The organism is uncultured Treponema sp. (genome assembly GCF_946187725.1).
GTDB lineage: Bacteria > Spirochaetota > Spirochaetia > Treponematales > Treponemataceae > Treponema_D.
The window spans coordinates 57672-115342 of the sequence record NZ_CAMHSK010000006.1 but is presented as its reverse complement, the minus strand read 5'-3'; the positions used below and the strand labels follow the sequence as shown (position 1 = coordinate 115342).

Sequence of the window (57671 nt, the reverse complement as noted above, 5' to 3'; positions counted from 1 at the left end):
AGCAAGATTTGTGATTTCTTCGCCGTCAAGGAGGATTTTTGTTGATTCGCTGGCTTTTTCCAGACCTGCAATGAGTCTTAGGACAGTCGATTTTCCGCTTCCACTTGGACCTACAATGGAAGTCATTGTGTTTTTCTCACAAGAAAACGATACAGAAAGATGAAAAGATTCGTAGCTGTAAGTTAAATTTTCTGCCGTAAAGTACTGTTTTTCCATGACATTCCCTTTTGAAATCAAATTTTTTTAAGTTTGTTTGCCAAGCCGAAAACTACTGCACAAAGAAGACCTAAAATCATTCCTGCGGCACAGGCTTCGTGAAATCTGTAGCTTCCAGCAAGACGATATGTGAAAAGCGAGAGATTTGAAAATTTTGGAAGGGCAAGAACTAGTGGCAGAGTTGTGTCTCCAGCACTCACAGCAAAACAAAATCCGGCCGCACTTAAAATTCCACGCCAGCTTTGAGGAAGGTAAATTTTGAAAAGTAAATCGGCGTAATGCGGGCTTAATAATCTTGCGGCATCTACGGATTCCTGTTGAATTTTTGAAAGTGATGCGTAAATCTGCCGGAAAGCGAGCGGCCATGTTAAAAAGACTTGTGCGAGAATTAAATGAAAGACGGTTCCGCGCTTAACTGTGGAAATGATTACAACACCGGTGATGACACTCGAAATTGCCATTGGAATCATCGGTAAAACGCGAAGAATGAGAATCCTTCCAGTTGAATCAAAAGAGCGCAAAAAAGACGAATAGAAAAATGCTATGACAGTGCATAGAAAACTTGATGCAAGGGCGACTAGAATCGTTGTGAAAAAGGAAGATGCGAAGCCGCGCATTCTGAAAAGTTTTTCGAAAGTTGAAAGGGTAATAACTTCTCGTGCAGAGGAGAGTGCGTTGTAAAATATTGAGAAAAGCGGTGCAAGAAAGAACAGCAGGATTAAACCAAAAATCAATGATGCGGAAAGCACTTCAAAAGGACCAGAGATTCTTTTATCAGGATTCTTTTTGTAAAATGAAATTCCTCTGGTTCTTGCGGATTTTTGCTCCAGAAAAGAGTAGAGTGCAACGAAAAGACATGCGAGTGAAGTTTCTGTCAATGCAAGTTTTGCCGTTTCGGAGTAATTAAGCGTTGCCTTTGCTGTTCTGTAAATTTCAACTTCAAGGGTGGTGCATCCGACTCCACCGAAAAGCAAAATGATAAGAAAACTGAAAAAGCAGTAGAGAAAGACAAGCATCCCTGATGAGACGATTGAAGGAATCAGCTGATAAATTGTGACTGTTCTGAATATTCGGGCTTCACCTGCACCTAAAAGCCTTGCCGTTTCGGCCTGTTCTTGTGGCAGTCGAATCCACGAATCGTGAACAGTTGCCATTACAATAGGAAAATTGTAGAACCCTTGTGCGATTATGATTCCAGAAAAACTGTATAGGGATTTGAAAAATGGTTCGTCTGAGTCGCATAAAGTCTTAATGATTGTGTTCAGTGTGCCTGAAATTCCGAAAAAAGACACAAAGCCTAAGGCAATAAGCAAGGCAGGAATGCATAAGGGAACGGAAGAGAGGGAAAGCAGAAAAGATTTTCCGAAGAAGTTTCTGTTTGCTGTGAAGAATGTCGCTGAGATGCCAACTAAAAGTGCAAGCACTGTTGAGCAGATTGCCTGAAAAACAGTGAATGCACTTATGTATAGAAGATTTTGCACGGCTCGCTATTTGAGCGTGATTACTGCCACATCGGCAGCTTCTTGCAGAACGGTATTGTCGCAGGTAACAGTTTTTGAAGGCTGTGCGGCTTTTTTGTAACATTCAGGAAGTTTTACATTTTTGTTGACAGGGTACATCCACTGAGTAAGCGGAAGTTCTTCCTGTGCTTCTTCACTGATTAAAAAGTCCATGAAAAGTTCTGCGAGTTTGCGGTTTGGTGCATTTTTTAAGATGCCTGCACCTTCTACCTGAATTGCATGACCGTCTTCAAAAATCAAAGCTTTGTAATAATCAATTTTGTCATATTCAAGGTTTGCAGCCGGGCTTGTAGTGTAGCTGATTACGAGAGGTGCTTCACCGTTTGTAAACAATCCGTATCCTGTGCTCCAGCTCGGTGCAAGCGAGAGAATGTTTGCTTTGAGTGAAGCCCAGAATTCCTTATAGCTTGCCTCTGTCGTGAAAATTGCTCGTGTCCATGCAACAAAGCCCAGACCAGGTGTGCTTGTTCGCGGATCCATGAGGATGATTTTGTCTTTGTAGACAGGATTTGTCAAATCAGCAAGTTTTTTTGGTTCTGGAAGATTTGAGCGTGTGTCAAAAATGAAGGCAAAATGGCTGTAATCGTAAGGAATGATTTTGTCTTTTGTGCCAAGATAATTCTGCAAGTCTGAATCGATGATTGAATCTGCGTTCTTTGGTTTGTATGACTCAAGGATGTCGGATTCAAGTGCTTTTGGAGCCGTATTGTTGTCGATTCCAAGAATGATGTCTGCCTGGCAATTGTTTTTTTCAAGAATAGCACGACTCAATGCCTGAACTGCATCGCCGCAATCAACGAAATTTGCTTTGATGCCGGTTGATTTTTCGAATTTTTCTGCGAGTTTTGGTGCCGGCCCCCATTCAGAAACGAAGCTACCGTAAGTATAAATTGTGACTTCGCCTTTTTCTGATGGTGACTGGCCGTTTGCACCGTTTTTAGAAGATTCTGCTTTGTGACAGGCAAAAAACAGAACTGAAGATGTAATAATAGAAGAAAAAATTAAGAGAGACTTTTTCATGTCTTCCTCCGCCGGTATTGTCCGGATCAGGTTGGAGCTTCATACGAAACTCTGCGGGTGTAATCTCAGCTATGCCACATTTAATGATAGACGGCATCGCACCCCGGAATAAGGTAAATTATACTGATTTAAGCAGCACTAGGCAATATTTTAAGAAATGCCAGTTGATTGCCGCGTTAATCAGATTTTCCTTAGGTTCCGAAGCAGAGAATCCATTTTCCTGTATATTCAGTAGATGCGGAATTTGACAGGTACATTTTGTTCCATGTCATTTCGTAGTAGAGACCTGCCCAAAGATGAGCGGATTTTTTGCGGTTTTTTGAAGGATGCAGAAGTTCTCCACCGTATCGTAGCGTGATTGTATGCAATGAATAGCTTGAATTGTTATCTTCTTCGCTGACGATTGCCCTTAAATCAAAATGCTGATAGGTCATCTGCCCTTTGATTCGTATATATCGGAAGAAATTGAATGCAATGCTTTGTTTTAAGTATGGATAGGAAAGCGAACGGAAACTCAAACTGCTGGAATCGGAACTGTTTTCATCACCATAGTGGTAGGTTGTATCAGAATCCGTGTAGAGGGTGACAAGAAAGGCCGGTACCATAAATCCTTCGGCTGTAAACGAAATGTATTTATGAATCGGAATTGAAAGTGAATATCCGAAAGATGGGCCAATCAACCTGTAAGTCTGATGCATATCTGTGAGGGCAAATCCTGAATTTTTAAGGGATGGATTGCTTTCACTTGAAAAGAAGACTCCAGAGTTCGTTGTGGTATGCGAGTATTGAAAGTAAAGGCCTATGTTGAATTGCGAGAATATGCTTTTTGAGCGGATGTCACTGTCTCCGATAAAAAAGACGACCGGATTCGGCATTAGTACGATTGAGCGGACTTCCGTGTTTTTGAGTTCAGTGTTTGAATTTGTTGATGTGATGTAATGGTCATATTCTCCACGGAAACTTTGCGAAAGATTTTCTGACCAGTCGTAATATGCCGCTCCAAAAACCATGCTGCCGTGCCTGTGCGGTTCTGCTCCAAAATCGACTCTGAGAGGCAGTTTGTCATCAAGAAGGTCACGCACGAATATAATAGGATTAAAGATGATTTGAGTCTTTGTTTCTGCTGAAGTTTCAATGGCGCTTTCAGTTTGATTCATGCTGTTTTCTGGTTCTGCGTTCAAATCAGTTTCTGCAGGCAAAATAGCCGTAAAAATAGTGCAGAGTAATGAGATTGAAATAAAACGCTTTTGAATCAGAAAAGGCATGAAAATATTATACTTTATTTGCAATTTTTTTTGAAGAAATTTTCCAAATTCTATAGACCATACCCTTATTTTCCTTTATATTCGCATTTACATCATTTTTACTTTTTACTAGGCAGTCGCTGTACTGGCTCGAATCATTGTGCAAGGTGGTATTTCATGTTCAATCGTGAGGACTACATTTCTGATTCAGAATGGAACAGGTTCTTAGAGTTTTCAAAGGATTTGGAAACTCCAAATGTCGTGATTAATCTCAAACAGATTAAGTACAATTTCATCAAACTTCGAGATTCTTTCCCATACGCCCACATCTATTATGCGATGAAATCGAATCCTGGAGAACCGGTCTTGAAAATGCTTGCCGAGTTAGGCTCAAATTTTGACATTGCCTCTCGCTACGAGCTGGACAAAATTCTTTCTATCGGTGTTACCGGTGATCGTCTTTCTTACGGCAACACAATCAAAAAGGCAAGGGACATTAAGTATTTCTACGAAAAGGGTGTCCGCATGTTTGCCACTGATTCAAAAGATGACCTCAAGGCAATCGCAGAAAATGCTCCGGGCAGCCGCATTTATGTCCGCATGTTAATGGAAAACACTCAGAGTGCAGACTGGCCTCTTTCACGCAAATTCGGCTGTCATCCAGATATGGCTTATGATTTGCTTGTTATGGCTAAAAATCTTGGTCTCACACCATACGGAGTTTCTTTCCATGTCGGAAGTCAGCAGCGTGATATTGGTGCATGGAACGATGCAATCGCAAAGGCTTCTTATCTTTTCTCATCACTCGAAGAAGAAGAGGGCATCCGTCTTTCAATGATTAATATGGGCGGCGGTTTCCCGGCACACTACATTCAGCCGACAAACGAGCTTGAAACTTATGCTTCAGAAATTACGCGATATTTGCATGATGATTTTGGTGATGAAATCCCGATGATTATTCTTGAGCCGGGCCGTTCTTTGGTAGGCGACTGCGGAATCCTTACGAGCGAGGTCGTTCTCGTAAGCCGCAAAAACAATACCGCATTGCAGAGATGGGTTTATCAGGATTCAGGAAAATTCAACGGTCTTATTGAGACTTTGGATGAATCAATGAAGTATCCTGTAATTTCCTCAAAAGACAAGCCTGGTGAAAAGGAAGGCGAGGTCATTCTTGCGGGTCCTACTTGCGATAGTGCTGACATCATGTACGAAGATTTCAAATATAAACTTCCGCTTTCCCTCAAAGCAGGAGACAAACTTTACTGGCTTACAACCGGTGCGTATACAAGCACTTATGCCAGCGTAGAATTCAACGGTTTCCCACCGATTAAAACATACTTCATGTAATCTTTTTTAAGCCTGCTTTTGCGGGCGGTTTTGCCTTGTGTCAGAGTCGCCCGCAAACACTGCGATAATATCGATTTTTTTTCATATTATTATTACATTTTGTATTCACCGTCAGTGCATTTTATAATGGTTCCTTTAGGTATACTGCTCTTGTTTTCAATATTTATATTTTTCCAGTCCTGAATAGTTAGAGCGTAGTTAATTGTCTTAAATTTTGGACAATTATCGAAAATTTCATATCCGAATTGATCATTAGATTTCATTTTTTTTCCGATGGATATGCTTTCAAGATTTAAACATCCCTTAAATGCTTGGTTTCTTATCTGGGAAGTTTTGGAAGGTAATTCAAAATTCGTTAGGGAAATACAATCTTCAAAAGCAGATTGACCTATATATGTAACATTTTTTGCTGAAAGATTAGTTAGCGAAGAACACCCTTTGAATGCATACAAATTTAAATATATTACAGAATCTGGAAGTGTTATGGAGTATAGTGCTTTACAGTTGTAGAATGTTCCATTGAGCTTTATTGTGTTACCATTTTGGCTTGCAGAAATAATTGATAAATCGGTAACTTCGCTCATATCAAGGTTTATTAGGATTTCTTCCTCATCAATAGTTAATAATGCATTATTTAGTTTGCTAATTTCTTCTCCAGACATTTTTCATTTGTATCGTTGCTGTTATTTTCATCAGTTTGTGTTTTTTTACCTGTTTGAAAATCATTGTCATTAGAGGTTTCCGTGTTACAACTAAGAATGAGAAGACTTCCTGTTAACAATAAGACTGATTTAAGTTTTATTTTCATAATAGCCTCCTAATACAATTACATCATCGATATAATGTAATTACATATTATAGTGATGTCGATTACATTATAAGCCAAATTGTATAGGCTGCCCTGGAAGTTTATAAAACTTCCAGGGCAGCCTTTTTATGTTTAAATGATTGCTGAAGATTTTGCAGTTGTTTTTTCTTTATGCACAGGCTGCTTATTTTGCTTCAATATGGAATTTTCCATCTTCATTGATGCTTGCAGTTACTTCTAAATCTACAGCTCCGTTGTTTGTAAATTTCAGCTTATCAGTGTAACCCTTGTCTGCCGCACAGATTGATAACTTTTCCGGTTCTTCAAAATCCCAAATAATATAGGTTTTTAGAATCAGTTTATTATCTAATACGGTGTCATCCCATGGGTTAGTATCTGCTGTGCTTAGCTTTGTCAGCAACGGACGGCCGTAAACAGAATAACCAGCTGGAACTGTAAATGTAAATTTATTATCATCATCAAATTTTTTAGTATACGATTCTGTTGCAGGTTCATTTTCTACATAGTCAGAAACCCACATTATTGCCATTGTTTGTTTGAGTTCTTCAACAGAAACCTTTTCTGCGTGAATGTTTTTTACGGTTATTTCATTAGGAATTGCATCATGAATACCGATTTTAAGACACGGATTTTTATTCAGATCTCCTTTTTCATATTCAGAAAACGGTTTAACTCTGTTTAGATAATCTACATCTTTGTTTGCGTAAATGAATGTGATAACTTCAGTGTCAACACCCGCTTCAAGTAACCACGGCTCTGACCAGGCCCATGTATATTCTGGTTTTTGTTCAAGGTCATTGATATTTATGTTCGCTGTAAGCTTACTCGTGGCATTTTTTACATTCATTGTATAAGAGACTTTGTAAAAACTACCTTTTTCAATAGATAAGTTCATTATTTTTCCTGTTTGTTGCCATTTGTCTGCGGTAGCACTTTTAAATTTTATAGTGAATTCTTCATCTGTTCCTGTTACAGACAAATCTTTTTCTGTCAGAAATTCTCCTGTTTTCCATAGATTCACAGGAGGTGTTTTTTCTGTTGTTTCAGAAATTTCTATATCTTTAATCTGAATATCAACACTTTCTTCTGTTGTTTCCATAGCTGTTTCAAGACGAAGCATTGAGAAGCCCTCCTTGAAAGTTCCTGTATAAACTGAAATATCAGTCCATTCATCTTTTGTTGTCTTGAAAAAAGCTGTCACACCGTCACTAAAAATTGTTCTAGGCTGATGCAAAGAAATTGCATTGCGATTTGTGCGGAATTTGTATGAGATTTTATAATTTGTGTCAGGCTTTCCGTCAAAAACAAGAGGAATGCTTGTACATTCACTCCAAATTTCAGGTACCTTTTTAAATGATGCAGAATATACTCCGTCAACAGGTTCTAAAACACTATCACTACCTTCACTCCAGAAAATTCCCGTTTTTATGAAATCTTCATTGCTGGATGGCGGATTGTTATCCTCTGTATTTGTTTCTGTGTTAGTGTCATTGGTATTAGTGTTATTTCCATTATCCGTTCCTGTATTAGATTCAGAGTTGTCAGTACTTCCAGTATCGGAACTGGAATTTGAGTCATTGTTTTGATTGTCGCCATTTCCACCGCTTGATCCATTATTCTGCCCAATCTTCTTAAAAGATTCCTTTACTTGAGTTGTAAGAGTTCCACTCTCTCCGTCAGCTATGCCAGAAATGATAATACTCTTGTAAAGCTCAATCCGAGTTCTATCAGGACTTACCTTTCGATAAACTTTTCTGTTTTTTATACTTGTAATCTTTACACCGTGATTTTTTAATTCATCAATTGCTGTATCAAAAACTGAATCAGAATATGCCTCTTTATATAATTGTTCAAATTGAGCATAAGTGACAGTTCCATTTTTTATTATAGATGTATCAGAACTTTCCGAAAGTATTACTGAATCATTAGTATTTGTACCAGTGACTTCAAAATTTACACTTGCAGATTGATTTATAAAATCACCAGCTCCCGTCATATTAAGTATCTGTGATGCTGTACAATTCCATTTTCCGATAAACCAATTCATATCTGTTAAATCGTCCCAGTCATCGTAACCAGTTACATTTGCTTCTGGTATGATTGGAACTTTAGTTTCCGTTGTACTATCATCATTTGATCCGTTATCACAAGCCGTAAAAAACAGACTGACAGCGAAAAGCGATGAAAATATCGCAAAAATCCATGGTTTCTTACTCATAATTATTCCTCCAAAAAAAATAAAGCCTATCGCAAAAGCGTATGAGAAAACATTGTTAGTCATAGTTTTTTACGATAGGCTTTTTTAAATTATATTGTTGCGAAGTTTCGCAACAAAGAACTATTGCAAGTTCTTTGTTCAGTGTACACTGAACAAATTTTTTTGAGGTTTTTCTTGATTTGCGATTAAGGAAGTTACTAATCGGGGTGCGCTTAACTTTTGCGGGCTTTTTTTATGGTGTTTTTTAGCTTTCTGTGATAAAATAATTGCAACTTTTTTCTTTGGCGCGTGTCTAAATTTGATAGCACAACTTTCAGTCATAAAATGGGGTTTTGAAAATGAATTTTTATTCAGATTATGTAGAAAACGGAACAGAATTTACAAATTACGAGGACTTAAAAAAGAATTTCAAAATCAAGGTTCCAGAGAACTTCAACTTCTCATATGATATAATTGACCGTTATGAGCAGCTTGAACCTGGCAAACGCGCCCTTGTTTGGTGTGATGATTCAGGTGAGGAAAAAGTTTTTTCTTTTGCAGATATTGCCCGTGAATCACGCAGAACGGCAAATTATCTGGTATCAAAAGGAATCAAAAAAGGCGATGCCGTAATGCTCATTTTGCGCCGCCGCTACGAATTCTGGTTTTTTATCACGGCACTTCATAGAATCGGGGCAATCGCTGTTCCTGCAACAAATCAGCTTCTGCAGAAAGATTTGGAATACCGCACGAATGCAGCCCAAATCAAAATGATTGTCTCTTATGACGATACAATTCAGGAAGAAATTGAAAAGGCAATGCCGGCTTCTCCAAGCGTAAAATCACTGGTAACTGTTCAAAGTGACCGTGAGGGCTGGATTTCATATTCAAAAGAAATCGCTTCGTTTGGCACAGATTTCCCGCGTCCGCAGGGCGAGCTTGCAACTCATAACGAAGATGTCATGCTTCTTTACTTCACTTCTGGCACTTCTGGCTATCCAAAGATGGTTCAGCATAACTTCGCTTATCCGCTTGGGCACATTGTAACTGCAAAATACTGGCAGAATGTTATCGATGATGGCCTTCATCTTACTGTTGCAGAAACAGGATGGGCAAAATCTGTCTGGGGTAAGCTCTACGGTCAGTGGATTTGCGGTTCGGCAGTTTTTGTTTACGACATGATTCAGTTCAAGCCTGGCGTACTTCTCAAAAAAATCGAACAGTATAAGGTAACCACTTTCTGTGCTCCACCAACTGTCTACAATTATCTTGTTCGTGCAGATATCAATAAATACGATCTTTCTTCTCTCAAATATCTTGTAACTGCTGGCGAAGCATTAAATCCTGAAGTTTACAACAAGGTTTACGAGGCAACTGGGCTCAAAATGTTTGAGGCTTATGGTCAGACTGAAGCAACCGTTATGGCAGGCAACTTCCCGGGCATGGAGCCAAAACCGGGTTCAATGGGCAAACCTGCTCCTGGTTATGATATTACAATCGTTCGCCCGGATGGCACAAAATGTGATCCAAAAGAGCCTGGAGTAATCGTTGTAAATCTTGAGAATGGTCGTCCGTTTGGTCTCTTTACAGGATACTATCACGATGAAGAGCGTACAAAATCAGTCTTTGAGAACAATAAGTATCTTACTGGTGACACCGCTTATTACGATGAAGACGGCTATATCTGGTTTATTGGCCGCAATGACGATGTAATTAAAAGTTCAGGATACCGAGTTTCACCATTCGAAATCGAAAGCATTTTGCAGCAGCACCCGGCTGTTCTGGAATGTGCCGTAACAGGTATTCCAGATCCAAGGCGAGGTCAGGCAATCAAGGCTACAATTGTTCTTACAAAACTTTACGAGGCAAGCGAGCAGCTCCGCATTTCGATTTTGGACTGGATGAAAGAAAAAACTGCGACATACAAGCATCCGCGAATCATCGAATTCGTAAATTCCCTTCCAAAAACAATTTCAGGTAAAATCCGCCGCGTAGAAATCCGCGAGAACGACGAAGCAAACGACACGAAGGCGTAAAATCTGAAAAGTAAAATTTCTCACAGAAGGCACTGGGTTCACAGAGAATTTTGCGTTAGGGATTGTAGGGGCGGCGAAGCCGTTGCCGAAACGAAGTGCAGGCAATGTAGTGCGAATGCACGGAACCACGGAAAGCCCGGCCATTGCGTAGCAATGGAAACGCCATTATTAGCTTTTCGTTTTCCACTTTCAACTTTCCGTTTAAAAATCTATGCCTTTTAGGAAGCGTTCCTGGAATTCGGGGATGCCTGCAAGGTTGATTTGAACGGACTTTTTGGCGAGCGCTTTTGCTTTTTCTCGAAGGACATTTGAGAAAAGAAGGGCGCTTGCTCCTGAAAGTGCCGCATTCCCCAGATGAATCGTGCGTTTTTCTAATTGAGGCGGCAAAAGACCGATTGCCGTTGCTTCTTCAAAGTTGATTTTTGAACCGAAACCACCTGCAATGCAGAAGACTGGTGTTTCTTCGGTGTGTTCAAGCAGAAATTCGAGACCCGTTTTGACCGCTGACTTTGCAAGCTGAAGATTTCGGATGTCCTGCTGCGAGAGATAGACAGCCGGAGTAAGTTCAATGCAGCTTGTGCCGTCACCGAGCTTTGATTTTTCGCGGGTAATCATTCCGTTTTTGTCGATATATTTGTTTTTTAGCATGACAGCCGCCGCACTGATTAAGCCGGTACCGCAAAGACCGCGTGGCTTTTTGTCACCGATTGTGTGGCAGTTGAGTTTGTCGTTTTTGTAAGTGATTTTGTCGATTGCACCGTCAATTGAAGGCATACCGCAGCTGATATTCGCGCCCTCAAAGGCCGGGCCTGAAGCTGCCGATGTGCAGAGAATGCGACCTTTTTTGCTTTCAGAATCAGGGATGTAAAGACATAACTCGCTATTTGTACCGATATCTGCCAAAAGAAGCGGGGCAGTGACTTTAGATTCCCATGGGCGCAAGGTAGAAGGCTCATTTTTTGTGTTGGGAACAGGGAATCCTGCCGCTACCATTGCACAAACCGCATCAGCACCGATAAAAGCCCCGATGCAAGGCGGAATATAGACATCTGTGTCCTTGTCGATTGTGCTTGAATTGAAAATCTGAAGAAGTTCCGGCGTGGGTTTGTCCAAGGCTGTAGAATTTGAGAAAACTTTGCCGTCACGAATCTTTTTCCAAGTTGTTGTTTTGTCAAAAAGTGTTGCCGGAGTGAATGGAGCCGCAGCCATGTTGTTGACTGGAACTGAACAAAGGAAACTGAGCATTGTGGTGTTTCCTGTGATGACGATAGAAGTGACTTTTGGCTGGAAACCGCGCGGAAGAAGATTTGCCGACTCGTAGACGGCTTTTGCAAACATCTTTTCGAGCTGGCTGATTATGCAGTAATGAAGGGCAGAAGGACCGCTTTCGACGACTTCTGATGAGCCTGTGAGCGGCGGGCGTACAGCAAAGGCAATTCTTCGGATAATGTCATAACCATAGCGAACCTGATTGTTTTTTTCAGCAATGGTCAGCAGGTGCTTTCTGTGTAAAAGAGACCATGTGCTGACCGCGATAGTTGTTGTTCCGATATCGACGGCAATTCCAAGTTCTGCTGGAGACACTTCTGAGCCAACCTGCTCTGGAATTACCGGCATTTTGCCTTCTGTAACAATCTGCATAAAAAATCCTGTTTATAAATATATAATAGGATACACCTAAAATAATGAATTTTCAATGATTTTATGAGACTTTGGAAAATCAGGCTTTGAAAACCTCTATTTCAGGCTGCAGGCGTGGATTTAATCATGCATGCTGAGTTTTACGGATACGCAGAAAATATTGTCTCTTGAACCGCCTCTTGGCATGCTTTTCAGGCTTGCACAAATAACGGGCGCAATTGAGTTCAAATGATATGAAAAATCGTAGGCGAGAGCGAATTTAAAGCCATTTCCCCAGCAAGATTTCTGTGTTTGATCGTGGTCATCAAATGATATGACATCAGTGCGGCGGCCGAGGGCATAATCAACGGATGCGTAAAGGCCTCCTAAATTCGGGTAAACTCTAAAACCGGCGAGAAGAGCGTAATCCATGAGATAAATATGGTCAGAACCCTGCCATCGGAAGTCAAATACAGCGTCTCCACCTACAGAAAATACGAGCTGCTTGTTCATGGGCATCAAAAGGAGTGCGTCCATGCAAAAAATTGTCTGATTTATGTCTCCAAGTGCTTTATTTCTGTTTTTCGTTTCTTTGTCGCCGTAAAAAACATAACCTGAGCCGATTCCAAATTCAACTCCAGAGTTTGAAAAGAGCGGTAAAGTGAAAAGGGCAAGCAGTAGTCCAAGACTGAATATTTTTTTGTTCATAGAAATATTATCGGCAAAAAGAAGTCAGAAGTTATGATTAACATTTACGGTGATTTTGCCGTTCGTGGAATCAAAAACGGTCTGTTTTAGCGATTCAAAATCTTTCTCTGCAATCTGGCCCGAAATCGAAATCAGCTCGCCGAAATCTTCACTTAAATCGTAAAGCGTAAAACTTTCAAAAATCTTCTTTACAACCTGATACTGCTGATAATCGCATTTAAGGTCAAAAACGCATTTTTCGACCAGTTCTTCAAAATCACATTCCGCGAGAACATTTTTTACGCCGTCACCGTAAGCATGGACTAGCCCGCCAGTTCCCAAAAGTGTACCGCCAAACCAGCGCGTAATTGTGACAAGGAGATTCGTTGCGCCGCTTCCTTTGAGAACATCGAGCATTGGTCTGCCCGCAGTTCCACCGGGTTCACCGTCATCGCTCATGCCCATCAATTCTGCATTTTTACCGCAGATGAAAGCGTGGCACACATGAGTTGAATCGGCATATTTCTGTTTCTGGCTTTTGATTTTTTCGCGCACCTCGGCCTGAGAAGAAATCGGGAACAATTCAGAAAGAAAACGAGAACCTTTGATTGTCTGTTCGCACGAAGCGTATGATTTAGGTATAAGCATTTTTTAACCGCAGATTACACTGACTGACACAGATTACAATTCCTGTTCATCAGTGCGAATCAGTAATGGATTTTCAGGTTTGGAGTGTTGATTCTGAAGTTCTTCGTAAAGAACTGGCACCGTGAGGTAAATCCGTATCATTGCAGTGTAAAGATTTACGAAATACGCAATGTTCAGAAGGAAGACAAGAATTGAAAGGGCAGATGCCTTTTCTTCTGGGATGAAATTTACAATCAATGCAAGGAAAATTGCGGCCAAAAGCTGCTTTCCGCCTGCACGGATTGCAAAAACAATCAGACGGAAAACATTTTTGCGCATAAGTTTTGCACTCTGATTAAACAAATCTGGAACCTTCAAATTCGGATTGTCAAAATGCAGGTTAAAAACGAATACAAAGTGAATTAAAGTGAACAATCCAATCAGAAAAAGAATTACGATGAAAATCCCCATGAAAGTGAGTGTATTCAGCATAAAATCTGAGATTAGCTCTGTATTTTCGCTTGCTGCCTGAAGTTCTTCGATGGAAATGAGCTGGAACGAAAAATCAGGATTGATTTGTGAAAAAATGAATTTTGCGGCAAAGCGGGCAATTATGACAAGAACTGAAAAAATCCCTGCAAAGGCAAAAATTACTTTGCGTACATTGCCAAAGCACTTGAAGCCGATGAAAATATGACCGAGAGTCACATGCTGCTTTCTGGTCATTCTTAAAAGCATGACGGCGAAACCGAATTGAAAGGTGAGCCAGACGCATAGTGCGATGAAAGCAAGTGCAAGCATAAGGATTCTGGAGATAAGCAGACTGGAGCCAGTTTGAGCCATTCGAAGTGATGGTGACAGAATCGCAAAAAAACTTAGTGTTTCCAGAATCGACATGAGAAACAGGGCGTACATGATTCTGCCAATATACATGGAAGAAACCTGATTCAGCTTGACCATTAAGCGTTTAATATTCATAAGCGAGAACAGATTAACATACATTCAGACAAATTAAAAGACTGGGGATGACTGATAAGTTCAGTGGTTACGGTCATTGAGCTTGTCGAAATGACCATTCACACTATATGAGGTGGTTTCGACATAGGGAGCGTTAAAAAATCGCACTGCGATTTTAGCGATTCTCCGAAGCAACTGTGTTGCGCAGGGCTCAACCACCGCAAAAACTTCTTCTTAGACATCCCTGCCAGATTAATTGAAATTGACAATCCTGTTTTTGAAGAAATCGATGACAGTCTGTTTGATTTCTTGGGGGCTTTTGCTCTTTAAGATGTAGCCCTGCGGATTCAGCTTAACAACGGACATGATTGCGTCTTTGTCGGCCTTTGCCGTGAGGAAAATGACCGGCAAATCTTTGATTCTTTCGTCGTATCTGATTTTTGCGAGCACAAAAGAACCGTCCATTTCGGGCATTTTGTAGTCAAGGAGAACCAAATCAACTGTCTGTGTATTGAGGAATTCAAGTGCCATTTCACCGGAATTTACGGCAGTGACATCAAAATCGTTCTGGAGCCAGCCTTTAATGCTTCTGAGCATGACGGCTTCATCGTCAACAACGAGAATCTTCTTTTTGGGGGCATCATTTCTTTCAATGACTGCAAGCAGATGGTTTATGTCGAGATTGTAGTTCGGAAAGCGGAACGATGGCAGCTTCGCGTAGATTTTTTCGTCGTTTAGCGAAAGCGGGGTAGTTCCGATTATATAGATGTACATGTTCATCCGCTGCTGCATTTTTGCAAGTGAACTTACAACCCCAAAATTTATGCTTTCAGTGAGACAGAGGATGACATGAATCGTTTTGTCGTTCGGGAAAAACAGATTTTCCGGGCTTGGACCAAACACTTCAAAATTGCAGTTAAAGTCTCTCAGTTTTTTTGTAAAAGTTCTTACTGCAAGCTGAGATTCATCACCTACAACATAGATTTCATTAACCATAAAGCACTCCTTATAAATTGCATTATTCCTTCAGAAGATTTCTGAGTTCCTTAAAATCCACATTCGTTGCGGCGGTGCGGATTTTATCAAATTTTTCAGCGAATGAAGGCGGAATCTTAAAGGCTGAAAATTCTGCCATTATTTCATCCATGCCGTCCATGTCAAAACTGATTGCACAGGCGTTTAACCTTGCAAGTTTATCTTTTAATTCGGATTCGGAAATTTCGCTCTTTTCAGAGGAAGTTTCTTCTCCGCTGTTTACGATTGAATTGAGTTTTTCTTTGAAACTTGCGTAAAGTTCCATAAGTTCAGGGTGTTTTGCACGAATTTCATCCGCTTCCTTTTTTTCTGATTTTTCTTCGAGCCAGGCCGCTTTTTGAGAGAGGTCAAGTGCACCAATCAGACGCGAACTGCTTTTGAGGGCGTGAACTTTCGTGCAGTAATTTTCCCAATCCTCGTTGGCAAAGAATTTTTCTAATTCAGATTTTTTATCATCGATTGTATTGTAAAAATTTTTGACTGCGTTTTCAAGGATATCGCTTGTGGCACAGTTTGCAATGGCCGCATCTGCATCAATTCCTTCGATGCCGCGGAGTTTTTCAAGGATTTCAGATTTTGCTTCATCATCGTTTTCTTCTGATTCATCTTCCCAATTTTCTTCTATATAATCTTCCGGGAGATAGCGGCGAATCATTTCTTCGAGTTTTTCAGGATTTACTGGTTTAGAAAGATAGTCGGTGAACCCTTCTTCAAGATACATTTTCTTTACGCCGGTTAGTGCGTTTGCCGTGAGTGCGACGCATGGCTTTCCTTTTGATTTGTTGTCTGCCATTGACTGCATTGCGTGGAGCGTTTCAATTCCGTCCATTTCGGGCATTCTGTGGTCAATGAAAATAATGTCGTAGCAATTTTCTTTGACCTTTTCGAGAGCTGCTTTTCCGCTCAAAACGGTGTCCAGCTTGATTCCAGTCTTTTTCAGAAGTCCTTTTATGACTTCGAGGTTCATTTCGGTATCATCGACAAAGAGAAGATGTGCTTTTGGAGCGTGCAGCTTTTCTTTGTAGCGGGCCATCGTTTCAATGCTTTCTTCGTAGGCTGTATTGATGTCGCCGACTTCCTGCCAGTCCACAACGCCCTGCTCTACCACAAAAGAGAATTCCGAACCCGAACCGTAGACGCTTTTTACATCGAGTTTTGTGTTCATCATGGCGAGCATTTTCATGACGATGCTCATGCCTAAACCCGTGCCTTCGATTGTTTTGTTCCGGTTTTCTTCGATTCGTTCAAATGGCGAGAAGAGCCGTTTCATGTCTTCTTCTTTGATGCCGATTCCAGTGTCCTTTACGCTGACTTTGAGAAGAATTTTATTTTCGCCTTCTAACTTGTCACAACTAATTTCTAGCTTGACGCTTCCTTTGTGAGTGTATTTTACGGCGTTTGTCAGAAGATTTAAGATACACTGTTTGATTCGGATGCTGTCACCGTAAAGCGATTTTGGAATGGTCGGGTCAGCCTGAAGAATGAAATTGAGTCCTTTCTTTTTGGCTCGCTCGCTAATCATATTCACTAAATCGACCACGACTGAAGAAATATCGTAATTTTCGGGGATAAGCTCCATCTTTCCGGCTTCGATTTTTGAGAAATCAAGAATATCGTTTACTATAGAAAGAAGATTTGAACTTGCTGTTTTGATGTTTGCCGCATATCCCAGAATCGTTTTATCATTTGATTCGCGGAGAATCATTTCATCCATGCCGAGAACCGCGTTGATTGGTGTGCGGATTTCGTGACTCATGTTTGCAAGGAAGGCACTCTTTGCCTGTGAAGCCGCAGTTTGCCGTTCAGCCTCGCTCTGGAGTTTTTCGCGAACTGCCCGTTCTTCCGCGATATTTTCGATTGCCCAAAGAACATGATGAAGCGTGCCGTCGGGATTGCGGTCAACCAGGATGAATCGTGCGCGGCACCAGCTTCCGAGTGCGCCTTTGAATTCATGTGCTATGGATTTTTTGCCCTTCATGCGCTCTTCGAGAGTGTCGAAATTGATGAATTCCATGAAATCTTCGCGTTCCTTTCCTGTGTTCATTACGCGTTCTTCCATTACACGGCGAACCGTTGCCCTTGCGTTTTTCATCGAGTTGCCGATTGATTTTGCGACTTCGCTGTGAACTTGAATTTCGGTAAAGGTGTCCGTGTTTAAGTCAAGTTCATGCAGTGAAAAATAAATGCTGGCCAGGAATTCGCTTTTGCTCTTGCTTCCAGAGATTGCGGCTTCTTTTTCGGTTCGTTCTTTTTCGATCTGCTCGCGGATGTATTCGATGTATTCCTGCATCTGAGTTATCATCATGCGGATATTGTTTGAAAGCTTGCCGAGCTCATTGTTTGATTCGTAAGGAATCTTGATGTTGAGTTCGCCTCGTGCCAGTTTGAAGGTCGCGTCAGAGATTATACTGATTGGCTTGATGATATTTTTGAGCGCAAGATAAAGTGCCAGAATCGTGAGCAGCAAGACCGCTAAAAAAGTAAGCAGAATTGGCATCAGCATTTGTTTTCTAACGATTTGCATTGCTTTTTCTGATATGGATACAATAAGAATCATATCGTTTTGGAGCTTGCGTTTGATTCCGTAATGCGTATCGTTATTCCAGTTGAAGGTTGAAAGTTCCCCATCGTCCGGGGTGCTGAATATATCCATAATCTCGCTAATGTCAGCCGTCTGTTTTATTAAATCAGTTTGCTGCGAAAGATGTGCATTATTGAAGTAAATAAGGCTGCCATCTTCAGAGATGAGAATTGCGAGTTGATTTTCGACAGGCAGTGTATCAATGACATTTTTGATTGTAGCAAGATTTATGTCCATGCCGACTACACCCAAAAATGAGTTATCTTTATAGATAGGGATGATGAAAGAAATCATCGTGATACCGAGATTTTTGTTTTCGTACGGGGCAGTCCAGACAGGAGACTTTTTCCAGAGAGGAATGTAATACCAGCCGACATGTTCAATGTCATTTGGATTGTAAAGTGAAAGGTCAGTGGGACTTACGCTTATGAAACCTCGTTTTATATCGCCTTCAAGGAAAATGCCCCGTTTTCCGCCAAATTTTTCGATGTTAAGACGGAAATAAAGTGACATTGCATCCTGCGCGATTCCTGTGAGCGAAATCAATTCTTTGCCAAGGGCAGCCATGTATTCTTTTTCGTACTGACTGTCGCGTAAAATCCGGTCTTCATCGATAGTGCGAAGAATGTAATCTTGTGCATTAAAAACGGCTCGTTCCACGGAAAGCATACTGAAATCAAGTTCAAGTGCTTTTTTGTCGGCAGTGATGTTCATTGAAGACATGAGCGTTGTTTTGCCGTCACGCACTTCACGCAAGAGGATAACACCTGCTGTAAGAAAAAACGCAAAGAGAACCAGGAAAATACATGTTCCAATTGTTTGTGTTCGAAGCGACTGCTTGTATTTCTTTTTCATTCTTCTATGCTCACTCCATTTCCGCCATTGGCTTTTACTTTATAGCAAAGCTGTACCGCACGATGATAGTTCGTCTTTATGCTTTCAGTTAAATCAACTTTCACGATGCCGACTGAAATCGTAACATCGAGTTTTTCTTTTATTTCTCTGCATAGGTCGTTAAACCGTTTTTCTGCTTCAGTGATGTCAAATTCGAGGAAAAAGACGAATTCATCGCCAGCCCAGCGGAAGATGATTCCATGCTCGTTTACGCATTTTTTTGTAAGTTCCACGATTCCGAGCAAAAGTTTGTTTCCGTCGCGGGTTTCGTTCGTTGTCTTAAATCGGTCAATGTCGAACATGGCAAGCGATTTGTATCGCGTCGTATTGAAAATTCCCTGTTCGCCATAAGCTTCGTTCAGATAGTTGCGGTTTGGAAGCCCTGTGAGAAAATCATGCGGATTATCGTTTCGTATGATTTCAGGCTGAGTTTTTTTGATTTGAGCTTTAATCAATAGGGCAAACAAAAGAATCGTCAGAATAAACAGAACAATAAAGGCAGGAAGCAAACTGTCGTCATCGGACGGGTCAAAATCCTGTATAACAAGATACCATTCGATTTCTGGTATGTAGCTGGTAATGCGCCAGCTTCCGTTTTTCTTGACAGTGTAGACAAAATCGCCGTTTTCTGCGCCGTCCGTGAGCGCTTCTGAAATGTAGGTATTTTCGATATTTGCTTCGTTGGTGTCCATTTGGACCAGACCGTCTTTGTTGATGAAAGTAACTTTTACACCGTGCTTCTTTTCTTCTTTAAGCATTTCTTCTCGTAAATCGTCTATAAAAAGCCCGATGCCGCTCATACCAAGAAGCTTTCCTTCGTCTTCAATCCGTCGGTTTATAAAAAGTGCCCATCTGTAGTCATAAACCTTGTCGCGGTCGATGACAATCTTCATCTTTTTGTTTGAGTTGACAAAAAACTGATACCAGTCATCATTCGGCTCGTTTTCAGGATCAAGGATTTTTGCAATTCCGTTCATAGTGTAGTATCGCCGTGTTTTTTCTGAGACAATATTTACAGGATAAAATTTAAAGGTTTTGGAAATCGAAGAAAGGTATCCGCAGACAATTTTTTCGATTTCGCTGCTTTCATACTGCGTTTCGTTTTTAAGAAGGTCTATCAAAAGTTCATTTTCGGAAATTGATTTTGAGACAGTTACTGGTTTTTCAAATTTTCCGTAAAGCTCATCAAATAAGTGGTGTGCCATTACAGTTCTGTTTTCTTCTATACTAGTGTCAAAGGTCAGAACGGATATGCTGATATAAGCAAGCACGGCACAAAATGCTAAAGCCAATGAAAGAATTGTAACCTTCTGTCTCATTAAAAAGCCTCCCTTATTGAACTTAGTTTGCTATTTCTCTACGAAAACTCCGTTTCCGCCTTCTGCCTTTACGCTGTGGCAAAGTTTTACCGCACGGTGGTAGTTCGTCTTTATGCTTTCTGATAAATCAACTTTTACGATGCCGACCGAAAGCGTGACATTAAGTGCTGATTTGATTTGCGCGCAAAGTTCAGTGATTTTTGATTCTGCTTCACTTATATCCATCTCAAGGAAAATCATGAATTTGTCGTCTGCCCATCGGAAGATAATTCCCCTCTCGTTCACGCAGTTTTTCATAGAATCCACGATTCCAAGCAGAATTTTGTTTCCATCGCGCTTTTCGGTAATAGTCTTGAAACTGTCAATATCGAACATGGCCAGTGATTTGTAGCGTGTCGTGTTGAAAATTCCCTGTTCTCCATAAGATTCATGCAGATAATTGCGATTTGGAAGACCAGTGAGTGAATCCGTAAGTTCTGAACCCTGAGATTCTACATGTACCGGTGCTTTCCAGATAAGTGTTAATGAAAGGAGCAATGCGAGCGAGAGAAGGACATACAACGCGATGACAAAAATTGTATTCCCTGAATTAATTACACTCGTGCTAAAAGTCTGTACTACAAGGAACCAGTCCAGATTGCTCATATAGCGGGTCATGCGGTAGCCGTCAGAAGAATTTTTGTTGTATGTGAAGGCAGCATTTGAAGCGTCGTCTTTGAGCGCGTCAGAGATGTAAACACTTTCGATATTATTTGAGTTACTGTCTACCTGTACAAGTCCTTCTGTGTTTATAAGATTTACCTTAAAACCGTAGCGTTTTTCGGCAGCGGTGACTATTTCCTGGAGTTCATCCATAAGGACACCTACACCGCAAACACCAAGAAGCGTTCCGTCGACATCTGTAACGCGTGCATTTACATAGACCGTCCAGCGATAGTTATACATTTCATTGCGGTCAGTATCGAGCTTATAGGGTTCTTTTGAATCAATGAAGAATCTATACCAGTCATCGTAAGGATCGACTTCTGGATTTACGATTTTTGCAATTCCCTGCGGAGTGTAATAGCGGCGGGTTTTCTCAGAAATGACGAAGACCGCTGTGTAACCGAATTGTTCTTTGATTGAGTTGAGATATGAACTTATCAGAGCTTCCATATCTTTTTCGCTGACAGATTTTTCGTTTTTTAGCGCATTTTTGAGCAGTTCATCAACGCATATTGTCTGCGTGATGATAATCGGTTTTTCTACAACGAGATTGAGTTCATCATGAATGTGTTCAGCGACAAGCTTGTTTCTGGCAATTTCGGTTTTTGAATCAGCCTTGCTCTTTTTGAGCGGTGAGACTTTTGTTCCTAAAATCAACAGAGAAACTGCAATAAGACTAGAAAATAAAATCTTTCGTATCATTCAAATATTCTAACATAGAATTTTGAAATTGTATAAGAAAATTTTAAGAGAATACGGATTTTTTCTTGCGGTCTCATTTTTGGCATGTTAACATAATTTTGGAGGATAAATCATGAAGAAACGCATACTTTGCTTTGGAGATTCAAACACCTGGGGCTATATCCCAGATTCGCCTCCAATTCCCCGTTATAATGAGGATATCCGTTGGACGGCCCGATTGCAGAATTTGCTTGGCTCGGACTGGCAGGTGCTTGATTTCGGACTTTGTGGATGTGAAGCTTCCGGCAAGGACAAACTGGTGGGCTTCACTGCGAGTGCAAAGACGCTTTTTGCACCGGTTTTGTTTGCTTCTCTCCCGGTGGATATCGTGCTGATTATGCTCGGAACGAATGATTTGAACTGCCTGAACGACTGGAAGCCGGGCGACACTGCGACGGGGCTAAAATCGCTTGTGGACACAGTGCGGGCTATTTCTCCCAAAACTCGTGTCGCGATTGCTTCTCCTGTGATTTTAAAAGACAAGATTGCCCAAGACCCGAAATTTGATGAAACCGCACCAGAAAATTCACGCTTGCAGGCAAAAGAAGTAGCAGAATTGTGTGTGCGCGAGAAAATTCCGTTTTTCGACACAAATGAGTTCGTGCATGAACTAAGCATTGACGGATGCCACTTCACGCCGCAAGACCATAAAGCCTTTGCCGAGTCCATCGCCCCATTCATGCAAAACCTTATGTTTTAAAGAAATCTCGCTAATTGCTAATTCTTAAAGTCCTAGTTCCAGCTGAACGCCGTCAACTTTGATTGATTCGACTTCGTGTGTGCTTAATCGTACGCCGAGCGTCTTCAAGCCCTTTTCCTCAAAATCCTGAGCATTGAATTTCTCTTCAGTGATTTTGACTCGCGGTTTTTTGACATAATTGAGCGTGAATGTGAATTTTTCGCGCGTGTCGATGTGAAGCACTTCCATTCCGTCCGGGGCAAGAAAGTAGTCGCGGTTCATAATCCAGCTTGGGATTCGGCAGCGCTTGATTGAAGCAAAGCCTGTGGCCGGGTCGCGGAAAATCACCGTGAAAAGCACTTTCGGGAGCTTTTCTTTGTCGGCGATGTCACAGAACCACATTCCCTTGTCGATGAAGAGTTTGTCAGGCACATCGGTGATTGCGTACATACCGTTGCGGCGGACGCAGATGATTCGGTCATACGGAGAGACTTTCATAAGTTCCGTTCCGCCAGAGACATTGATTCCAAGATAGCCCTTTTCGTCGTAGCGGAGGGAAAGATCCTGTCGGGCAACTTCTTTTACATCAGTTGCGCTGAATTTCGCGATTGTCGTGTTTCGCTTCAAAAGTTCCGGGGAGATTTTTTTGAATTTTTCGAGCATTCCGTCAAGATATTCAATCGCACATTCTGTAAGTGCCTTGAGTCTGCGGTTGATTTCCTTGATTCGGTCTTTTATAGCCTTTACCTGTTCACGGTTTTTCTGAATATCGAAGAGCGAGATTCTTCGGATTGGAATCTGAAGCAAATGCTCAACATCTTCATCGTTTACCTCACGGATAAGCTCGTCCTTAAATGGCTTGAATCCGTCCTTTACGGCCTTTGCTACGGTTTCGGCAGTGCGTTTGTTCTCGATTTCTTTATAAATGCGTTCCTCAACGAAAATTCGCTCCAGGGTTCGCAGGTGCAGCTCGTCGGTAAGCTTTCGTTTTTCAAATTCCAGCTCGTCCTTGATGATTGCTGTGAGTTTCTGAGCATAATATTTGATGATTTCAGTTGCCGTCATCACAACCGGCATGTTGTCCTTGATGACCAGCATTGAGCAGGCGATTGTTTTTTCGCAGTCAGTGTAAGCGTAAAGTGCGTCGATTACATCTTTTGAGTAAACGCCGCGTGGAAGTTTGATTTCGATGTTGCAGTGGTCGGTGGTGAAGTTGTCAACCGAGCTGATTTTGATTTTTCCCGCCTTGTATGCAGAGTCAATTGATTCGAGAAGTCCTTTTGCGTTTGTGTCGAGAGGAAGCTCGGTGATGATGATTCGTTTTTCGTCGCTTGTGTCGAATTTTGCCCGGGTGATGATTTTACCGTTTCCATCGTTGTAATTTGAGACATCAATCAGGCCGCCGGTCGAGACATCCGGGAGAATCGAGAATTTCTCGCCCTTCAAGCATTTTATCTCGGCCTCAAGAACTTCCTTTAAGTTGTAGGGAAGAATCTTCGTGCTCATGCCTACGGCAATGCCTTCCGCCCCGATTAAAAGCGTTACAGGCAGTTTTGAGCGGTAGACTTCAGGCTCCAGGTCACGGCCATCATAATTGGGAACATAGTGGGTGATCTCTTTATTCGTGACCAGAAAATCCTTGGCCAGCGGATGAACGCGACACTCAATGTAACGGCCTGCAGAAGCGCCGTCGCCAGTGTATTTGTTACCGAAGTTTCCCTGTTTTTCGATGAAAATTTCTTTGTTGGCAAGATTTACGAGCGCGCCATAGATTGAGGCATCTCCGTGCGGGTGATATTTCATCGTGCGGCCGACGACAAACTGAACTTTCTGGAAAAGTCCGTCATTAACTTCAAAAAGAGTGTGCATAATGCGCCGTTGAACAGGTTTGAGTCCGTCCTCAAGGTCTGGAATCGCCCTGTCACGGATAACATAAGAAGCGTATTCAATAAAGTTTTTGTCAAATAAGTTTTTTACAAATGCCATAGTATTTTCTGATTTCCTTACGCGTCAATTTCCGCATTGCTCAGCAAATTATTCTCAATGAACTTCCTTCGTTCCGGGGTGTTTTTGCCCATGTAGAATGACAGGAGCTGGGGAATGATTTTAAGCTGGCTGATTTCAACAGGAGTCAGACGGATTGTGTCCGGAGCTATGAACTGCTTGAACTCGCTGGGGTTGATTTCACCTAAGCCCTTGAATCGGCTGGTCTCACATGATTTTCCAAGTTTTACCTGAGCCTTGTCCCTCTCATCCTCTGAATAACAGTAGATGTTTTCTTTTTTGTTTCGTACACGGAAAAGCGGAGTTTCGAGAATGTAGACCCGGCCGCTTGTGACAAGTTCCTCAAAGTAGCCAAGAAAGAATGTGAGCACGAGATTGCGGATATGGAAACCGTCATTATCGGCATCGGTTGCAATTACGATTTTTGAGTATTTCAAATCTTCAACAGAATTTTCGATTCCGAGAGCCATCATCAGCTGGTGAAGCTCATCATTTTTGTAGATATCGGTCTGGCGTTTTCCGTACATGTTCTCGGGTTTACCGCGCAGGGAGAAAATTGCCTGATAGTCAGCATTCCGTGAGTGAGTCATAACGCCCGAAGCAGACTGTCCCTCAGTGATGAAAATCATGGAATTTTCGCCTTTTGCCCCGTCTTTGAGATGGAAGCGGCAGTCATCAAGTTTTGGAATGCGAATGCTCATTTTTTTGGCCGCTTCCTTCATCTGCTTTTTGACGCTGGAAAGTTCCGTGCGGAGTTTTTCATTGGCTTCGATTTTTGCCTTGAGTCGTTCCGCTGCCTTCGGGTTCTTGTGGAGATAGTTGTCCAGCCCGGACTGAACTTCTGCCACAATCCACGGGCGGATGTCGGTGTTGCCGAGTTTGTTCTTGGTCTGGCTTTCAAAAACCGGGTCTTTTACTTTGACAAGAATTGCCGCAGTGATTCCTTCGCGGATGTCCTCTGATTTGTAGCTGGACTGGAAAAAGTCATTCACACCCTTGATGAAACCTTCCTTGAAGGCCGTAAGGTGGGTTCCTCCGTCCGAAGTGTACTGGCCGTTTACGAATGAGAAATAATTTTCGCCGTAAGAATTCGTGTGGGTGAAAGCGAACTGAAGGTGCTCGCCCGTGTAAGAGCCGATTGGGTAGATTGTCTCGGATTCAAGTTCTTTTGTGAGAAGGTCGAGAAGGCCGTTCTCGCTTGCGAAATCCTGACCGTTCAGACGCAGTGTGAGACCTGAGTTGAGGTAGGCGTAGTTCCACATGCGTTTTTCGACATATTCCATGTTGAAGGAATATTTTCCGAAAATCTTTTCATCCGGAACGAATTCAAAATATGTGCCGTTTTTGGTGCCCGGTTTTACCGCGCCCGATTTGTTTGACTGGAGTTTTCCTTCGGCAAAGACAGCCTCAACGCATTTTCCGTCACGAATTGAGATTACGCGGAAATATGAAGAAAGGGCGTTTACGGCTTTGGTACCAACACCGTTCATACCAACAGAGAATTGGAAAACATCATCGTTGTATTTTCCGCCGGTGTTAATCTGAGAAACACAGTCCACGACCTTTCCGAGCGGGATTCCTCGCCCGTAATCGCGCACTTTTACGCGGTTTTCTTTGATTTCGACATCGATTTTTGTACCGAATCCCATGATGAATTCGTCGATTGAGTTGTCGATTATTTCTTTTAAGAGAATGTAGATTCCGTCGTTCTGGTTTGAGCCGTCGCCAAGACGACCGATGTACATTCCGCTTCGGAGGCGGATATGCTCAAGCGCATCCAGGTGGCGGATTTTGTCGTCCGAGTAGTCCGAGGCGGAAACTTCTTTTTTTGCCATACCTGCGTTCGGGTCAGCTTTTTTTGCAGCCTCAAGCTTTTTTTCGGCTTCGGCAGTGGCTTTTTTGTCTGCTGCCCGCTCTTCTACGCTGTTTTTGGGAGCCGCCTCTTTCTTTGACTTCGCCACGGTCTTTGCGTTGTCCCAGGCGCGGAAAGTTCCTTCTTCATCGATTCCGGCCACAGGCTTCTTTGATTTTGCGGATGTAGTTTTCGTAGTTGTTGCAGATTTTGCTGCCGTAACTTTCTTTTCTGCTGATGCGACAGTTTTCTTTGCTGCGGACGCTTTTGTTGCAGCACTTGCAGAAGCAGACTTTTCAGTTGCTGTTTTTTTTGCCGTTGTGGTTTTGGTGGCTGTGCTTGCTTTTGGAGCCGCCTTTGACGTTGCAGATTTCTTTTCTGTTGCTTTTGAAGCAGCCGCCTTTTTGACTTCGGCTACTTTTTCCCTATTCTCTTTTTTAATTCCACCCATAACTAACAAGTATATAGAAGAATTTTTAAGTAGTCAATTTTAAGTCTGGTGTTAATCTTTCCTTCTGTTCATTGATTCATTCATTTCTTTTCCATTATAATACTTTCCATGTCTAAAGCACTTTTGATTTCTTTCTTGGTTTCGATGGTTCCTTTGATTGAGCTTCGTGGGGCAATTCCTGTGGGCGTGGGGATTTTTGCTGCTCAGAATATCGAGATGACTCCGTTTTCGCTCGTTCTTCTTTTTGTCACTTGCATGGTCGGAAACATGCTCCCGGTACCGATTATCTTTTTGTTCGCGCGGAAATTCCTGGAGTGGGGGCAGAATCAGAAACTGATTGGCGGTATCTGCCGTTTCTTCCTCCAAAAAGGTCATCGCGGCGGGGCAAAATTGCAGGAAAAGGCGGGCAGGGGCTTGTATTTCGCTCTCTTTTTGTTCGTAGGAATCCCGTTGCCAGGAACCGGGGCTTGGACAGGCACTCTCGCAGCAAGTCTTCTCGATATGAACTGGAAAAAAACCTGTATCGCAGTTATCGCAGGCGTTCTTCTTGCAGGCATTATCATGATGTCACTCTCGCTGATTGGAGCAGGCGTTGCGGGCGGCGTCTGAGCCCGCTGAGAAGGTGCACTTTTCTGCAGCGACATCCTTGTCGCGATTTTTCTGTAATGAACAAAGGTGTAAGGGGAGACTTTCCCCTTCCCATTATAAACAATAGCTTACACTTTCAAGGAATTCTTTGGCGGTTTCGGTTTTTTGCTTGTATCCTTTGGCATACGAAAATGCACAGTCTGCAAAGGATTGAATCACATTATTGTCTTCCATAATCGGAATCATCTTGTTGATTGAATCTCTGTTGAAGCGGATTTTCATCAGTGCCTTGTATTGCATTGATTCAAGCTGCCTGCTCGTCATCAGGGCGGTAAGACTTTTGTTGCTTGTAGGAACGCCTTTTTCGTTTTTTTGAAGAAGTGCAAAATCCTGACTGTTGAGAAGATAATTTACGAGCATGGCGGCCTCGCGTGGATTTTTGCAGTCTTTTTTGATTGAATACAGCGTTGCAGGCTTTAGATACCAGCCGGATTCTTTTGCACCTGGAGTCGTGATGAAATTTCCGAGAACAGGCTTGCCGCCAATCTTTTCTGATTCAGCCATAAACAGAGCGGTTTCGTTGCACCACAGCACGGAACCTGCTATTTTGTTTTCTTTTAAGGCCGGGAAACTGAATCCTTCATTTATTGAATAAACAACATTTTCCTGAACGAGCCGCTTCACAAAATCAAAAATAATGCCAGTTTCTTCTTCTGAAATGTTGAGTTTGCCGTTTTCCTTAAACATTTTCTTTGAATAAGTCTGCTCAAACCATGCCATTGTGACAAAAAACAGGTGACGCTTGCTCACAGTGAAGACATACATATCCTTCTTTTTGAGGACTTTTGCAATCGAAAACAATTCGTCCCAGGTTGAAGGAATTGGCAGGGAATTTTCATCCAGAACTTTTTTGTCATAAACGGGGATGGCTGTGTTAAAGGCAATTGGAATCGCATAGAGTTTGCTGTTGAAAGTTCCGTAAGCCAAATCATCAAGGGTAAAATTATACAGCTCGATATAATCAGAAAGCTCATTGAGGTCATAAAACATGTTTTCATTGGCGGAATATTTGTAAAGCCAGTCAAAATTTATCTGCATGACATCGGCGCAAGTTCCTGTTTCAAGTGCGTTTTCAATGCTGCTTTCGTAATTGCTCCATGAATCGTATTCGGGCTGCACTTTTATAGTTGGATTTAGGGATTCAAACATGGAGATTCCCTGGAGCGTGTATTCTGTGCGCGCTTTTTTGCCCCACCATGAAAATCTTATCGTGCAGTTCTTGTCGTCGTTTTTGGCAGAGCAAGAGACAAAGCTAAGGAAAAAAGCCGTTATAATAGGAAGAATAAATTTACCGTTCCGCGAAAATTTCATCTTTCAGCTCCAAAAATAATTCAACAACCTGAGGATCAAAATGTTCCCCGGATTCTCGTTCGATAAGGGCAAAAGCGTCTTCGTAACTCATCGGCTTTTTATAGCATCGTTCGGCAATCAGTGCGTCAAAAACATCAGCTACAGCCATTATGCGGGCACAAAGGGGAATTTCAACGCCTTTTTTACCAGACGGATAGCCTTTGCCGTTCCATTTTTCGTGATGATAGCTGGCAATATCGGAAGCAATGTCCACATATTCTTTTTCTTCGATGCCGCCAATGATGTCAGTGACAATCTTTCCTCCGGCAGCGGCATGGGTCTTCATTATTTCAAATTCTTCTGGGGTGAGCTTGCCCGGTTTGTTCAGAATTGCGTCCGGGATTACGATTTTGCCGAGGTCATGCATTGGAGCCGCTCTTGTTACATAATCAATGAACTTATCAGTCAGAACATCTGACCAAACGCCTTTCTTTTTTGCCTGAAGAAGAATCATGTTTACAAGATGACTGGTGCGCTTTACATGCTGACCTGTTTCACCGCTTCGGCTTTCAACAAGGTCCGCGATTCCCATAATCGTATTGTTCTGGATTTCGGCAATGCGCATTTCACTGGATTCAGATTTTGATTTGAAAAACCTGTTCTTTTCTTCGAGTTCCGCAATGACTTTGTGGCTGTAAAATATGCTTATGATGATTGCCGCTATGATTACAATGAAACCGATGGTTGAAAATAATCTCGATGAAGCAAGGTAAGATTCCATTTCGCGCTTTGAATCAGCAATGTAGGTTTTTGTGATTTTTGCGAGCGTATTGATGCTTAAATTTACGCTGCTCATGAGCGGCAGGATATAAGTGTTCGTGAATCGTGAAATGTTTTCGGGATTTTCAGAACCCTTCATTAAAAGCAGGACGACATTATAATTCAGATATTTCATAACATCGTCATTAACGCTTCTGAATAAAGCTTCTTTTTCTGTGCCCTTTTCCATGCCCTGAAGGATTTCGCCATGAATAATCAGCTGATTGCGGATTTCAAGCTCTGTTTCGCTAAGTTCTTCTAAAGTTTCTTTTTGAGCAGATTCGGATGAGGTCATGACGGAAGCCATATTGTATTCATATTTATATAGAAGACTTCTGATTTGTTCGACATCACTTTCGACTTCAAAGACCTGCCCGATTGTTGTATTGAATAATGAGGTCTGAACATCCATGCTGTGCCTGAGGTAAAGAATGCCAAGGATACCGGCAAATTCCGCGAGAAAAATAACAACCAAGGCACTTATTGAAAGACTCTTTTTCACGAAAAGATATTATACCACACCATTTCTAAAGTTGCTAATTTTTTATTCAGAAATTATAATTCCATTATGGCACGCGAAATTGAACTTAAAGTCCCCCTCTCAGAAGAACAGTTTGATAAAATCCAAAGAATTCTCTCCAAACAAGAAAATCTTTCGTCGTTCAAGTTTCATTCTCTTGAGCACATCATCAAATGTGACGAATACTTTTCACGCTATCACACTCACGAAGAGCGGATTGCCAACAAGGAATTGCGGGTAATCCGGATTCGTACCGAAAAGCTGGTGGAACAATGCGAAGACAATAAAGAAAAAGCCTATTTCTGTATAAAGCGAAAGACAATCGAAAACGGAGTCGAGTTCAATTCCGAAAAAGAAACCTTTGTCGATGATGCGGAAGTTTTGCGTGCGTTTTTTGAGGCGGCAGGATTTATAAAGTGGTTCGAAAAGAAAAAGGATGCGCTTGGCGTGATTTGTTCGCTCGACGGTTCTGATTTTGAGGCACATCTGGAGATTGAGAAAGTGAACGGTCTTCCTTATGCCGAAATCGAATATACAAAAGATGATTTGTCTGCGGATGAAGTGCGTTCCTGTCTGGAAAAAATTCTGCTCACTCTGGGCATTGACCCCAAAAAGCGCGATTCCCGCTCCTGGGCAGAGATTTTGGGAAGGTGAGAGAGTGGAAAACGGAAAGTAGAAAGTTTTCCCTTCAAACCGAGCTTAAGTTTTACGCCATAGTCCTCAAGCTTATACTCGTTCTTTATATAGTTTTCTTTGTCTTTTACCGTATTGCAATTGCACTTATTTATACGAAGGTTTTTAAAAAGGGTTAAAAAAAGAGAAATCGCATATTCGTTAGGATTCACGGCTCGTATGTATTAAATAAATTGAATTTTTCTAAAAAAAAGTATAACTTATTCACTGCATCTTGTTTTTAATATTACGAACTTAAAAAAGGAAAAATCTCAAAAATGATTGAAGTATCTCATGTTTCCAAACGATTCGGGGAATTCAAAGCTGTCGACGATGTAAGCTTTTCAATTCCTACCGGTCAAATTGTCGGTCTTTTAGGACCAAACGGTGCAGGTAAATCAACAACAATGCGTATGATTACCGGCTTCTTTAAACCAACCAGCGGTACGATTTTGATTGACGGGCTCGACATCGAAAAAAATCCTGTCGAAGCAAAGCAGAAAATTGGCTACATGCCTGAATCGGCTCCGCTTTATGCTGACATGATTGTCGAAGAATACCTTCGCTATGTCGCTCTCATGCAGAATCAGAACCCTGATGAAAAAATCCCGAAACTTTGTGAAGAATGTGGCCTCAAAGAAGTAATGCACAAAAACATTTCCGAACTTTCACGCGGTTACAAGCAGCGTGTAGGTCTTGCTCACTCACTCATGAATGACCCGGAAATTCTTATTCTTGATGAACCAACCAGCGGCCTTGACCCGAACCAAATCGAAGATGTTCGAAACTTAATCCGTGAAATCGGAAAGACCCGCACTGTAATCATTTCAACACATATTTTGAGCGAAGTTGAAATGCTCTGCGGTCGCGTAATCATCATCTCTAAGGGCAAGGTCGTTGCGGACAGCCCGACTGTTGAACTTCGCGAGCGTTACGGCCACGCAGAAACCGTATTCATCCAGCTTGACGGAGTAAGTGCAGAAGATGCAAAAGAGTCAATTTCTTCTATTAATATAGTAGATTCTTGCACGCCGACAGAGGGTGATAAAATCGAGGCGGCTCCAAATGCTGTTTCTTTCCTCGTAAGTGCAAAAGACGGCGGCGAAATCCGGCCTGAGCTTTTCCGCTTGTGTGCAGAGAAAAACTGGACTATCTACGAACTGTCAATCCGAAAGAACAGCCTCGAAGATATCTTCCACGGTTTAACCATAGAAAGTGAGCAGTGAGCGGGGAGCAGTGTGCAGTTGGAAATAACTGCTACCTGCTAACTAAAAATTCAATATTATGGAGTAAAACAATGGATAAGAAGTTAAATTCTTCTATTATCATATTTAAGCGAGAAATAAAGGCATATTTTACCAGTCCGATTGCTTATATCGTTACCGGATTGTTTTTGCTGGCTTCGGGATTTTTGTTCTTCAATACATTCTTCCTGAATAACCGTGCGGAATTGAGGCAGTTTTTCGGGCTTTTGCCGATTGTGCTTTCGTTCTTCATTCCGGCACTTACAATGCGTCTTCTTTCAGAAGAAAAACGAAGCGGTTCTTATGAAACACTGCTTACACTTCCAGTTACAGAGCTTGAAATTGTCGTAGGAAAATTCCTTGCGGCTTTTGTTTCCGGGGCAGTAATGCTTGTTCCGACGCTCTTTTACGCAATCACTTGTTATATTTTCGGAAAACCTGATGCAGGCCCGATGATTGGCGGCTACCTTGGAGCACTATTCCTCATTGCTTCTTTTTCTGCAATTGGTCTTTTTGCTTCAAGCCTCACAAAAAATCAGATTATTGCTTTTTTCATCGCGTTCGCAATCTGTATCGTGTTCACTTTGATTTCAAGTTTCCTGATTTTTATGCCTGCAAGCGTTGTTGCTTTCTTTGATTTCTTCTCGGCTTACAGCCATTTTGAATCAATTTCTCGTGGAATAATTGATTTGCGTGATATCGTCTATTTTGCATCACTTTCTGCAATTTTCTTCGTTTTGACAGTTGAATCACTCAAATCAACAGGGGAGGCTCGTTAATCACCATGAAAGATTTCATTAAATATCTAAAAAGTCCTAAAAGTGACATCTTTTTATTTATTCTTCTTTTGATTTTTGCAAATCTTGTTGTTTCAAGGGCATATTTCCGCATCGACCTTACTGAACCAAAATCATATTCTCTTTCAAAGGGCAGTGAACAGGTCGTTAAGACTCTTGAAGAGCCGCTTTCTGTAAAAGTCTTTTTCTCTGACAACTTGAACGCACCGTATTCCAGCGTTTATCAGTACATCAAGGATATTCTTGTTGAATATAAGTCTGCCGCAAACAGCAATTTCTCTTACGAATTCCTTGACATGAAAAAGCCTGAGAATGAAAAATCGGCTCGTGACTATGGCTTGAATCAGATTCAGATTCAGGAACTTAAAAACAATGAAGTTGGCGTAAAACGCGTATGGATGGGAATCGTTCTTCTTTATGCAGACCGAATTGAAACGCTTGACTCCCTCACTTCAACTGACGGTCTCGAATATCGAATCACGACCACAATTTCAAACATGGTTTCTACAACGAGTGCACTTGCAGGTCTTACAGGGGATGTAAAACTTACTCTTTACGCTACAAAAAAACTCGCTGATTTCAAAATCATTGGTTTCAATCAGATTGCTGATGAAGTCCGTGCAGCATATTCAGAAATCAATAAGAAAAATAAAAACAGAATCTCTTTTGAAAGCGTAGATCCTGCCTCAGAAGACATTCCTGGTCTTGTCGAAAAATATGGTATTCAGAGCCTTAACTGGAATGATCCAAAATTAGGTCAGGGAACTGGCGCTATCGGTCTTGTGCTTGAATATGGCGAAAAATTCACTGTTTTCCCAGTAAAAATGAGCCGCGACTTTTTCGGACGAAACATGATTGTCGGTCTTGATAACCTTGGCTCTCAAATCGAAGAAAGCCTCAAATCTCTCGTTTCAAAATCACAGGAAATCGGATACATCACTGGTCACGGTGAGCTTGATTTTAAAGATGAGCAGATTGGTTCTGCACGCTTCGCAAATCTTATTTCTGACCGCTATACGCTCAAAGAAATCAATCTTGCCGAAAGCGACATTCCTCAGAGCCTTTCGAGCGTGATTATCGATGGTCCGAAATCTTCATTTACAGATTCAGAACTTTATAAAATCGACCAGTATGTGCTTAGGGGCGGAAATCTTCTTGTTTTCCTTGATCCATTTGATGAAAAACAGGCAAATCCATATTCTGCACCGACTTACACACCAATCAATACCGGTCTCGAAAAGAATCTTGAAAAGTACGGTATTTCAGTTGGCAAAAAATATGTTTACGATTTGAATTGTTTCTCTCAGACCGACAGGCAGTACGGAAAATTGAATTTCTATTTTGCACCGATGATGCAGAAAGACACTCTTGATCAGAAAAGTCCGGTTACAAAAAATCTTGGCTATGTAATTTTCTTCCAGAATGCCCCGATTGATGTTAGCGCGGCAAAAGAAAACAAAGATGCCAAAGTCACCGTTCTTGCAAAATCATCAAAAGAATCATGGACTGTCGAATCGAATATCAGTGCGGATCCAAGATTTATTTCAGTGCCAAGCGACAAATCTACTATGGCGAGCGAAAATCTTGCGGTTCTAGTTGAAGGAAAATTCTCTTCTGCCTTTGCGGCAAAACCTGCTGAAGAGCCAAAAGAAGAAGATAAAGCTAAAAAGGCAGATTCAAAGGCTTCTTCGGACGAAAATTCAATTTCTTCAAGCGAGCATCTTTCAAAATCTGTTCAGAACGGAAAAATCATCGTAATTGGAAGCTCAATTCTTGGTGGCGGACACATTGCCCTCATGAACAATGCACAGCTTATTGATGCGGAAGGTACTCAGCCGGTTTCAATGTTCGTTCGAAATGCCGTTGACTATCTGAATGGCGAAGAGGATTTGTGTACAATGCGAACAAAGGGCCTGTCTTTGAACACCCTCACTGTTAAGAGCGTTGCCGCATCGAATGTTGCCAAGTATTTCAATGAAATCGGACTGGTCGTACTTGTTGCTCTTGCTGGTTTGTGCGTTTTGTTGAAAATCAAGGCAAAGAAACGAGCCATTCGTGAAAGGTACAATCCTAATGATTCACGAATTGAAAACGGAAAACAGTAAACTGCTGATTAAGTTTTCAGATTTCAATTAAAATGCTTTTGGAGACAGAAAAATGATTAAGAATAAACTGATGCTTAGAAAAGCAATACTCGCGGGCGGTGTAGTCATTTTGGCTTTGATTTATATCCTGCAGGTGATTGCAGGAAGCCGCTCTTCGGTAAAGGATTTTGTTGTTGACAAGACTTTTGACACAATCGAAATTACTTCTAATGATAATGGCTCAATTTTGCTCAAACGCTACGGCGATTTCTGGAAAGTCGGTGATGAAGAAGCTGATTCTGGAAAGGCAAAGTTGATTTCTGAAGCGCTCCGTTCAATCAAAACTTTGAGCGTGATTTCAAGTTCATCAAGTGAGGACGCGATTGAGCGCTATGGATTTACAGACGGACAAAAAATCACTGCAAAAGTAAGTGATAACGGCAAGGAATATCTTTTGCTTGAAGTCGGAAAGGATGCTGCAAATGGTCAGCAAAATTATATCCGGGTTAACGGAAAAAATGAAATCTATCTTGCAAGTGGTGCGCTTCGTCAGCGCCTGTCTGTAAAAGCAGACGAACTTAAAGCTCCTAAAAAAGAAGAACCTGCCGCACAGGAAAACACTCCTGAAGAGGCAGGTGCTGTTATAAACTAGATTCCTTAAATCTGTTCGGATTTTGCTCGTTATGAGATTCCGAACAGATTTTTTTTATTCTGCATAAACACCAAGAATTCTGACATCTTCGGCGACAGTTTTTAATTTATCGCTGAAATCTGTAATCATTTCCACAGGATTTTCACATTCGCTTGGAATTACGACATCGCAGTAGAACCAGTATTTCCACGGCTTTCCGGCGATTGGGCGCGATTCGAGACGGTTCATGCTCAAATTCGCATTTTTGAATATGCCAAGTGCATCGTAAAGGGCACCGGCTTCATTCTTTGTAGTGAAGACAAAACTTGCCATGTTCGGCTTTTGCTCGCCCCACTGACCAACTGGCTCTTCGATATGATTTGCAGCAATCACAACGAAGCGCGTGTAGTTATTCTGCTCGTTCTGGATTCCTTCTTTGAGCACTTCAAGACCGTAAATCTTTGCGTTGCGTGCATTACAGATTGCCGCATTTTCGACAGAGCCTTTTTCTGCAACGAGACTTGCCGCAGTTGCAGTTGAAACCGTGTCCACTTCATGCCATTTTTGATTACGAAGGAAATTAGAACACTGACTCAATCCCTGCGGGTGAGAGTAGACATTTTTGATTGATTCGAGAGTAGAACCCTTAACGCCCAAAAGCGAGTGCTGAATCCGCAAAGTAAGCGCACCGACAATCGAAATATCTTCGTAACGGGTGAGATTGTCGTAGTTATTGTAGACCGAGCCAGCCGTTGAGTTTTCGATTGGAACCATACCGTAATCAGCCTTTCCGTCAACGACAGCCTGGAAAATCTCATCGAAAGAATCGACAGCCTGAGCTTCAACACAATCCTCAAAGAAATTTTCGATTGCCTGTTCCGCGTAAGCACCCTTCATGCCTGAGAAAACGCATATTGGCTTTTTGTGAGTGACTTTTTCGGCGTTTGCCTTTTTCTGAGACTCAGCCGAGCGGATGTGAGCGACTTCCTTGCCCATGACAGGAGCAAGAGACTCAATATCGCGCATGATTTTGTCGAACTGGGCAGGGTAGAGAGCCTGAGCCGCATCCGAAAGAGCCTGTTCTGGGTGACAGTGAACCTCAACGATGATACCGTCTGCCCCTGCCGCAATCGACGCAAGAGCCATCGGCGGAATCTTGTCACGCACTCCAAGCGCATGGCTTGGATCAACGATAATCGGAAGGTGAGTCATGCTGCGAAGAACAGGAATCGCGCTCAAATCAAGAGTATTGCGCGTTGCCTTTTCGTAAGTACGGATACCGCGCTCGCACAAAATAACGCGGTCAGTGCCAGAAGAAAGAAGATATTCCGCACTCATGAGCCATTCTTCGATAGTTGCGGAAAGACCACGCTTTAAGATGACAGGCTTTCCGAGCGCACCGAGCCGTTTCAAAAGCTCAAAGTTCTGCATGTTTCGCGCACCGACCTGATAAACATCAACATAATCCTTCATCACAGGGATGTATTCTGAGGCGACAATCTCAGTGACAACAGGAAGACCGTATTTTTCACCAGCCTCTTTGAGATACTTCAAGCCCTCTTCGCCCAGCCCCTGGAAAGAATAAGGAGAAGTGCGAGGTTTGTAAGCACCGCCACGAAGCATAGTAGCACCGCTGCTAGCTACAGCCTTTGCCGCATCAAGCATCTGCTGACGACTCTCGACAGCACAAGGCCCCGCAATCGCAACGAGACGGCTGCCACCGACGCGGATAATCTGCCCGCGGTTGTTGGGAATCTCAACGATGCTGTTCTCCGGCTTGAACTCTCGGCTTGCCATTTTGTAAGGCTTAGAAATCGGAATAACCTTATCGACGCCCGGAAGCACCTCAACCTCACGAATATCCATGCTAAGCTTACCGACCGCCGCAAAAACAGTGCTTTCCTCGCCCTTAAGCTCATTTATTTTAAACTTACGCTCCGTAAGAAGATTTTTAATGCTGGATTTTTCACTTTCGCTAATTCCGTTCTTAAGTACGATAACCATGCAAAAGATTATAGCAGAAATCAGAAAAAGATTGAAGAGAAAATAAAGGTTGAAAATTTGGTGATGGATTTTTCGGGCGTTCAAAAGTAACGCCGAGAACGATGGGCGTTACGGCTAAAGCCGTCGGCTGTTCCGCCCTTCGCTCACGCTCATTGCCAGCAAGCTGGCAACTAAAGGGGCTACATAGCCTAACGCTGGGATTTTTCTAGATTAACTTTATCCATAAAAAAAGTGTACCTCCAAAAATGTGATACGTGCATATCAACTTTTAGGGTACACTTCAAGTTCGGAAGCATTTTTTGCGTAAGAATGCTGTAAAATTATTCTCCTGTTACGATTGTTGTTACAGATGTGTAAATACCAAGAAGGGAGAAATATTTCTGATCAACAGTAGCGATATGCTCGATTCCACCGTTCTGCGCAGCCCTAAGCATTGTATTATCGCCCCCCAACGGAATGAATCCGAGAAGATTTGCGCTTGTAGCCTCACCATGCTTAGAACCTACCTTACCTGGGCCGGCAGCAACCGGTCGGTAAGATGCACATGATATAAAAGCAAGAGCCAAAACTGCAGTTGCGATTGTAAAAAGTTTTTTCATTTTTTACTCCTGATTGAAAATATTATTTACTATACAAAAAAAAAGCAAACAGTCAAGTTTTTAGCTTTGTGCAAGCATTATTCTTGTGAAGAATAAGTTTCTTCCAAGATGCACCTAACAGGTAATAGCGAATCAAAACAGATCGCACTTGAAAAAACTTCCTAAAGCACTGAGCACTTTCTTGCTTGAGTTCTGCCTGATGAGAGTTAGGGTTTCTTGTGTGACTCCAAACGGCGAGCACGGTTCACGAACAGCGGTACAATCCTGTGTTATATTTTCTACTATTATAAGTTCATCTATTGAAACTTTGTAGAGTTTTGCCAGCAACACAAGGTTATCAAGGCGGGGAAGAACTTTTTTCTTGGAGTCTTCCCAAACATAAATCGACTGTGGATTCTCCATATTGAAAAGTTTTTGGAGTTAAGCGACCGAGCCGCCAGAAGAGACTTTATATTTTCTTTTTCTGAAGTAGAAATGTCTTTCTTTAATACAATAACCATGCCGAAAGTATAGCAAAATGCAGGGGAAGTTTAAAGTTGATTGAAGAAAATGAGGAAAGTTAGCAGGTGGCAGTTTTGTTGGGGCGTCCCCCGCACTATGTGCGGGTCGGGCTTTCCGGGGTTCCGTGCTTTCGCACTCCATTCCTACGCTGTCGCTCCGGAACAGCCCTTGGGCTGCCCCTACAATCCCTAACGCTTGTGTCTGCTTGCAAAAGCCTCTGAAAACTAATCCATTTCCCTCTTTCCGTTTTTATGCTATAATTCTTTCACTTTATGGACTACATTGCTCTTGGTAAATCAAATCTTCTTGTTTCTCGTACGGCTTTTGGAGCGCAGAGGCTTGAAAAGATTGATGATCCTGATGTGGCTTATCAGATGATTCGCATGGCTTATGATGATGGCGTGAATTTTTTTGATACTTCTTCGCAGATGCCTGAAAGTGAGAGACGGCTTGGTAAGGCTCTTGCGGATGTGCGTGAGAATGTGTTTTTTGCCACAAAGAGTTCTCCTCGTAATGGTGGTGAGCTTGCGATTGATCTTGATGTAAGTCTTCATACGCTTGGCACAGGTTATATTGATTTATATCAGCTTGAGAATCCTGATCCGCTGCCCAAAATCAATGACGGTTCTGAAATCCTGGAAAAACTGATTGAATTGAAAAAGAGCGGTGTTATCCGGCATTTTGGAATCGCGACGGACTCAATGGAAACCGCTGAGCATGTTCTTAATTCTGATGCGGGCTGGGAGACGATTCAATTTCCTTTCAATATGCTTTGTCCTGAGAGCGTCGAAAATCTTACGCGGCGTTTTTATGAGAAAGACATCGGGTTCATTGCGATGCAGCCTTTATGCGGTGGTGTTTTGACGAATCTGCCGCTTGCGCTTGGGTATTTTTTGCCGTTTGAGAATGTCGTGCCTGTCTGGGGTCCGAGAAATCTTGATGAGCTTCAGCAAATCCTTTATTTCACAAAAAATCCGCCAAGACTCGACGAACAGTTCTACGCCGAAGCCGACAAAATAAGACAGTTTTTTAATTAATTTTTCGCGCGGGATTGGAAGCCCTTTAGTTGCATAGTGAGCGTAGCGAACGGAGCAATGAGCGCTAGCGAAGGCTGGAAAGCCCGGAGCCAGAAGATTCGCGCCAAAAAAAATTGCTCATTGCTAATTATTTAATATAAGCCTGGACGCCTTTGAGTTCTTCTTTGTTGAGGACGCGGACGATTTTATTTTTGTCGTTGTCTGTTATGATTGACTTTGGATTTCCAAGCTCATTTTTTTCACCGACGATTTCGACGATTGGAAGGCGAGGGTCGTTCGGGTTGCTTTCTGTGACCTGGCCGATTTTTCCATTCGAAAGATAGACATAAGTTCCGATTGGGAAAAGTGAAACGGCTGAAACCAGTGCCTTGATTACAATGTCATCATACTGTTTGTCTTTGTTCAAAAGCAACTCGATTGTTGCTTCGTAGAGAGTTCTTGCTTCCTTGTAATGCCTTGGGGAAGTGATTGCTTCATAGCTGCACGCGACCGAAAGAATCTTTCCAAATGCGGAGATTTTTTCGCTTGTGAGATGACGTGGATATCCCTGTCCGTTTTCGCGTTCGTGGTGCTCAAGAATACCGACTTTAATAGGAAGAGAAAATCCAAGTTCATTTACGATATTGAAGCCGAGCACTGTATGTGTTGCAAGAAGATTGCGTGCCTGCGGTGAAAGCGGCTTGTCCGTAAGATAAAGCTGCGGCGGAAGTTTAATCTGGCCGATTTCATGAATGAGGGCCGCGATTCCAAGCTCGATAATTTTCTGAGACGGCATGTTGATTTGAAGTGCGATTACGATAGAAATGATTGTTGAGCGCAGACAGTGGCTTGTCAAAAAGTTCTTGTCGAGTTTATGCTCTTCGGTCGGCTGAATGCGGAGAATGTATTTCTTATTGTTTTTGATGAACTCAATCAGAAGCGAAATTGATTCTGAAAGTTCCGAACTTTTCATTTCTTTGTGCGTTACATAGCGGGTGAAGACTTTCTGTGTGTAGTCCAAAAACTCGTTGTAGACGGTCATTACATTTTCCATTCGGTCTTTGTTTGGAAAATTCTTGATTGCGAGATTGATTTTTGAAATGACTGCCTTGAGGTTTGTATTCAGTGCGTTGGAGTCGTCTTTGTATTCTTCGTTGAGAGTGTCCAGATCGATGTCAACGGTTTCGCCTGAGCTGTGACTTACAGGAGCTTTGGGCGCGTATGCAGCGGGTTTTGACGCAACAAGTTTTTCTACGACTGGTGCAGGAGCAGCTTCATTTTCTGAGTAGAGGGTCTTGAATCCCCATTCAACGAGTCTTTTCTGAAGTGCGCTCGAAAAAGTGAGATTGTTGTCGAGGACAACGAAATGCTTGTCGAGAATGACTCTGCTGTTGAAGTTCTGACCGTTTTGTAAATCTGCTACCTGAAATGAAATCATAGGAAATCTCCTCTCTTATTATCGGCAGCATCTACGAAAAAGTTAAGTGGTTAGTGCTTTTAGAAAAGGCTCTTGGGCAAAAAAAAAGACAAAAAGTCTTACACACTCTTTGTCTTTCAAAATCATGGAGACCGAAAATTGCCAGCTTGCATTTCACAGCTACAAGCTTGCAAAACAGTACAGGGTGTCTGGATGTTGTGCCTTAAAAAACAGGCACATCCTATACTGCACGGTACAATAATATTTTCGGACGGGTATTCGCTTTACTTTAGAAAAAAAAATAAAAAAAATCCCGAAGATGTGATTTCAATCTGATTTTTAAAATTTTCTAATAGATTGACGGCAGATTCCGATAATCAGAGTATAAGAAAGTTTTTTATTGGAAAGTTCGGAGGTGAGATTATGGTAAACGGAATTTCATTGAACGCAAACAATTTCAACTACTCAGGAGTTATTTCCAACGGTGGTCACGGAAAGCTCTATGTTCCGGTTGCTCAGTCAAATGTGATTTATGCGCATTTTGACCATGTGACTGGTGTTGCGGCAAAACCGAACCAGCAGGGCGTTTCCATCTCAAAAATCCAGATTCTCAACTCACTTTTGAACCAGCTCATTTCAATGAAAAATCAGCCGAAACTTGATGTTAAGACCGAAGAAATGAGCGATTCACAGCTCGACGCCCTGATTAAAACAACACAGACCAAAATTCATACAAATGTTCAGATTGCACAGGCAACTGGTTACGGACTTGCAGGAGCAGCCCCACAGGCCGGTGCAGTTTTTTCACTTGATGTGTAAAAAAAAAACGCGGATGTTCACTGTGAAATCCGCGTCAAAAAGTTAAGCCCAAAGTACCCACAAAACGATTGCGGCGGCGGCTGTTGTAATTAGAGTGAATGTGCCGCCAAATTTCAGCCATTTTCCGAAAGTCATCGGATAGCCTTCTTTTTTAACGATTCCCATTGCTACGACATTTGCACTTGCTCCGAATGGAGTTAAGTTGCCGCCAAGACAAGAACCAATCAAAAGTGCGAAAAGATAAAGTTCCGGGTGGATTCCAAGGGAATCTGCCATATTGCCCGCTACAGGAAGCATTACGATGATGTATGGAACATTATCAACAAAGCCTGAAATGAGGATTGAGACTGCAAGCACGAGAAGGAAGCCTGCAATTTTGCTTCCGCCTGTGATTCTGGCAAGGAAATCCGCAAAATCTTTGAGAAGACCTGTTTCGCTGATTGCTCCTACAACGACGAAAATACCGATTAAAAACGCAATTGTTTCCCAGTCAAGGCCTTTGATAAGTTCCCATGTTTCAGATTTTGATTTTTTCTGGGCAAAAAGGAACCAGAGGATGCCACAGATGCCAAGAATCATTACAAAAGAGCCTGAAAGGAAAGGAATTTCTTTTGGGATGAATGAAATTGCTGCGAGACCAAAAATCAGGGAAAGAAGCAGGATTGCCGGAACAGTAGAAATGATTGGCTCTCCTTCGACCTCGGTCTTTTCGCGAAGACGGGCAAATACTGCATAGAAGAAAACGCAGCCTGCGAGCAAGCCTGTCTGCACGACAAAGAAGACTGAGAGCTTTCCTTGATGAATGAAGAAGTCGTTGAATGTGTAGCCTGCATAACTTGCGAAAATCATGCTTGGCGGATCACCGACGAGGGTTGCCGTTCCTTCAAGATTCGACATTACGGCAAGTCCGACCATAAACATAGTCGGATTCATTTTAAGCTTTTTGCAGAGTGAAAGTGCGATTGGTGCCATTACAAGAACCGTTGCGACATTTTCAACAAAAATTGATATGATGCCGGTCATCGCAAGAATCAGAACAATTGCGATTCCTGTTGACGGACTGACTTTTACAATCCAGTCTGCGATTTTGGCAGGAACTTTTGAATAGAGAAAAAGAGCAGCAATCGTCATGCTGCCAACATAAATCATCAGGACATTCCAGTTCACAAGGGAAGAAAACGCATGGGTAAGCGCGTATAATCTGCCACTTTCAGCCGATGCCGATGTAAAAATTGCGCCCGGAAACACGATGCCAAGAAGAATCACAAGAAGGGCAGCAATGCTCGTAAAAATCACCTTTTTGTCCTGTTTTGCAATTACGAGAGCGTACATAAGCACTGCAATCGCAAGGACAATCCATTTTAAATCAATCATGCGGCGATTATATCATAAAAACAGGGGAGAAGTCTCTCCCCTGTGTCGCAATTAATTGCGCCACACCCCACTCTGCGGGGTTGCACCCCGCAACGCCCCGCTTCACTTCACTTTCTTCACTTTCTTCATTTTTTTGTCGATAATCCAGTATGAAGAAAAAGTTCCGAATCACATACAATGCACCCGTAACACTGACTTTTGCGATTTTGTGCGTACTAATCCTTTTGATTAATGATTTTTTGCTTGGGAAACATCTTATTCCTGCTTTGTTTACTGCCCCTGGAAGAATCGGTAGTGAATGCGGATTTAACTACAAGAGCGGCCTTGATTATTTCAGGCTGTTCCTGCACATTTTTGGCCATTCTGACTGGAATCATCTTCTTGGAAATTTTTCATTTATTCTTCTGTTGGGGCCTCTCATGGAAGAGAGATACGGCTCTTATATGGTCGCGCTCATGATTGTCGTTACGGCTTTTGTGACCGGCGTGATTAATGTCTGCCTGATTCCGCATCCTCTTTTGGGGGCAAGCGGAATTGTCTTCATGCTGATTGTGCTTGCTTCAATAACGACCCTCGATAAAAATGTGATTCCGCTTTCGTTTATTTTTGTCGTTGCGATTTATCTTGGCCGGGAACTTCTTGGCGGCCCGAAATCTGAAAATATTGCGACTGTCGCTCACATTGCGGGCGGCTTATGCGGCTCAATGTTCGGTTTCATGGTCGCACCAAAAGCAAAGCGTGGCGGAAGAAAAAATGCCGGAAAAACTGATACTAATATAGAAGAAAATGAAAAAAATGACAGGTTCGAAAAATCTTCTGCTGACGGAAAAAATGAGACCATAGTCGGAACGCTTGAAATTTAAGCCTTTCTGATGGAATTTAAGCCCCGCTGGAGTAATTTGATTGCCGTGGGAGTGTTTTTTTTGAATTTTGTGCTAATAAAAATATAAAAAATTTAAAAAAAATAGTGCTTTTTTTTAAAGGTGTGGTATAATCACACTAATTATAGTTTTATTTTTAAGGAGTACTTTTTTATGAAAAAGTTTCTTGTTTCTATGATGGTTGCAGCACTCGCTGTAACATCGTTTGTATCTTGCAACAAAAAAAAGGCTGAGGTTGAAGAAAAGGCACCTGTAAAAGTTGCAATGGTAACTGATTATGGCGACATCACCGATCAGTCGTTCAACCAGACCACTTACGAAGCTTGTAAGGCTTTCTGTACAGAAAATGGTCTTGAACTTCGATACTACAAGCCTTCAAACGATTCTACAGAGGCTCGTGTTGCTTCAATCAATGCTGCCATTCAGGATGACCACAATGTAGTCGTTCTTCCAGGTTTTGCATTCTCAGAAGCTCTCGTTAAGACAGTTGATGAATACCCAGAAGTAACATTCATCGCTCTCGATGTTTCTGAGTTCGATGTTCTTTCTGCTGCAAAACTCTTCGGAAAACCAGCTTCATGGAAGCTCCCATCAAACGCTTTCTGTGCTGTTTACAAAGAAGAGCTCCCTGGCTTCATGGCTGGTTATGCTGCTGTTAAAGAAGGCTACAAACATCTCGGCTTCCTCGGTGGTATGGCTGTTCCAGCTGTAATCCGCTATGGATACGGATTTGTCTTCGGTGCAGAAAAAGCTGCTGTTGAAATGGGCATCGCAAAAGAAGTTGTTGTTGAATATGTTTACGGTGGTCAGTTCTACGGTGACCAGACAATCACATCTGCTATGGACGCATGGTACCAGCAGCGTGGTGTTGAAATTGTTTTCGCTTGTGGTGGTGGAATCTGGACTTCAGCTGCAGAGGCTGCTGCAAAAGTTGGCGGCAAAGTAATCGGTGTTGATGTTGACCAGTCTGCACTTATCAACAAATACGGTGACGGAATGTGTGTTACATCTGCTATGAAGAGCCTTGCTGCTACAGTATTCGCTACATTGCGAAGTGCTGTTGCAGGATCATTTGAGGCTGACTTCGGTGGAGACATTACTGCTCTTGGTCTCGTTTCTGACTCAAACATCGAGGAGAACTATGTTGGACTCCCAACAAACAACTGGACTATGAAGAAATTCACTCTCGCAGATTACAAAAATCTCGTTGCTGACATGTTCAACCGAAAAATTACAGTTTCTGACGATATTTCAAATGTTCCGAATGTTGCTGTAAAACTTAATGTTTACTCTAACATTAAATAATATTTGAGATAGCTCAATAAGAAAGGCTGCCTTTTGGATTTTGTTCCATCGGCAGCCTTTTTTTATTCTGTTTATAGAAAATTACGGTATCGGTTTTAGTTATTTTGTTACATTGAACTTGAAGAAAATGCAGTCTCCGTCCTGAACGACATATTCTTTGCCTTCCTGACGGTATTTACCTGCAGCTTTGATTTCAGCCTCTGTTCCATATTTTCGTAAATCTTCTACAGAATAGACTTCAGCTTTGATGAAGCCCTTTTCGAAATCAGTGTGGATTACACCTGCAGCCTGAGGAGCTTTGTCTCCTGCGTGGATTGTCCATGCACGACATTCATCCGGACCTCCAGTGAAGAAGGTTCGTAATCCCATGAGATGGTAAGCCGCACGAGCCAAAACTGAAAGTCCGCTCTCTTTCAAGCCTACGCTATCCATGAATTCTTTGCGGTCATTTTCGTCTGTGATATCGGCCAAATCAGCTTCAAATTTTCCGCAGATTACGATGACTTCGCTCTTTTCTTCTGCAGCAATTTTTTTGACCTGTTCGACATATTTGTTTGTGCCGCTTTCGATTGTGTCTTCATCAATGTTGCAGACAAAAAGCTGCGGTTTGATTGTGAGAAGATGGAGATCATAGATTCCTTCCATTTCTTCTTCTGTGAGTTCTGCCTGACGAGCACATTTTCCTTCCTGCAAAAGAGGGAGAATCTTATCGACTGCACTTCGGTAACCGGCAAATTTCTTTTCTTCTGCCTTTCCCATTGCACGAATCTGGCGGGTAACTTTATCTTCCCGCTTTGTGATTGTGTCGATGTCGGCCTGGCAAAGCTCGTAGTTAATTGTAAGAATGTCGCTTTCAGGATCGATTGAAGCGTCTGTTTTTGCATCTTCGCGTACATGCTGGATGTCCGGATTGTCAAAGCATCGGACAACATGTGCGATAACGCTTGTTTCACGGATGTTTGCAAGGAACTGGTTTCCCAATCCTTCACCTTTGCTTGCACCTTTTATAAGACCGGCGATGTCAACAAAATCAACGGTGGCGGCAATTTTTTTCTTTGGCTGAAACACATCCGCCATAAAATCAAGCCGTTCGTCTGGCAACTCAACAACTCCCACATTTGGGTCAATCGTACAGAAAGGGTAATTTTCGGCAGGAGCCGGAGACTTGGTCAGAGCAGAAAAGATAGTAGACTTTCCGACATTAGGCAAGCCTACAATACCACAAGTAAGTTTCATTTTTTATTCCTCATTTGAAAAGATTTTACTCTTATTTTGCGATTTGCTCAATAATGGCGATTTGCCTTGCTACCGTTGCTTGAAAAAACGTGAAAAAACATGTACGCAGTCTTCTTCGGTTGAAAGCAAAAGCGGACTTGCACCGTGTTTCATGCAGGTTTCTTTCCATTGTTCTGTGCGGTACTTGTTTGCCTGCAGCCATTCTGATTTGAATCTTTTTGAAAGCGTCGGAAAAACGCTCTTTTTTTTGCTTTCGGCATCAAAGAACGGCACTGTTCCCATTTCGGGAAGTTCTGAATCGGTGTCGTCGGTGATTCTAACGGCAATTACATCATTTTTTTGAGCAAGCTGAGCGAAAGGTTTTTCCCATTTTGATGAGCGGAAATCAGAAAAAATGAAGACGAGGGAGCGCTTTTTAAGGAGTTTTGCCGCACCTTTGAGCGCATTCGGAAGCACAGAGCCTTCTTTTTTTTCGGATTCAAGACGGTTTTCAATTTTATCAAGTTTTGAGAGAATCATCATCGAGTTTTCACGGCCGGATTTTGGAGCACATGAAAATTGAATCTTTCCGTCAAAGAAAACTGAGCCGATTGCAGCGGAATTGTGTTCACAGGCAAGAAGAATGAGCGATGCCGCCTCTGTTGCAGCGCGAAGCCGTGAATTATTTTTTGTGGGAACTTCCATTGAGTGCGAGCAGTCCAAAATCAGCAGAACCGAAAGTTCCCTGTCTTCTTCGTATTGCTTGATGAAAGCCCTGCCCATGCGAGCCGTAACATTCCAGTCGATTGAACGAACATTGTCACCTGTGAGGTATTCGCGCACATCACTGAATTCGATGCCCTGACCGCGATAGAGCGACTTGAAGCTTCCCTGCCGCATGTTTTCTGCAAGGGTAATCGCACTGAGTCGAAGATGAGATGCTTTTTTTGCAAGTCGGGTGGTATTTATCATGGCAATGGCATTAAGTCCAGAATTTTCTGAATCAAATCATCACTTGTAACTCCGTCTGCCGCTGCCTCGTATGAAAGAACGATTCGGTGGCGAAGAACGGAAGGTGCCGCCTCTTTTATGTCGTCAGGAAGGACAAAATCACGGCCTGCGAAAAGTGCATGGGCTTTTGCGCATTGAAGGAGCGCGATTCCTGCACGCGGAGAAGCACCGAACGAGATATATTTTGAAATGTCGTCTTTCTTCTGAACTGCTCGAACGGCAATCTTTGAATTCTGTTTTTTTTCAGGAACCGGGCGAGTCGCACATACAATAGAAACGATGTATTCAATCAGCTTTTCATCACAATTTATTGAATCAAGAAGATTCTGCATTTCCGTAAGTTTTTGCGCATTCAGGATTTTTGAAACAGGAACTTCATTTGCTTTTCCGGCGGTTTTAACAATCTGAATTTCTTCGGCGGCACTTGGATACGGAACAAGGACTTTTAAAAGGAATCGGTCAAGCTCTGCTTCTGGCAAATTGTATGTTCCTTCCTGCTCGATTGGATTTTGAGTGGCAAGTACAAGGAATGGAGAGGGAAGTGCGTGAGTTTCTTCGCCAATCGTGACTTGCCGTTCTGCCATGGCCTCAAGGAGTGCAGACTGAACTTTTGCTGGCGAACGGTTGATTTCGTCGGCGAGAACGACATTTGTAAAAACAGGACCTTTTCGTACTGTGAATCTGCCTGAATTCTGCTCATAAATCAAAGTTCCGCTTACATCAGCAGGAAGCAAATCAGGCGTGAACTGAATGCGCTTAAAATCCAAGCCGGAAAGTTCGGCGAAAGTTTTTACGGCGAGAGTTTTTGCAAGACCCGGAACGCCTTCAAGCAGAATGTGCCCGCCGCAAACAAGGGCGGTGAGAATTCCATCGATTACCTGTTCCTGCCCCACAATTCGTTTAGCGGCCTCAGATTTAATCTGCGCAACAAGATTCTTGTATTCAGTAAATTTTTCGTCCATGAAAGAAGTATATCAAATAAGATGAAATTGTTGTAGTATCACGGATTTATTCATATTTTATGCAAAATATTCACATTCTTTGTATTTTTATGCATAAATATACATTTCTTAATTGACACTGAATATTTCTATCAATAAAATACTTTCATCATGTTAGATCCATTGGCACAAGAATTGAATGACACTCTCCGCGGAACCGTCGCAGGAGAGCTTTTGTCGGATTTGGGAACACGAATTTTCTTCCCACGGGGCATTATTTCTCAGGGCGCAGAAGCCCGACAGTTTGGCAAAGTCGCAAACGCAACAATCGGCACCACGATGATTGAGGGCAAACCAGCAGCCCTTCCTTCTGTCAAAAAATTCGCTCCTGAACTTACCAACGGCGAGCTTGTCGCATACACACCGACAGCCGGCAATCCTGACTTGCGCAAAAAATGGAAAGAGCTCATGCTCAAAAAAAATCCGGGGCTTGCAGGCAAGACTACTTCAAATCCAGTCGTAGTACCAGGTCTCACAGCCGGAATCTCATATCTTTCTGACCTTTTCGTGGATTCAAATCATCCGCTTCTGGTCGCAAATCCTTCATGGGACAATTACGCTCTCGTTGTAGAGACTCGCCGTGGAGCCGAGCTTCACGCATTCAATATGTTTGCAAACGGCGGATTTGACATCGATTCATTCAAAAAAGCAATGGAAGAAGAGGCAAAATCAGGCTCGGTCCGGGTTCTTCTCAACTTCCCCCAGAATCCAAGCGGCTACTCACCAACGAACGCCGAGGCAAAAGCGATTGTTCAGGTCGTAAAAGAACTTGCTGAAAAAGGCACAAAAATCATCGTTTGGGATGATGACGCATATTTCGGCCTCAACTATGAAGAGGACATCTACCCGCAGTCACTTTTCGCAGAATTTGCTGACTTGCACGAGAATGTCCTGGCAGTAAAAGTTGATGGCCCAACAAAAGAAGATTTCGTCTGGGGATTCCGATGCGGCTTCCTCACATTCGGCGGCAAAGGCCTCACCGACGAGCAGTACCTCGCACTGGAGAAAAAACTCATGGGCCTTATCCGCTCATCAGTCAGCTGCTCTTCAAGTCCAAGCCAGTCGATTTCACTTCACGCATTCAGCGATCCAAAAATCGAAGAAGAAAAAAAGGTTTTCCGTGACATGCTCTGCGCACGCTACAAAAAAGTCCGCGCATTCGTTGACTCACACAAGTCAAGCGTGCTCGAAGCATTGCCTTTCAACTCAGGCTACTTCATGAGCTTCCACACAAAATGCAACGCCGAAGAATTGCGCCTTAAAATTCTGCACGAAAAGCAAATCGGCACAATCTCAATCGACGAAAGCACCTTGCGCGTAGCATTCAGCTCAGTGGACGAAGACAAAATCGACGCAGTTTACAGTGCGATTTACGCCGCTGCAGAAGAGATGAAATAAGTTAGAAGTTAGCAAGTAGCAGTGAGCAGACATTAGTTTTGGGCTACCGCTTCGCGGTCGGGCTTTTCGCGAGCACTTTCGTTGTCGTGCTCGTTTGGGTTCCGCTACCGCTACATTGCTTCGGTCGCCTTGCTTCCTACGCAACGGCTTCACCGCCCCTACAATCCCTAGCCCGTTGGCTTTGTGAAAATCACATGGACTGGCTCCGTGTGATTTTTTTTCGCAAAACAAGTTTCCGCGTGCCTTTATAAAATACTTGTCGTTTTTGCTTAGATAGTGTACTATACATCTTATAGGGGATGCTTGCATCTGCGGCGGCTTGCCTCCGATTTCTCATGAATGAAGGAGGCCGTCTGTATGACGTTTTATGAAATTGTAATGCTTGTTATTACAATCATTTCACTGATTATAGATCTGCTCTCTTTCCTGTTAAAATAGGACTAAGAGCATAAAAAAATAACCGCCCATAAATGAAGTGTACCAGACTTCTAGGGCGGTTTTAACAACTTGCTACGGAGGCGGTCGCTCATTTGCAAGCGTCCCCGCTTTCTTTTACTATACACTGCTATTGCAGTTTCGTCAACTTTTAGTACTTGCTGTACACTTCATGTGAGTCTTTCTATATTATTTCCCGAAATATCCCTGGAGTTTATTGTACATTTCTAGCAAAAGTTCATGCTGTTGGATTTCTTTTGAAACATCGCCTTGAATCGGATTGCTGGAAAAAAGAAGGGCTGGATGAACTCCTAAAACTGTGGCGATAGTCAGAATTAAATCAAAAGATGGTTTAGAAAGGCCGCATTCAATATTTGCAATCGTTCCATTTGCAACATCACAAAGTTCAGACAATTGTGCCTGTGTTAGTTTTCGTTCCTTTCGATATTTCTTAAGGTTGTAGATAAATTCTTCTTGGTAACCTTTCATTTGCCCATTATAAGATGATGTTTTTTAGATTGACATACTAAAATAGTGGTTATATACTTTTATATAATATTAAAGTGGTTATGGGTAAAATTACCCACTGAAAATGGAGAATTTAAATATGAAAAAAAGAAACTTGCTCACCTTTTTGACACTTACAACTGTCATTGCTTGTTTCATGTCATGTTCAGATAAGAAGAAACCTGAAGTAGGGGCTTCGAATGCTGTTTCTGAAAAGGTATTGAAAAAGATATTTGCGAACAAACCGAACCCCGAAACGGATTTTGATTTTAAAGTAAACAATGATTTTACGGAGGTTACAATTACGGGATATAAAGGGCAAAGTTCTGCAGTTTATATTCCATCGGAAATTCAAGGAGTTCCTGTTACAGAAGTTGCGACATCATTCAACCGAACCATAAAACAAATTACAAGTTTATACATCCCTGATAGCGTTACAAAAATCGGGAAAGAGGCTTTTTCTGATGAAAAAGATTATCTTAGTGACAGAGATGTTTCATTGTGTTATATGGAAAGCGTGCGGCTTCCAGAAAATTTGAAAGTTATTGGCTCAAGAACATTTTCTTGCCTTACATCTCTTAAAACAATTATTTTCCCGAAGAATCTTGAAAGAATTGAGAGTTATGCTTTTTATTCTTGTATGTCTCTTGAAAGTCTTACATTACCAGAGACTGTTTATTACATCGGGAAATGTGCATTCCAAGATGCTGGAATTGAACTCTTGAATTTACCGCCTAGTCTGCGAGTAATAGAGCAAAAAGCATTTGAAAAAATCAATGCTAAAAATATTGTATTGCCAGAAGGCCTTCTTTTTTTAGGAGAAAGTGCTTTTGCAAAAACACAAGTTCAGTCTGTAACATTCCCAGCTAGCTTAAAATATGTTAGGCGGAATGTTTTTGGAGAAGACAATTTCTTACATGAAGTAATATTTCCAGAACAGTTTGAACCTGTTTATATTTCCACTGAATATAATAGTAATACTAGAAGAGGTATGGATATCACGTTATTAGATGTCTGTAATGGCAACGAGATTCTTCAATCAATCGCTTTACAGAAACTTTTAAAATCAAAGGAGATTATGGGGGTTTATACAGGCTATCCTATGCATGATCCTGAGTATAAAGAGTTTGTAAAAAAATATGATGCTAGCAGATATTTAATTTACTAGTATACGAGGAAAACTGTCGAATGGCGTTTGATATAAAACTTTCAAGTAACGAGATTTATAATATATTTCATGGAATGACTATAACGGATGCAAAAAAATTTCTAGAAGAAAATGGTGCAGTTTATGTTAAGGCTTTCCAAATAATAAAAGATAAATTAGATTTTTCCACCAAGCAATATTATGTTTTACTATTTGAAACTAATGAGAAATTATGTCCATTTAATATTTCAAGCATAGAATTGTATATATGTATAGAAAACTCTATGACAGAAGGAAAAATTTGTTTTTGCAGAATATATTTTGACAAAAATGGAATAGGTGTTGATGCCTTTAGAAAGCATATGAATCCTGTGCTCCAGCAAACTGGCTCTCATTTAATTTGTAAGATTAGTTTTACGAATACCAAAGAATATAAATGTGCCAATATATATGACGAAACAAATTATCCGATAGATTTTTGTAATTTAAATGAAAATTGCAAAAAAGAAGAAAATAAGGATGAAGTTTTGGTAAAAATTGGAGTTATAGGGTAAATAGGAGTTTATGATATGTTTTGTTCAAAATGTGGTACAGAATTAGCCGATGATGCAAAATTCTGTACGACTTGTGGTACGACAGTGAGTCAACCTTCAGAAAGTGTTTTGAAACCGGAAAGTGCAACGGCTCCAAAAGATGAATCATCGAAAAATGAAAAAAAAGAACAGCCAAAAACAATTCTTGACCATATAAAAAGTTTTGTTGCACTAATTTTTGTTATATTAGCGGCCATAGCTTTGGTTAGAAATTGTTCTTCTTGTGCCGAGCGCAGCGGATTATCAAGTGCTTCTTCTGTTGAGAAAGTCCGAAAAAATGCCGTGGATGTGGCTTTGGATAAAATGGACTCTGCAATAACGCGGATAGAAAAATTGGATACGAAAAAAAACTCCGCCACAACATTTGAAGATGCGTATGGGGAGCTTATGGCTGAGTATTCAAAAGCTATGAAAGATATGCAGGAGGCCGCCGAGATACTTGAGGGGTGTGACGATTCAAATGTTACGCCTGAGCAGTGGAAGAGAATACTAAAATTACGAATGAGAATGCAAAATTAAAAGCATAAGAAATAGGAGTTTATAATATGTTTTGTTCAAAATGTGGTACAGAATTAGCCGATGATGCAAAGTTCTGTAGTAAATGTGGAGCTTCAACTGTTCAAAAAGCAGAATCAGATGAAAGCCAATCAAAGCGGGATTTACATCAAACTGATGAGACCACTTCAGAAAAAGTTGAAGCTGAATGTGTCGATATAAATGAAGCCAAACGAATGGACAGACTTATGGACAGAATTGTCGCATGCCTTCATCCCGTTGCCTTAGTCTGTGTTATTTTCTCGTTGATTTGCTGTCTTTATATAAGGGTTGATAGACATGCGATTTCTCTTGTAAAGGATAGTAGTTTTGCAGATTATGCACCAAACAAGAGTATTAACGATCTGGTTGACAATTTTATTGCCTCCCCAAAGTGGAAATGCAGGCATGAAGGCGATAATTGTTTTGTTGATATTAAAGGAAAAATTCTGTATGGCGGGAAAAAAACAAAAGTCACCCTTACATTTCAGGTTTATAAGAAAGAAGAGAATTTTAGTGTCGTGGGGTTGAATATAGGTGGTCAAGAAATGAATGATGCTTTTAGCATAAACTCATTTCTCTATTCTATGTCAAATCAATAAATTTTGGAGAATATTATGAGCGATGAAAAAATAGAAATAAAAAGAAATATGCTTGATGTAAAAGGAAGTGCATGGATTGATGAAAAAGGTTCGTATGACAATGCCTTCAACCTTTTGTCTTGTATTTCGTTGGCATTTTGCTGCTGGCGTTCAGTTGTGTATGGCGAAGATTATACAGGATTCCTGGCTTTTACAGTTTTGGTTTATGCCGTATTCATTTTATTTCTGATTCCATTTTTCTTAAATCGAAAAATCGAATTCGATGAAGACACAAATGAACTGCTCGTTGAAAGAGCTGGGAATTTCAGACCAACCGAACTAATTGATTTATCAAAGGTGACTTTTGCAAAATGTCTGAAAGCTCGACCTGCTGGTTCAGTTTTTACGGTACGCTACTATATTGTTTTAAAAACTGACAAGGATAAAAATTATTTCAAACAGACTTTTTCAAAAAAGTCAAATATTGAGGAAATAGTCTTGTTTATAAATAAAGGTCTTGAAAAGGCAAATAACAATTTGTCACTGAGTGTTCCAGAAACAATTACTTCAGCAAAAGATTTTAAATCTGAGATAGGAATCGAAGCTTAGAGTTGATTTTTGGAAGAAAAAAGATTGAAAGAGGAAAAGAAACCTTTTATAAAAAGGGGTGTTTCCTCTTTTTTTGTCTTCAACTCTCAATTCCCTGCTTACACTTCCTTCAGAATAAAGGGCAACATCCAAACCGGCTTGAAGAGCAAATTATCCTCCTGAGCGACATCTTTTTGCGACAGTAAAAACGCGTGTGAAATAAACTTCGCATATTTCTGGCAGAATGCGTCTATTGATTCGTGTGTTTTTCTTGAAGAAGATTTTACCTCGAAAGGAACTATTTTTTTGCCTGACTGAATCAGAAAATCAACTTCATAAGAATGTGTGCTCCCTTCCTTGTTCCAGGTGTGATAATAAAGCTCCCGGCCTGTTGCCCTCATTATCTGTGCGACCATGTTTTCGTACAGATAGCCCAGGTCAGCGGGAAGTTTGTCTCCAAGCAGTTTGCTGTAAATATTCTCTCCTGTTTTCGGCTCCGAATCAAACAGCATTGTCGTGAACAAGCCGACATCAGAGAGGTACAATTTGAATGAATCTTCATCTTTTGTGAGGGAAAGCGTAATGCTGGGATTCAATGTGTTGTAACATGGAATGACGGTTTTTGAATCGAGCAAATCCGAGAGCCGTTCCAGATCTTTGGCGACTTTTCGTTTTTGTGTTGCCTGCGAAATGACATATCTTTTTTTGTGTGTCGCTAGCTGACTTGGAATCGACTTGTACATTTTTCCTATCAGGCCTGATGAATCTATCTTTTTGAAATCATCGATATAGAGATTTATGATTTCTCTTTTTACTGAATCAATCTGAGAAAAGTTTTTGCCGTCAACATAGGCTTTTACGGCCTGTGGCATTCCACCAACCGCCATGTATGTGCGAAAATCTTTCATGAGCTTGCGGTTCGTGCCATTGCCGACTTCTTCATTAAGGGTGTATAAGTCTCTTAGACTGTTATATGTGTCATTCCCTGTCGCCCACATAAATTCTTCATAATCCATCGGGTAGACTGGGATTTTATGTTCTTCCGACGGAATGACTATATCTTTTACATTTTTCTTTATACTGATTAGCGAGCCGGTTTCTATGTAATCATATCTTCCGTCTGAAACCAGATATTTTATTGCTTGGCGAACTTTCGGGTAGAGCTGTATTTCGTCAAAAATGATGACAGATTCTCTTTTGTATAAAGTGACTCCGCTGACTGTTTGTAAGCGTAAAAAAAATCGGTCGAGGCTTGCGATATCCTTGAAAACATCTTCGAGTTCCCTTGTGATATTTGCAAAATCAATTTTTATATAGGAACGATAATTTGATTTTGCGAATTCTTCTGCAATGGTAGATTTTCCAACGCGCCTTGCACCTTCAAGAATAGCCGCATAGTTTGGAGCAAGGTTTTCTTTCCAGTTTTTAAGAGCATCCTCTGCTTTTCTCTTGAACATGCGAACCTCCATTTAGTGCAGTTATTTCAGAATTTTATACACAAAATAGTGCACTTTTTTCAAAATTATTTTAGTTAAATAGTGCAGTTTTTTCAATATTTTATCACTGGAAAAGTGCAGTTTTTTCAATATTTTAAACCACGAAAAGTGCAGTTATTTCAGCATTTTAAAGCGCAAAAAGTGCAGTTATTTCACTATTTTCACGCTCTATGATACCCAGCCCTTTTATGCTATAATTCCCCCATAAAAAAGGACATCAAAAATTGAAAAACATATTCCGTATCATAAAAAAACTGCTCACTGCTCACTGCTCACTGCTCACTTTTTTCCATTTCTCATTGCTAATACTTCTTTCATCTTGTGGCTCTTCTTCCCCGGTCGTGATTTGGACCGACAGGCCGGAAATTGTTTCTTATGTCGAGTTTTTCAATGTCGCACAGAACAAGGCAAAGGCGGTTGTTGTTTACAAAGATAAACTTGCTGTTTCTTTGCCTCCTGCAAAAGACGAGCAGCAGCCCGACATTGTAATCGGTTCTTTCCTGCGCAATTCCCGAATCAAAAAGAATTTCTCTTCGCTCGACCGTGTTTTCAGCAGACGGCGTATCAATCCTCTTTCGATTTATGCTCCTTTGCTTGAATACGGTAAAATCAGTGGCCGTCAGTATTTGATTCCTGTGAGCTTCAATATTCCGATGATGATTTTCGCTTCAAAAAATCAGGATTTGCTGGGCGAAAACATGTTCATTGATGTCGATACAATCAAAAATGCGGGCAGTCTTTTTAATCAGAAGTCAAAAGATGAATTCTTCGTAAAAATGGGCTATGCTCCTTCCTGGGATGCAAATTTTATGTTCCATATTGCCAAGATGAACGGGGCTGAATTCGGTGAAAAGGGCACTTCTTTTTCATGGAACACTTCTTCGCTGAATGAAACAATTGCCTACTTAAAAGACTGGTCTCTTGCAAAAAACGGCGGAACTGAAGCTGAACAGGATTTTTCTTTCAAATATCTTTACGCGCCATCACACAAACTCGTAAATGCTGACCGATGTTTGTTCGCGTATATCAAAAGCGACGATTTCTTCAATATTTCCAGCGATCAAACCGAAAACATTTTGTTCCGCTGGCTTTCAAAAGACGAGAAAATCTTCGTAAATGATGACATGACTTCACTTGCCCTCTACAGAAAAAGCAAAAATGTAAGGGCGGCCTGCGAATTCGTCAACTGGTTCCTTTCGGAATCAACTCAAAAAAATCTGCTTGAACGCTCAATGCGCATGAATCTCGACACAGAAACTTTCGGAATTTGCAGTGGATTTTCTTCTATTAAAAGTGTGAATGAACGCATTTTCCCGGCCTATTATAAAAATCTTCTCGGGAACCTGCCGGCCGAAAATTCTCTGGTCGCACCGCTTCCGCTCCCTTCACGCTGGGAAAGTCTCAAAGAGCGCGTGATTATTCCTTATCTTTCTGATGCGTCAAATACGGCCTCGACTTCTGCGGCAAAATCGATTGATGAGCGAATCGCGGTGTGGCGAAATCAGTTCAACTAGGGCAAAAATTTTTTGTACTGCGCGATGCTTTTCATCAGCTCGCTGTAGATTAGTTTTGACTTCTGCAGCGAGGATTTTACTTCATCTGCAAGCGGCGGCAATTTTTCGATTAAAGCGGCCAGTTTTTTTTCATTTGGGAAGACGAGCGATGCGATTTCCTTGTACTCTGAGTTTAGTATTTTTGCGTCAATTTTTGCCAGTTCAGGAATGAATTTCTGCGGATTTATGGATTTGATGCCCTCATCGGCTGTTCTGGCACCTTTTCTCGCGACAGAATAAAGCTCTTCCAGACCGTTTTTGAGATTTTCGAGCGCAGTGTAAAAGGGGGAATGCGATGTTTTGTCTTCCGATAAAATAGAATCGGAGACAAAACTCGTTAGCGAAGCGTCACTTCCCCCTGCGTCGCACTTCGTTGCGCCGACACCCCCTTCTACGGGGGCACTTTCCTGTTCATTTTGATTTGCCTGCG

The 57671-nt window shown here is 41.7% G+C and carries 49 protein-coding genes (2 of these 49 cut by a window edge); 20 read left to right on the top strand and 29 right to left on the bottom strand.

All coding sequences use genetic code 11. The features are described 5' to 3' along the window. From Q0Q74_RS04285 to Q0Q74_RS04270, 4 genes are all read right to left on the bottom strand, one after another. Window positions 1–216 carry the start of an ABC transporter ATP-binding protein gene (locus tag Q0Q74_RS04285; RefSeq protein ID WP_294428864.1) on the bottom strand. Its footprint begins 474 nt before the window's first position, so 216 of the gene's 690 nt are visible here — the first part of the coding sequence; its start codon is at window positions 214–216; its stop codon lies off the left edge, out of view. A gap of 17 nt (window positions 217–233) precedes the next feature. After that, window positions 234–1697 carry an iron ABC transporter permease gene (locus Q0Q74_RS04280; RefSeq protein WP_294428861.1) on the bottom strand — a complete coding sequence of 488 codons (1464 nt, stop codon included), beginning with the start codon at window positions 1695–1697 and terminating at the stop codon, window positions 234–236. Window positions 1698–1703: 6 nt separating this feature from the next. Further along, a complete protein-coding gene (locus Q0Q74_RS04275) occupies window positions 1704–2756 on the bottom strand; it encodes a thiamine ABC transporter substrate binding subunit (protein WP_294428859.1) in 1053 nt (350 codons plus the stop codon). Between the two features lie 191 nt (window positions 2757–2947). After that, the gene (locus Q0Q74_RS04270) at window positions 2948–4021 is read right to left on the bottom strand and encodes a hypothetical protein (protein WP_294428858.1); all 1074 of its coding nucleotides are present in this window, start codon (window positions 4019–4021) and stop codon (window positions 2948–2950) included. 156 nt (window positions 4022–4177) lie between these two features. Here Q0Q74_RS04270 and Q0Q74_RS04265 point away from each other — a divergent pair, with 156 nt between their 5' ends. Continuing rightward, the gene (locus Q0Q74_RS04265; protein ID WP_294428856.1) at window positions 4178–5347 is read left to right on the top strand and encodes a type III PLP-dependent enzyme; all 1170 of its coding nucleotides are present in this window, start codon (window positions 4178–4180) and stop codon (window positions 5345–5347) included. A 92-nt stretch (window positions 5348–5439) separates the two neighbouring features. Here the strand turns inward: Q0Q74_RS04265 and Q0Q74_RS04260 are convergent, their stop codons facing one another. The 3 genes from Q0Q74_RS04260 to Q0Q74_RS04250 all read right to left on the bottom strand — a co-directional run bounded on the left by Q0Q74_RS04260 (window position 5440) and on the right by Q0Q74_RS04250 (window position 8394). Continuing rightward, complete coding sequence (locus Q0Q74_RS04260; RefSeq protein WP_294428854.1) at window positions 5440–6009, bottom strand: leucine-rich repeat domain-containing protein; 570 nt, start codon at window positions 6007–6009, stop codon at window positions 5440–5442. Next, the gene (locus tag Q0Q74_RS04255; RefSeq protein WP_294428852.1) at window positions 5982–6155 is read right to left on the bottom strand and encodes a hypothetical protein; all 174 of its coding nucleotides are present in this window, start codon (window positions 6153–6155) and stop codon (window positions 5982–5984) included. Before Q0Q74_RS04255 ends, Q0Q74_RS04260 begins: the two co-directional genes overlap by 28 nt. A gap of 184 nt (window positions 6156–6339) precedes the next feature. Then, window positions 6340–8394 carry a hypothetical protein gene (locus Q0Q74_RS04250; protein ID WP_294428850.1) on the bottom strand — a complete coding sequence of 685 codons (2055 nt, stop codon included), beginning with the start codon at window positions 8392–8394 and terminating at the stop codon, window positions 6340–6342. Window positions 8395–8732: 338 nt separating this feature from the next. Between Q0Q74_RS04250 and Q0Q74_RS04245 the strand changes: the two genes are divergently transcribed. Continuing rightward, window positions 8733–10409: an AMP-binding protein gene (locus Q0Q74_RS04245; protein WP_294428849.1), complete on the top strand. Its 1677-nt coding sequence runs from the start codon at window positions 8733–8735 to the stop codon at window positions 10407–10409. 201 nt (window positions 10410–10610) lie between these two features. Here Q0Q74_RS04245 and Q0Q74_RS04240 read toward each other — a convergent pair whose 3' ends face one another. The 8 genes from Q0Q74_RS04240 to Q0Q74_RS04205 all read right to left on the bottom strand — a co-directional run bounded on the left by Q0Q74_RS04240 (window position 10611) and on the right by Q0Q74_RS04205 (window position 21536). Further along, window positions 10611–12050 (bottom strand): ASKHA domain-containing protein, encoded by a 1440-nt coding sequence (locus tag Q0Q74_RS04240; protein ID WP_294428847.1) that lies wholly within the window; start codon window positions 12048–12050, stop codon window positions 10611–10613. Window positions 12051–12170: 120 nt separating this feature from the next. Further along, window positions 12171–12737, bottom strand: coding sequence for a hypothetical protein (locus Q0Q74_RS04235; protein ID WP_294428845.1), 567 nt, complete (start codon window positions 12735–12737; stop codon window positions 12171–12173). Window positions 12738–12761: 24 nt separating this feature from the next. Next, window positions 12762–13364, bottom strand: coding sequence for a YigZ family protein (locus Q0Q74_RS04230; RefSeq protein WP_294428843.1), 603 nt, complete (start codon window positions 13362–13364; stop codon window positions 12762–12764). Window positions 13365–13397: 33 nt separating this feature from the next. Then, window positions 13398–14345 carry a hypothetical protein gene (locus Q0Q74_RS04225; RefSeq protein ID WP_294428841.1) on the bottom strand — a complete coding sequence of 316 codons (948 nt, stop codon included), beginning with the start codon at window positions 14343–14345 and terminating at the stop codon, window positions 13398–13400. A gap of 207 nt (window positions 14346–14552) precedes the next feature. Then, entirely contained in the window at window positions 14553–15296 is a 744-nt protein-coding gene (locus tag Q0Q74_RS04220) for a response regulator (RefSeq protein ID WP_294428839.1), read from the bottom strand. A 22-nt stretch (window positions 15297–15318) separates the two neighbouring features. Next, on the bottom strand, window positions 15319–18771 hold the full coding sequence (locus Q0Q74_RS04215) for an ATP-binding protein (protein ID WP_294428837.1): 3453 nt from the start codon (window positions 18769–18771) through the stop codon (window positions 15319–15321). Next, complete coding sequence (locus Q0Q74_RS04210; RefSeq protein WP_294428836.1) at window positions 18768–20129, bottom strand: sensor domain-containing diguanylate cyclase; 1362 nt, start codon at window positions 20127–20129, stop codon at window positions 18768–18770. The genes Q0Q74_RS04215 and Q0Q74_RS04210 overlap by 4 nt, the downstream gene beginning before the upstream one ends. Before the next feature lie 30 nt (window positions 20130–20159). Further along, on the bottom strand, window positions 20160–21536 hold the full coding sequence (locus Q0Q74_RS04205) for a sensor domain-containing diguanylate cyclase (RefSeq protein ID WP_294428834.1): 1377 nt from the start codon (window positions 21534–21536) through the stop codon (window positions 20160–20162). A gap of 112 nt (window positions 21537–21648) precedes the next feature. Between Q0Q74_RS04205 and Q0Q74_RS04200 the strand changes: the two genes are divergently transcribed. Then, on the top strand, window positions 21649–22275 hold the full coding sequence (locus Q0Q74_RS04200; RefSeq protein ID WP_294428833.1) for a GDSL-type esterase/lipase family protein: 627 nt from the start codon (window positions 21649–21651) through the stop codon (window positions 22273–22275). A gap of 24 nt (window positions 22276–22299) precedes the next feature. Here Q0Q74_RS04200 and Q0Q74_RS04195 read toward each other — a convergent pair whose 3' ends face one another. Together Q0Q74_RS04195 and Q0Q74_RS04190 are read right to left on the bottom strand one after the other, a co-directional pair. Further along, window positions 22300–24240: a DNA topoisomerase IV subunit A gene (locus tag Q0Q74_RS04195; RefSeq protein ID WP_294428830.1), complete on the bottom strand. Its 1941-nt coding sequence runs from the start codon at window positions 24238–24240 to the stop codon at window positions 22300–22302. Window positions 24241–24257: 17 nt separating this feature from the next. Beyond that, window positions 24258–26093, bottom strand: a complete 1836-nt coding sequence (locus tag Q0Q74_RS04190) for a DNA topoisomerase IV subunit B (RefSeq protein ID WP_294428891.1) — start codon at window positions 26091–26093, stop codon at window positions 24258–24260. A 576-nt stretch (window positions 26094–26669) separates the two neighbouring features. Here Q0Q74_RS04190 and Q0Q74_RS04185 point away from each other — a divergent pair. Beyond that, window positions 26670–27170 carry a small multi-drug export protein gene (locus Q0Q74_RS04185; protein ID WP_294428828.1) on the top strand — a complete coding sequence of 167 codons (501 nt, stop codon included), beginning with the start codon at window positions 26670–26672 and terminating at the stop codon, window positions 27168–27170. Between the two features lie 93 nt (window positions 27171–27263). Here Q0Q74_RS04185 and Q0Q74_RS04180 read toward each other — a convergent pair whose 3' ends face one another. Next, window positions 27264–28520 (bottom strand): extracellular solute-binding protein, encoded by a 1257-nt coding sequence (locus tag Q0Q74_RS04180; protein ID WP_294428825.1) that lies wholly within the window; start codon window positions 28518–28520, stop codon window positions 27264–27266. Further along, window positions 28498–29820, bottom strand: a complete 1323-nt coding sequence (locus Q0Q74_RS04175) for an HD domain-containing phosphohydrolase (RefSeq protein WP_294428823.1) — start codon at window positions 29818–29820, stop codon at window positions 28498–28500. The genes Q0Q74_RS04180 and Q0Q74_RS04175 overlap by 23 nt, the downstream gene beginning before the upstream one ends. A gap of 66 nt (window positions 29821–29886) precedes the next feature. Between Q0Q74_RS04175 and Q0Q74_RS04170 the strand changes: the two genes are divergently transcribed. The 5 genes from Q0Q74_RS04170 to Q0Q74_RS04150 all read left to right on the top strand — a co-directional run bounded on the left by Q0Q74_RS04170 (window position 29887) and on the right by Q0Q74_RS04150 (window position 35287). Next, window positions 29887–30492: a hypothetical protein gene (locus Q0Q74_RS04170; protein WP_294428819.1), complete on the top strand. Its 606-nt coding sequence runs from the start codon at window positions 29887–29889 to the stop codon at window positions 30490–30492. 296 nt (window positions 30493–30788) lie between these two features. Further along, entirely contained in the window at window positions 30789–31736 is a 948-nt protein-coding gene (locus Q0Q74_RS04165) for an ABC transporter ATP-binding protein (protein ID WP_294428818.1), read from the top strand. Between the two features lie 71 nt (window positions 31737–31807). Beyond that, window positions 31808–32533, top strand: coding sequence for an ABC transporter permease subunit (locus Q0Q74_RS04160; RefSeq protein WP_294428816.1), 726 nt, complete (start codon window positions 31808–31810; stop codon window positions 32531–32533). A gap of 5 nt (window positions 32534–32538) precedes the next feature. After that, a complete protein-coding gene (locus tag Q0Q74_RS04155; RefSeq protein WP_294428814.1) occupies window positions 32539–34656 on the top strand; it encodes a GldG family protein in 2118 nt (705 codons plus the stop codon). 52 nt (window positions 34657–34708) lie between these two features. Beyond that, window positions 34709–35287, top strand: coding sequence for a DUF4340 domain-containing protein (locus tag Q0Q74_RS04150; protein WP_294428813.1), 579 nt, complete (start codon window positions 34709–34711; stop codon window positions 35285–35287). 54 nt (window positions 35288–35341) lie between these two features. Here Q0Q74_RS04150 and aroF read toward each other — a convergent pair whose 3' ends face one another. After that, on the bottom strand, window positions 35342–37270 hold the full coding sequence (gene aroF / locus Q0Q74_RS04145) for a 3-deoxy-7-phosphoheptulonate synthase (protein WP_294428809.1): 1929 nt from the start codon (window positions 37268–37270) through the stop codon (window positions 35342–35344). 320 nt (window positions 37271–37590) lie between these two features. Beyond that, window positions 37591–37869 carry a TRL domain-containing protein gene (locus tag Q0Q74_RS04140; protein ID WP_294428807.1) on the bottom strand — a complete coding sequence of 93 codons (279 nt, stop codon included), beginning with the start codon at window positions 37867–37869 and terminating at the stop codon, window positions 37591–37593. Window positions 37870–38642: 773 nt separating this feature from the next. On the opposite strand from Q0Q74_RS04140, the gene Q0Q74_RS04135 reads away from it, so the two are divergent. Continuing rightward, window positions 38643–39407, top strand: a complete 765-nt coding sequence (locus Q0Q74_RS04135; RefSeq protein WP_294428805.1) for an aldo/keto reductase — start codon at window positions 38643–38645, stop codon at window positions 39405–39407. Window positions 39408–39534: 127 nt separating this feature from the next. Here Q0Q74_RS04135 and Q0Q74_RS04130 read toward each other — a convergent pair whose 3' ends face one another. Further along, on the bottom strand, window positions 39535–40824 hold the full coding sequence (locus Q0Q74_RS04130; protein WP_294428803.1) for an HD domain-containing phosphohydrolase: 1290 nt from the start codon (window positions 40822–40824) through the stop codon (window positions 39535–39537). Window positions 40825–41226: 402 nt separating this feature from the next. On the opposite strand from Q0Q74_RS04130, the gene Q0Q74_RS04125 reads away from it, so the two are divergent. Next, entirely contained in the window at window positions 41227–41622 is a 396-nt protein-coding gene (locus Q0Q74_RS04125; protein ID WP_294428801.1) for a hypothetical protein, read from the top strand. Window positions 41623–41664: 42 nt separating this feature from the next. Here Q0Q74_RS04125 and Q0Q74_RS04120 read toward each other — a convergent pair whose 3' ends face one another. Beyond that, window positions 41665–42996, bottom strand: a complete 1332-nt coding sequence (locus Q0Q74_RS04120; protein ID WP_367268325.1) for an SLC13 family permease — start codon at window positions 42994–42996, stop codon at window positions 41665–41667. A 149-nt stretch (window positions 42997–43145) separates the two neighbouring features. Here Q0Q74_RS04120 and Q0Q74_RS04115 point away from each other — a divergent pair, with 149 nt between their 5' ends. Together Q0Q74_RS04115 and Q0Q74_RS04110 are read left to right on the top strand one after the other, a co-directional pair. Then, window positions 43146–43859 (top strand): rhomboid family intramembrane serine protease, encoded by a 714-nt coding sequence (locus Q0Q74_RS04115; protein ID WP_294428799.1) that lies wholly within the window; start codon window positions 43146–43148, stop codon window positions 43857–43859. A gap of 171 nt (window positions 43860–44030) precedes the next feature. Continuing rightward, the gene (locus Q0Q74_RS04110) at window positions 44031–45182 is read left to right on the top strand and encodes a BMP family ABC transporter substrate-binding protein (protein WP_294428797.1); all 1152 of its coding nucleotides are present in this window, start codon (window positions 44031–44033) and stop codon (window positions 45180–45182) included. A 99-nt stretch (window positions 45183–45281) separates the two neighbouring features. Here the strand turns inward: Q0Q74_RS04110 and ychF are convergent, their stop codons facing one another. The 3 genes from ychF to Q0Q74_RS04095 all read right to left on the bottom strand — a co-directional run bounded on the left by ychF (window position 45282) and on the right by Q0Q74_RS04095 (window position 48370). Next, window positions 45282–46418, bottom strand: a complete 1137-nt coding sequence (ychF, locus tag Q0Q74_RS04105) for a redox-regulated ATPase YchF (protein ID WP_294428795.1) — start codon at window positions 46416–46418, stop codon at window positions 45282–45284. Window positions 46419–46487: 69 nt separating this feature from the next. Beyond that, on the bottom strand, window positions 46488–47369 hold the full coding sequence (locus Q0Q74_RS04100; protein ID WP_294428794.1) for a DUF58 domain-containing protein: 882 nt from the start codon (window positions 47367–47369) through the stop codon (window positions 46488–46490). Beyond that, complete coding sequence (locus tag Q0Q74_RS04095) at window positions 47366–48370, bottom strand: MoxR family ATPase (RefSeq protein WP_294428791.1); 1005 nt, start codon at window positions 48368–48370, stop codon at window positions 47366–47368. The genes Q0Q74_RS04100 and Q0Q74_RS04095 overlap by 4 nt, the downstream gene beginning before the upstream one ends. 150 nt (window positions 48371–48520) lie before the next feature. Between Q0Q74_RS04095 and Q0Q74_RS04090 the strand changes: the two genes are divergently transcribed. Beyond that, the gene (locus Q0Q74_RS04090) at window positions 48521–49807 is read left to right on the top strand and encodes an aminotransferase class I/II-fold pyridoxal phosphate-dependent enzyme (protein WP_294428790.1); all 1287 of its coding nucleotides are present in this window, start codon (window positions 48521–48523) and stop codon (window positions 49805–49807) included. Window positions 49808–50431: 624 nt separating this feature from the next. Here Q0Q74_RS04090 and Q0Q74_RS04085 read toward each other — a convergent pair. Beyond that, window positions 50432–50731 carry a helix-turn-helix domain-containing protein gene (locus Q0Q74_RS04085; RefSeq protein ID WP_294428788.1) on the bottom strand — a complete coding sequence of 100 codons (300 nt, stop codon included), beginning with the start codon at window positions 50729–50731 and terminating at the stop codon, window positions 50432–50434. A gap of 118 nt (window positions 50732–50849) precedes the next feature. Between Q0Q74_RS04085 and Q0Q74_RS04080 the strand changes: the two genes are divergently transcribed. From Q0Q74_RS04080 to Q0Q74_RS04060, 5 genes are read left to right on the top strand one after another with little or no spacing between them, the layout of a single operon-like run. Continuing rightward, on the top strand, window positions 50850–51917 hold the full coding sequence (locus Q0Q74_RS04080) for a leucine-rich repeat domain-containing protein (protein WP_294428787.1): 1068 nt from the start codon (window positions 50850–50852) through the stop codon (window positions 51915–51917). 20 nt (window positions 51918–51937) lie between these two features. Further along, on the top strand, window positions 51938–52450 hold the full coding sequence (locus Q0Q74_RS04075; RefSeq protein ID WP_294428785.1) for a hypothetical protein: 513 nt from the start codon (window positions 51938–51940) through the stop codon (window positions 52448–52450). 15 nt (window positions 52451–52465) lie between these two features. After that, window positions 52466–53008: a zinc-ribbon domain-containing protein gene (locus Q0Q74_RS04070; RefSeq protein WP_294428783.1), complete on the top strand. Its 543-nt coding sequence runs from the start codon at window positions 52466–52468 to the stop codon at window positions 53006–53008. 26 nt (window positions 53009–53034) lie between these two features. Continuing rightward, the gene (locus Q0Q74_RS04065) at window positions 53035–53625 is read left to right on the top strand and encodes a zinc ribbon domain-containing protein (protein WP_294428782.1); all 591 of its coding nucleotides are present in this window, start codon (window positions 53035–53037) and stop codon (window positions 53623–53625) included. A gap of 15 nt (window positions 53626–53640) precedes the next feature. Further along, complete coding sequence (locus Q0Q74_RS04060) at window positions 53641–54213, top strand: hypothetical protein (protein ID WP_294428780.1); 573 nt, start codon at window positions 53641–53643, stop codon at window positions 54211–54213. Between the two features lie 98 nt (window positions 54214–54311). On the opposite strand, the gene Q0Q74_RS04055 is transcribed toward Q0Q74_RS04060, so the two are convergent. Beyond that, window positions 54312–55649, bottom strand: coding sequence for an AAA family ATPase (locus tag Q0Q74_RS04055; protein WP_294428778.1), 1338 nt, complete (start codon window positions 55647–55649; stop codon window positions 54312–54314). Between the two features lie 263 nt (window positions 55650–55912). Here Q0Q74_RS04055 and Q0Q74_RS04050 point away from each other — a divergent pair, with 263 nt between their 5' ends. Further along, entirely contained in the window at window positions 55913–57202 is a 1290-nt protein-coding gene (locus Q0Q74_RS04050) for a hypothetical protein (RefSeq protein WP_294428777.1), read from the top strand. Here Q0Q74_RS04050 and Q0Q74_RS04045 read toward each other — a convergent pair. Next, window positions 57199–57671: the 3' end of a 6-hydroxymethylpterin diphosphokinase MptE-like protein gene (locus Q0Q74_RS04045; protein WP_294428775.1), read on the bottom strand. 1525 nt of this gene lie beyond the right edge of the window; 473 of the gene's 1998 nt are visible here — the last part of the coding sequence; the start codon falls outside the window, past its right edge; the stop codon is at window positions 57199–57201. The two genes, Q0Q74_RS04050 and Q0Q74_RS04045, sit on opposite strands and share 4 nt — an antisense overlap.

What these genes read in the sequence shown, in the direction of transcription:
- Q0Q74_RS04230 (WP_294428843.1), bottom strand. Translation starts at nt 13,364, where the DNA reads ATGCTTATACCTAAATCATACGCTTCGTGCGAACAGACAATCAAAGGT.
- Q0Q74_RS04195 (WP_294428830.1), bottom strand. Translation starts at nt 24,240, where the DNA reads ATGGCATTTGTAAAAAACTTATTTGACAAAAACTTTATTGAATACGCT.
- Q0Q74_RS04055 (WP_294428778.1), bottom strand. Translation starts at nt 55,649, where the DNA reads ATGTTCAAGAGAAAAGCAGAGGATGCTCTTAAAAACTGGAAAGAAAAC.
- Q0Q74_RS04060 (WP_294428780.1), top strand. Translation starts at nt 53,641, where the DNA reads ATGAGCGATGAAAAAATAGAAATAAAAAGAAATATGCTTGATGTAAAA.
- Q0Q74_RS04215 (WP_294428837.1), bottom strand. Translation starts at nt 18,771, where the DNA reads ATGAAAAAGAAATACAAGCAGTCGCTTCGAACACAAACAATTGGAACA.
- Q0Q74_RS04170 (WP_294428819.1), top strand. Translation starts at nt 29,887, where the DNA reads ATGGCACGCGAAATTGAACTTAAAGTCCCCCTCTCAGAAGAACAGTTT.
- Q0Q74_RS04185 (WP_294428828.1), top strand. Translation starts at nt 26,670, where the DNA reads ATGTCTAAAGCACTTTTGATTTCTTTCTTGGTTTCGATGGTTCCTTTG.
- Q0Q74_RS04100 (WP_294428794.1), bottom strand. Translation starts at nt 47,369, where the DNA reads ATGATAAATACCACCCGACTTGCAAAAAAAGCATCTCATCTTCGACTC.
- Q0Q74_RS04240 (WP_294428847.1), bottom strand. Translation starts at nt 12,050, where the DNA reads ATGCAGATTGTTACAGAAGGCAAAATGCCGGTAATTCCAGAGCAGGTT.
- Q0Q74_RS04125 (WP_294428801.1), top strand. Translation starts at nt 41,227, where the DNA reads ATGGTAAACGGAATTTCATTGAACGCAAACAATTTCAACTACTCAGGA.
- Q0Q74_RS04080 (WP_294428787.1), top strand. Translation starts at nt 50,850, where the DNA reads ATGAAAAAAAGAAACTTGCTCACCTTTTTGACACTTACAACTGTCATT.
- Q0Q74_RS04205 (WP_294428834.1), bottom strand. Translation starts at nt 21,536, where the DNA reads ATGATACGAAAGATTTTATTTTCTAGTCTTATTGCAGTTTCTCTGTTG.
- Q0Q74_RS04235 (WP_294428845.1), bottom strand. Translation starts at nt 12,737, where the DNA reads ATGAACAAAAAAATATTCAGTCTTGGACTACTGCTTGCCCTTTTCACT.
- Q0Q74_RS04200 (WP_294428833.1), top strand. Translation starts at nt 21,649, where the DNA reads ATGAAGAAACGCATACTTTGCTTTGGAGATTCAAACACCTGGGGCTAT.
- Q0Q74_RS04220 (WP_294428839.1), bottom strand. Translation starts at nt 15,296, where the DNA reads ATGGTTAATGAAATCTATGTTGTAGGTGATGAATCTCAGCTTGCAGTA.
- Q0Q74_RS04090 (WP_294428790.1), top strand. Translation starts at nt 48,521, where the DNA reads ATGTTAGATCCATTGGCACAAGAATTGAATGACACTCTCCGCGGAACC.
- Q0Q74_RS04155 (WP_294428814.1), top strand. Translation starts at nt 32,539, where the DNA reads ATGAAAGATTTCATTAAATATCTAAAAAGTCCTAAAAGTGACATCTTT.
- Q0Q74_RS04165 (WP_294428818.1), top strand. Translation starts at nt 30,789, where the DNA reads ATGATTGAAGTATCTCATGTTTCCAAACGATTCGGGGAATTCAAAGCT.
- Q0Q74_RS04135 (WP_294428805.1), top strand. Translation starts at nt 38,643, where the DNA reads ATGGACTACATTGCTCTTGGTAAATCAAATCTTCTTGTTTCTCGTACG.
- Q0Q74_RS04065 (WP_294428782.1), top strand. Translation starts at nt 53,035, where the DNA reads ATGTTTTGTTCAAAATGTGGTACAGAATTAGCCGATGATGCAAAGTTC.
- Q0Q74_RS04095 (WP_294428791.1), bottom strand. Translation starts at nt 48,370, where the DNA reads ATGGACGAAAAATTTACTGAATACAAGAATCTTGTTGCGCAGATTAAA.
- Q0Q74_RS04270 (WP_294428858.1), bottom strand. Translation starts at nt 4,021, where the DNA reads ATGCCTTTTCTGATTCAAAAGCGTTTTATTTCAATCTCATTACTCTGC.
- Q0Q74_RS04250 (WP_294428850.1), bottom strand. Translation starts at nt 8,394, where the DNA reads ATGAGTAAGAAACCATGGATTTTTGCGATATTTTCATCGCTTTTCGCT.
- Q0Q74_RS04210 (WP_294428836.1), bottom strand. Translation starts at nt 20,129, where the DNA reads ATGAGACAGAAGGTTACAATTCTTTCATTGGCTTTAGCATTTTGTGCC.
- Q0Q74_RS04265 (WP_294428856.1), top strand. Translation starts at nt 4,178, where the DNA reads ATGTTCAATCGTGAGGACTACATTTCTGATTCAGAATGGAACAGGTTC.
- Q0Q74_RS04255 (WP_294428852.1), bottom strand. Translation starts at nt 6,155, where the DNA reads ATGAAAATAAAACTTAAATCAGTCTTATTGTTAACAGGAAGTCTTCTC.
- Q0Q74_RS04085 (WP_294428788.1), bottom strand. Translation starts at nt 50,731, where the DNA reads ATGAAAGGTTACCAAGAAGAATTTATCTACAACCTTAAGAAATATCGA.
- Q0Q74_RS04225 (WP_294428841.1), bottom strand. Translation starts at nt 14,345, where the DNA reads ATGTATGTTAATCTGTTCTCGCTTATGAATATTAAACGCTTAATGGTC.
- Q0Q74_RS04245 (WP_294428849.1), top strand. Translation starts at nt 8,733, where the DNA reads ATGAATTTTTATTCAGATTATGTAGAAAACGGAACAGAATTTACAAAT.
- ychF (WP_294428795.1), bottom strand. Translation starts at nt 46,418, where the DNA reads ATGAAACTTACTTGTGGTATTGTAGGCTTGCCTAATGTCGGAAAGTCT.
- Q0Q74_RS04140 (WP_294428807.1), bottom strand. Translation starts at nt 37,869, where the DNA reads ATGAAAAAACTTTTTACAATCGCAACTGCAGTTTTGGCTCTTGCTTTT.
- Q0Q74_RS04260 (WP_294428854.1), bottom strand. Translation starts at nt 6,009, where the DNA reads ATGTCTGGAGAAGAAATTAGCAAACTAAATAATGCATTATTAACTATT.
- Q0Q74_RS04275 (WP_294428859.1), bottom strand. Translation starts at nt 2,756, where the DNA reads ATGAAAAAGTCTCTCTTAATTTTTTCTTCTATTATTACATCTTCAGTT.
- Q0Q74_RS04190 (WP_294428891.1), bottom strand. Translation starts at nt 26,093, where the DNA reads ATGGCAAAAAAAGAAGTTTCCGCCTCGGACTACTCGGACGACAAAATC.
- Q0Q74_RS04070 (WP_294428783.1), top strand. Translation starts at nt 52,466, where the DNA reads ATGTTTTGTTCAAAATGTGGTACAGAATTAGCCGATGATGCAAAATTC.
- Q0Q74_RS04180 (WP_294428825.1), bottom strand. Translation starts at nt 28,520, where the DNA reads ATGAAATTTTCGCGGAACGGTAAATTTATTCTTCCTATTATAACGGCT.
- Q0Q74_RS04115 (WP_294428799.1), top strand. Translation starts at nt 43,146, where the DNA reads ATGAAGAAAAAGTTCCGAATCACATACAATGCACCCGTAACACTGACT.
- Q0Q74_RS04130 (WP_294428803.1), bottom strand. Translation starts at nt 40,824, where the DNA reads ATGATTTCATTTCAGGTAGCAGATTTACAAAACGGTCAGAACTTCAAC.
- aroF (WP_294428809.1), bottom strand. Translation starts at nt 37,270, where the DNA reads ATGGTTATCGTACTTAAGAACGGAATTAGCGAAAGTGAAAAATCCAGC.
- Q0Q74_RS04110 (WP_294428797.1), top strand. Translation starts at nt 44,031, where the DNA reads ATGAAAAAGTTTCTTGTTTCTATGATGGTTGCAGCACTCGCTGTAACA.
- Q0Q74_RS04160 (WP_294428816.1), top strand. Translation starts at nt 31,808, where the DNA reads ATGGATAAGAAGTTAAATTCTTCTATTATCATATTTAAGCGAGAAATA.
- Q0Q74_RS04150 (WP_294428813.1), top strand. Translation starts at nt 34,709, where the DNA reads ATGATTAAGAATAAACTGATGCTTAGAAAAGCAATACTCGCGGGCGGT.
- Q0Q74_RS04075 (WP_294428785.1), top strand. Translation starts at nt 51,938, where the DNA reads ATGGCGTTTGATATAAAACTTTCAAGTAACGAGATTTATAATATATTT.
- Q0Q74_RS04120 (WP_367268325.1), bottom strand. Translation starts at nt 42,996, where the DNA reads ATGATTGATTTAAAATGGATTGTCCTTGCGATTGCAGTGCTTATGTAC.